The sequence below is a fragment of the Enterococcus sp. C46 genome (genome assembly GCF_040887565.1).
Lineage (GTDB): Bacteria > Bacillota > Bacilli > Lactobacillales > Enterococcaceae > Enterococcus_B > Enterococcus_B lactis.
In genome coordinates, this window is the sequence record NZ_JBFOGA010000012.1 from 1 (window position 1) to 47696 (window position 47696).

51 protein-coding genes and 6 pseudogenes are annotated in these 47696 nt (G+C 35.8%); 51 read left to right on the plus strand and 6 right to left on the minus strand.

Annotated features, from left to right (window positions below):
• Positions 1–166: 166 nt before the first annotated feature.
• The 4 genes and pseudogenes from AB3I27_RS12835 to AB3I27_RS12850 all read right to left on the minus strand — a co-directional run.
• Positions 167–484, minus strand: a complete 318-nt coding sequence (locus AB3I27_RS12835) for a type II toxin-antitoxin system RelE/ParE family toxin (protein ID WP_002290394.1) — start codon at positions 482–484, stop codon at positions 167–169.
• Entirely contained in the window at positions 485–739 is a 255-nt protein-coding gene (locus tag AB3I27_RS12840; protein WP_002290397.1) for an AbrB family transcriptional regulator, read from the minus strand.
• Between the two features lie 267 nt (positions 740–1006).
• Positions 1007–1231, minus strand: a pseudogene (locus tag AB3I27_RS12845) (type II toxin-antitoxin system RelE/ParE family toxin).
• A gap of 553 nt (positions 1232–1784) precedes the next feature.
• Positions 1785–1871: pseudogene (locus tag AB3I27_RS12850) on the minus strand (single-stranded DNA-binding protein); the annotation flags it as partial.
• A gap of 1165 nt (positions 1872–3036) precedes the next feature.
• Between AB3I27_RS12850 and AB3I27_RS12855 the strand changes: the two are divergent.
• The 41 genes and pseudogenes from AB3I27_RS12855 (at position 3037) to AB3I27_RS13055 (ending at position 43203) form a co-directional block, all read left to right on the plus strand.
• A complete protein-coding gene (locus AB3I27_RS12855) occupies positions 3037–4077 on the plus strand; it encodes a replication initiator protein A (protein ID WP_002295675.1) in 1041 nt (346 codons plus the stop codon).
• An 824-nt stretch (positions 4078–4901) separates the two neighbouring features.
• Complete coding sequence (gene traE, locus AB3I27_RS12860; RefSeq protein ID WP_002323647.1) at positions 4902–5234, plus strand: type IV conjugative transfer system protein TraE; 333 nt, start codon at positions 4902–4904, stop codon at positions 5232–5234.
• 618 nt (positions 5235–5852) lie between these two features.
• The gene (locus tag AB3I27_RS12865) at positions 5853–6194 is read left to right on the plus strand and encodes a DUF5406 family protein (RefSeq protein ID WP_002295674.1); all 342 of its coding nucleotides are present in this window, start codon (positions 5853–5855) and stop codon (positions 6192–6194) included.
• A 113-nt stretch (positions 6195–6307) separates the two neighbouring features.
• On the plus strand, positions 6308–6547 hold the full coding sequence (locus AB3I27_RS12870) for a hypothetical protein (RefSeq protein ID WP_002295673.1): 240 nt from the start codon (positions 6308–6310) through the stop codon (positions 6545–6547).
• A gap of 66 nt (positions 6548–6613) precedes the next feature.
• Positions 6614–6841: a hypothetical protein gene (locus tag AB3I27_RS12875; protein ID WP_002299891.1), complete on the plus strand. Its 228-nt coding sequence runs from the start codon at positions 6614–6616 to the stop codon at positions 6839–6841.
• Positions 6842–7334: 493 nt separating this feature from the next.
• Complete coding sequence (gene tnpA / locus AB3I27_RS12880; RefSeq protein ID WP_002320594.1) at positions 7335–7736, plus strand: IS200/IS605 family transposase; 402 nt, start codon at positions 7335–7337, stop codon at positions 7734–7736.
• A 23-nt stretch (positions 7737–7759) separates the two neighbouring features.
• Positions 7760–8878: pseudogene (locus AB3I27_RS12885) on the plus strand (RNA-guided endonuclease TnpB family protein).
• 195 nt (positions 8879–9073) lie between these two features.
• Positions 9074–9745 (plus strand): class A sortase, encoded by a 672-nt coding sequence (locus tag AB3I27_RS12890; RefSeq protein ID WP_002336710.1) that lies wholly within the window; start codon positions 9074–9076, stop codon positions 9743–9745.
• 52 nt (positions 9746–9797) lie between these two features.
• Entirely contained in the window at positions 9798–11774 is a 1977-nt protein-coding gene (locus tag AB3I27_RS12895) for a SpaA isopeptide-forming pilin-related protein (protein ID WP_279285173.1), read from the plus strand.
• A gap of 14 nt (positions 11775–11788) precedes the next feature.
• Positions 11789–12541: a class C sortase gene (locus AB3I27_RS12900; protein ID WP_002293487.1), complete on the plus strand. Its 753-nt coding sequence runs from the start codon at positions 11789–11791 to the stop codon at positions 12539–12541.
• Positions 12542–12556: 15 nt separating this feature from the next.
• The gene (locus AB3I27_RS12905; protein WP_002320589.1) at positions 12557–13312 is read left to right on the plus strand and encodes a pilin N-terminal domain-containing protein; all 756 of its coding nucleotides are present in this window, start codon (positions 12557–12559) and stop codon (positions 13310–13312) included.
• Between the two features lie 12 nt (positions 13313–13324).
• Positions 13325–13585 carry a hypothetical protein gene (locus tag AB3I27_RS12910; protein ID WP_002314405.1) on the plus strand — a complete coding sequence of 87 codons (261 nt, stop codon included), beginning with the start codon at positions 13325–13327 and terminating at the stop codon, positions 13583–13585.
• Positions 13582–15672 carry an isopeptide-forming domain-containing fimbrial protein gene (locus tag AB3I27_RS12915; protein WP_202781121.1) on the plus strand — a complete coding sequence of 697 codons (2091 nt, stop codon included), beginning with the start codon at positions 13582–13584 and terminating at the stop codon, positions 15670–15672. The genes AB3I27_RS12910 and AB3I27_RS12915 overlap by 4 nt, the downstream gene beginning before the upstream one ends.
• A 26-nt stretch (positions 15673–15698) precedes the next feature.
• On the plus strand, positions 15699–16163 hold the full coding sequence (locus tag AB3I27_RS12920) for a hypothetical protein (protein ID WP_202781120.1): 465 nt from the start codon (positions 15699–15701) through the stop codon (positions 16161–16163).
• Complete coding sequence (locus tag AB3I27_RS12925) at positions 16160–16402, plus strand: DUF5415 family protein (RefSeq protein ID WP_002305229.1); 243 nt, start codon at positions 16160–16162, stop codon at positions 16400–16402. The genes AB3I27_RS12920 and AB3I27_RS12925 overlap by 4 nt, the downstream gene beginning before the upstream one ends.
• A 17-nt stretch (positions 16403–16419) precedes the next feature.
• The gene (locus AB3I27_RS12930; protein WP_002295662.1) at positions 16420–16722 is read left to right on the plus strand and encodes a hypothetical protein; all 303 of its coding nucleotides are present in this window, start codon (positions 16420–16422) and stop codon (positions 16720–16722) included.
• A 69-nt stretch (positions 16723–16791) separates the two neighbouring features.
• Positions 16792–18846, plus strand: coding sequence for a hypothetical protein (locus AB3I27_RS12935; protein ID WP_202781119.1), 2055 nt, complete (start codon positions 16792–16794; stop codon positions 18844–18846).
• On the plus strand, positions 18846–21455 hold the full coding sequence (locus AB3I27_RS12940; protein ID WP_202781118.1) for a VirD4-like conjugal transfer protein, CD1115 family: 2610 nt from the start codon (positions 18846–18848) through the stop codon (positions 21453–21455). The genes AB3I27_RS12935 and AB3I27_RS12940 overlap by 1 nt, the downstream gene beginning before the upstream one ends.
• Positions 21452–23812 (plus strand): annotated as a pseudogene (locus AB3I27_RS12945) (pLS20_p028 family conjugation system transmembrane protein). Before AB3I27_RS12940 ends, AB3I27_RS12945 begins: the two are co-directional and overlap by 4 nt.
• A 51-nt stretch (positions 23813–23863) precedes the next feature.
• Positions 23864–24196 carry a hypothetical protein gene (locus AB3I27_RS12950; protein WP_002340493.1) on the plus strand — a complete coding sequence of 111 codons (333 nt, stop codon included), beginning with the start codon at positions 23864–23866 and terminating at the stop codon, positions 24194–24196.
• Positions 24197–24790 (plus strand): hypothetical protein, encoded by a 594-nt coding sequence (locus AB3I27_RS12955; RefSeq protein WP_002340492.1) that lies wholly within the window; start codon positions 24197–24199, stop codon positions 24788–24790. It begins immediately after the preceding gene.
• Positions 24791–24952: 162 nt separating this feature from the next.
• Positions 24953–26977: a VirB4 family type IV secretion system protein gene (locus AB3I27_RS12960; RefSeq protein WP_002307536.1), complete on the plus strand. Its 2025-nt coding sequence runs from the start codon at positions 24953–24955 to the stop codon at positions 26975–26977.
• Positions 26977–28182: a glucosaminidase domain-containing protein gene (locus AB3I27_RS12965; RefSeq protein WP_005877003.1), complete on the plus strand. Its 1206-nt coding sequence runs from the start codon at positions 26977–26979 to the stop codon at positions 28180–28182. The genes AB3I27_RS12960 and AB3I27_RS12965 overlap by 1 nt, the downstream gene beginning before the upstream one ends.
• A 15-nt stretch (positions 28183–28197) precedes the next feature.
• Complete coding sequence (locus tag AB3I27_RS12970; RefSeq protein WP_002321287.1) at positions 28198–28842, plus strand: hypothetical protein; 645 nt, start codon at positions 28198–28200, stop codon at positions 28840–28842.
• 10 nt (positions 28843–28852) lie between these two features.
• Positions 28853–29659 carry a hypothetical protein gene (locus AB3I27_RS12975; protein ID WP_002335356.1) on the plus strand — a complete coding sequence of 269 codons (807 nt, stop codon included), beginning with the start codon at positions 28853–28855 and terminating at the stop codon, positions 29657–29659.
• A gap of 22 nt (positions 29660–29681) precedes the next feature.
• A complete protein-coding gene (locus tag AB3I27_RS12980; protein ID WP_002316063.1) occupies positions 29682–29912 on the plus strand; it encodes a hypothetical protein in 231 nt (76 codons plus the stop codon).
• Between the two features lie 19 nt (positions 29913–29931).
• The gene (locus AB3I27_RS12985; RefSeq protein ID WP_002335355.1) at positions 29932–30993 is read left to right on the plus strand and encodes a hypothetical protein; all 1062 of its coding nucleotides are present in this window, start codon (positions 29932–29934) and stop codon (positions 30991–30993) included.
• Positions 30994–31036: 43 nt separating this feature from the next.
• Positions 31037–31306, plus strand: a complete 270-nt coding sequence (locus tag AB3I27_RS12990; protein ID WP_002335354.1) for a hypothetical protein — start codon at positions 31037–31039, stop codon at positions 31304–31306.
• Between the two features lie 232 nt (positions 31307–31538).
• A complete protein-coding gene (locus AB3I27_RS12995; protein ID WP_002299246.1) occupies positions 31539–31835 on the plus strand; it encodes a hypothetical protein in 297 nt (98 codons plus the stop codon).
• A gap of 1 nt (position 31836) precedes the next feature.
• A complete protein-coding gene (locus AB3I27_RS13000; protein WP_002310988.1) occupies positions 31837–32259 on the plus strand; it encodes a hypothetical protein in 423 nt (140 codons plus the stop codon).
• Between the two features lie 19 nt (positions 32260–32278).
• Entirely contained in the window at positions 32279–33871 is a 1593-nt protein-coding gene (gene mobP2 / locus AB3I27_RS13005) for a MobP2 family relaxase (protein WP_002335353.1), read from the plus strand.
• Positions 33872–33882: 11 nt separating this feature from the next.
• Positions 33883–34218, plus strand: coding sequence for a hypothetical protein (locus tag AB3I27_RS13010; protein ID WP_002295640.1), 336 nt, complete (start codon positions 33883–33885; stop codon positions 34216–34218).
• A 139-nt stretch (positions 34219–34357) separates the two neighbouring features.
• Positions 34358–34552 (plus strand): hypothetical protein, encoded by a 195-nt coding sequence (locus AB3I27_RS13015; RefSeq protein WP_002295639.1) that lies wholly within the window; start codon positions 34358–34360, stop codon positions 34550–34552.
• A gap of 12 nt (positions 34553–34564) precedes the next feature.
• Complete coding sequence (locus AB3I27_RS13020) at positions 34565–36937, plus strand: ArdC-like ssDNA-binding domain-containing protein (protein ID WP_002335352.1); 2373 nt, start codon at positions 34565–34567, stop codon at positions 36935–36937.
• 60 nt (positions 36938–36997) lie between these two features.
• Positions 36998–38467 carry a toprim domain-containing protein gene (locus AB3I27_RS13025; RefSeq protein WP_002335351.1) on the plus strand — a complete coding sequence of 490 codons (1470 nt, stop codon included), beginning with the start codon at positions 36998–37000 and terminating at the stop codon, positions 38465–38467.
• Positions 38468–38477: 10 nt separating this feature from the next.
• Positions 38478–40682: a type IA DNA topoisomerase gene (locus AB3I27_RS13030; RefSeq protein ID WP_002295634.1), complete on the plus strand. Its 2205-nt coding sequence runs from the start codon at positions 38478–38480 to the stop codon at positions 40680–40682.
• A 15-nt stretch (positions 40683–40697) separates the two neighbouring features.
• On the plus strand, positions 40698–40847 hold the full coding sequence (locus AB3I27_RS13035; protein ID WP_002295632.1) for a hypothetical protein: 150 nt from the start codon (positions 40698–40700) through the stop codon (positions 40845–40847).
• Between the two features lie 80 nt (positions 40848–40927).
• The gene (locus AB3I27_RS13040; protein ID WP_002295629.1) at positions 40928–41524 is read left to right on the plus strand and encodes a type IV toxin-antitoxin system AbiEi family antitoxin domain-containing protein; all 597 of its coding nucleotides are present in this window, start codon (positions 40928–40930) and stop codon (positions 41522–41524) included.
• Positions 41525–41536: 12 nt separating this feature from the next.
• Positions 41537–42436 (plus strand): nucleotidyl transferase AbiEii/AbiGii toxin family protein, encoded by a 900-nt coding sequence (locus AB3I27_RS13045; RefSeq protein ID WP_002328352.1) that lies wholly within the window; start codon positions 41537–41539, stop codon positions 42434–42436.
• A gap of 2 nt (positions 42437–42438) precedes the next feature.
• Positions 42439–42924, plus strand: coding sequence for a single-stranded DNA-binding protein (gene ssb / locus AB3I27_RS13050; RefSeq protein ID WP_002295626.1), 486 nt, complete (start codon positions 42439–42441; stop codon positions 42922–42924).
• 21 nt (positions 42925–42945) lie between these two features.
• On the plus strand, positions 42946–43203 hold the full coding sequence (locus tag AB3I27_RS13055) for a hypothetical protein (RefSeq protein ID WP_002295625.1): 258 nt from the start codon (positions 42946–42948) through the stop codon (positions 43201–43203).
• A gap of 145 nt (positions 43204–43348) precedes the next feature.
• Here AB3I27_RS13055 and AB3I27_RS13060 read toward each other — a convergent pair whose 3' ends face one another.
• Positions 43349–43483, minus strand: a complete 135-nt coding sequence (locus AB3I27_RS13060; RefSeq protein ID WP_341353883.1) for a putative holin-like toxin — start codon at positions 43481–43483, stop codon at positions 43349–43351.
• Positions 43484–43637: 154 nt separating this feature from the next.
• On the opposite strand from AB3I27_RS13060, the gene AB3I27_RS13065 reads away from it, so the two are divergent.
• The 4 genes and pseudogenes from AB3I27_RS13065 to AB3I27_RS13080 all read left to right on the plus strand — a co-directional run bounded on the left by AB3I27_RS13065 (position 43638) and on the right by AB3I27_RS13080 (position 45257).
• Positions 43638–43898, plus strand: coding sequence for a hypothetical protein (locus AB3I27_RS13065; protein WP_002295623.1), 261 nt, complete (start codon positions 43638–43640; stop codon positions 43896–43898).
• Positions 43899–44346: 448 nt separating this feature from the next.
• Complete coding sequence (locus AB3I27_RS13070; protein ID WP_002295619.1) at positions 44347–44553, plus strand: hypothetical protein; 207 nt, start codon at positions 44347–44349, stop codon at positions 44551–44553.
• Positions 44553–44805, plus strand: a pseudogene (locus tag AB3I27_RS13075) (hypothetical protein). The gene AB3I27_RS13070 and the pseudogene AB3I27_RS13075 overlap by 1 nt, the downstream one beginning before the upstream one ends.
• 15 nt (positions 44806–44820) lie before the next feature.
• Positions 44821–45257: pseudogene (locus tag AB3I27_RS13080) on the plus strand (hypothetical protein).
• A gap of 110 nt (positions 45258–45367) precedes the next feature.
• On the opposite strand, the gene AB3I27_RS13085 reads toward AB3I27_RS13080, so the two are convergent.
• On the minus strand, positions 45368–45595 hold the full coding sequence (locus tag AB3I27_RS13085) for a hypothetical protein (RefSeq protein ID WP_306173746.1): 228 nt from the start codon (positions 45593–45595) through the stop codon (positions 45368–45370).
• 97 nt (positions 45596–45692) lie between these two features.
• Here AB3I27_RS13085 and AB3I27_RS13090 point away from each other — a divergent pair, with 97 nt between their 5' ends.
• The 6 genes from AB3I27_RS13090 to AB3I27_RS13115 all read left to right on the plus strand — a co-directional run bounded on the left by AB3I27_RS13090 (position 45693) and on the right by AB3I27_RS13115 (position 47649).
• The gene (locus tag AB3I27_RS13090; RefSeq protein WP_002293544.1) at positions 45693–45863 is read left to right on the plus strand and encodes a hypothetical protein; all 171 of its coding nucleotides are present in this window, start codon (positions 45693–45695) and stop codon (positions 45861–45863) included.
• Positions 45864–45937: 74 nt separating this feature from the next.
• Positions 45938–46333 (plus strand): hypothetical protein, encoded by a 396-nt coding sequence (locus tag AB3I27_RS13095; RefSeq protein WP_002335347.1) that lies wholly within the window; start codon positions 45938–45940, stop codon positions 46331–46333.
• Between the two features lie 41 nt (positions 46334–46374).
• Entirely contained in the window at positions 46375–46581 is a 207-nt protein-coding gene (locus AB3I27_RS13100) for a hypothetical protein (protein WP_002293548.1), read from the plus strand.
• A gap of 9 nt (positions 46582–46590) precedes the next feature.
• Positions 46591–46824 (plus strand): DUF2786 domain-containing protein, encoded by a 234-nt coding sequence (locus tag AB3I27_RS13105; RefSeq protein WP_002307516.1) that lies wholly within the window; start codon positions 46591–46593, stop codon positions 46822–46824.
• A 320-nt stretch (positions 46825–47144) separates the two neighbouring features.
• The gene (locus AB3I27_RS13110) at positions 47145–47348 is read left to right on the plus strand and encodes a leucocin A/sakacin P family class II bacteriocin (RefSeq protein ID WP_002307514.1); all 204 of its coding nucleotides are present in this window, start codon (positions 47145–47147) and stop codon (positions 47346–47348) included.
• Positions 47338–47649 (plus strand): hypothetical protein, encoded by a 312-nt coding sequence (locus tag AB3I27_RS13115; RefSeq protein ID WP_002293551.1) that lies wholly within the window; start codon positions 47338–47340, stop codon positions 47647–47649. The genes AB3I27_RS13110 and AB3I27_RS13115 overlap by 11 nt, the downstream gene beginning before the upstream one ends.
• The last annotated feature ends 47 nt before the right edge of the window (positions 47650–47696 follow it).

Consider the following 47696-nt stretch of genomic DNA (forward strand, 5'->3'; position numbering starts at 1 on the left):
CTCTAGACTAATGATTGTATCTTTAGACCTTCGGCCATAACATGGAGCAAAATAAAAAGGTACTAAGTCTTATATATCAATCTTCGAGTAACCGACGGTTAACAACCATATCGAGCGGCATTAATCACCCACCTGTAGAGGATGAGCGACTTTTGCCTAATTATTGTTAAAAGCCTAGTTTCATTTGTTTAGATTGGAAAATACGTCCTACAAGTATCTCTTTTTTTTCATGGTCGATCCGATAAAATAAGGCATAGCTTTTGCCGATCACGATCCGATATGTTGGGATATCCATTCCATAGATTTCGGAAACTTCCTCATGCATAGTTGGAAAATTTTTGGTTAGTTCTAAAGCCTTCTGGATCGCACCTACAAATCTTTTTATGCTGGCTGGAGAAAGAGCAAGCTCATTTTCCCATTCTTCTATTATCGTTTCAAGGCTGGTCTGGAAACTTTTAGAATAAACTAGCGTGTACTCTTTCATCTATTCACTCCAGCCGTATTTTCCGAAAGCTTTTACCATTTCAATTTCTGAAACTGTTAAACCTTTCTCAAAGTCTTGGAAACTTTCTTCAATCAATTTGCGATCGTGTTCTTTTGCTATTTGAGTAGTATCTAATATGAATAAGTTGCCTTCTTGTTTGGCTTGGATAGTGTCTCCGCTTTTTAATCCAAGAGAGCTTGGAAGGATCACTCCCACGCTATTGCCGATCTTTCTAACCTTTAGTTCTTTTCCCATGTTATCACACTCCTTTTAGTTTTTGATAAATAAATTATAACATGTTATAACAACAATTGCCAACGGTGTTTCTTAAGGGATTCCACTCCATATTATTATTGGACAAAATAAGCCACTTAGAACGCTGAAAACATGTACAAACGATGTCAAAATACGAGTGAACTACTCAGCATACACTTCCGTTAACATCCATTTAAGTAGGTATTTTTATTATATATAGATTTAACATATGTCGGTCGGTCGGTCGGTTGATTGATATAGCTAAAGTTATAACTCAACCGAAGCCGATTCATCCACACGAATAAAGTTGCGAGTGTTCTCGGCTAATTCATAAAAATTGTTATGTGTTCCATATAGCAATACTGGAATAACTTTATTTTCTTGAATCTCATAAGCAACTCTATACACGGTGACCGCATACTTAAATCCATTAGACCAATTACCTGATAAACCTCCAGTTTTTTGCTCTTACTTAAATGGATCAATAGCAATTTCATCACAAACCTATAGAGGATGAGTGACTTCTGCCTAATTACGTTAAAAAATATTGAAAGTAACTCTATGTAGCAAAAAATATCTAGAATTTCATTTCCTCAAAACTGATCGATATTGTATCTAAAAATATATACTACCTAAAATAGGTAGTATATATTAAAATATGTGCTTTTGTTAGAAAAATCAATACATCAATTATCATATCTGTATATGTCATTTAGGTATTTCAGTTATGTTATAATAGTTTTGCTGTCTGCTAACCCGACCTAATCTGGCAAGGGGAGGAGGAGATATAATGAAATACCTTTTTGATTTTGTTTTTGCAATCAAGCCATTTGCAGAGGTAACTGCACACTACATCTGCAAGTGGCTTGATTGCAAAATTGCCAAAAAAGACAGTAAGCCTACCCGTTAATTCTATAATATAGAAACGTAAAAAAAACCCCATCAGCCTGCACGCTGATGGGGTTTGGTGATATAATGAAATACCTCTTTGTTACTCATAATTATACCATAATTAGTCACGAATGCAACCAATAGAAAAAAATACTTAGAACGGTAGATCATCGCTAATAACAATGCATTGTCCACCAAATGGATTTTGTGAAGCATTAAATACATTGTTATTAATTGTCGCTGCTTTTAACTAGGCCTCTCCCCTTCTATTATAAAAGAAGATATATATTATTTCTTAATTACCTACTACCTTAAACCAAAATTTAAGTACTACCTAATTTAAGTAGTACTTAAATAATCTAAAAAATAGTTATCCCAATTGTTATGCTTTTATAATACGATTATTTGTAACAAAATGAATATTATATAATTAAGCACTACCATATTTAGGTAGTGTTTAATTATTAGCAAAACAAAAAATATTTATTCTATTCTCTTAACTTCAACTAAGTTATGCTGCACACCTTTATATAAATCATATGCAACTCATTAGCTAGACAAACTACAAGCATGTAGTTTTATCTGTTAATTATGTACTACCTAAATAAATTAGTTTATAATTAACAAGTATATATATTTAAAAATTTAAGATTAATTTTTTTATGACTTGTACAAATTTATCTGATATTCTCTTATTAAGAACTACCTAATTTGGGTAGTTCTTATTTTTTACATTTTAAGTAGTATTTAATTGCAATTTGGTAGTATTTTTTTATTATCTTATTCCTAGAACGGTAGTACTTAATATAAATATAGGTAGTATCTAATTTAAGTATTAATGGTAGTATCTAATTTAACAGGTAGTATGTAACTACTTTAAAGTAATTTTTTTCAGATTAACACAGTAGTATCTTATTAAATAAGTTAATTTTAATGGTAGTACATAATTATTATATATATCTGACATTGGTAGTACTTATTGTATTTTTTAGTAGTATATAATCTATTGTTTTCTAGCCTAAAGCCTTGTCTTATAAGAATAATATAATATATACTACTGAAATAAGGTAGTATATATCACTAGTAATGGTAGTATGTTTTATATGCATAAGGTAGTTCTTAATTTATTTTTTGTTTTGACACTGGTAGTACTTAATTATCTTTAATTTTAAAACTAAATTTTATTCATACGTTCTTCTGGTAGTATTTAATTATAAATAATATTTATTTAAAGTAGTTCTTAATGACTTTAAAGGTAGTACATAATTCATTTTATTTCTGATTTTAGGTAGTATTTAATTAAAAAACAGTTTTAATGCGTTTGCATTTTTTATTTATCTTTGCTATTTTCGAAAAGAGTAGGTAATTTTACATAAATAAAACAACGTGAAAGTAGAGGATCTACAATGACTGATTTTAATTTTTTTAAGGCGGATAGAGTTTACAACGAATTATTTTATCAATTTCCAAAAGTCTTTATTGTTTCTGACGAATACAAAAAAATGAAAGATTCAACTAAGATTGCCTATATGCTTTTAAAAGCAAGATTAGAGATCGCAATCAGCAAACGGCAAATCGATGAAGAAGGTAATGTTTATTTTACTTATACGACAAATGAACTATGTAGCGTATTAAACTGCCAAAAACAAAAAGCGATAGCAATCAAAAAAGAGTTGGAATCCTTTGGTTTATTATTACAAAAGCAGATGGGATTTAACAAACAGTTAGGGAAAAATAATCCTAATAGACTATATCTAGCAGAATTAAAAGTCTCAGAAAATGATATCTACTTACTCGAAAAATTTGATAGAGAGAATAGGGAAAACGTTGATAAATCAGAGGGTATGAAAATCATACCCACCCTCGACGAAAAATCAGACGCTGAATCCCTTGGGGCTCAAGAGGGTATGAAAATCATACCGTGCCAAAACGTTGATAAATCAGAGGGTATGAAAATCATACCAGAACTTAATAATAATATATTAGACACTAATAGACACAATATAGACACTGAAAAAGACCGCCTACAAGATCAATTGTTGTTAGACAATTTTGAGACAATTATGACAAACGACAGCATTGCTACGTTTGTCCCTGAACGAGTATTAAATTTGATAAAAACATTTTCTTCAAGTTACAGTGAAGCTCAAAAAACCGTCCAGACTATTCATAATGCAAAGAAAAAAGCTGAAATAGAAAGTGGTATTTCGATAGTTTTTGAAGAACTCGATAGTTATTATGTCAATGCAGAACAAGAATTATACACGACACTGTTAAAAGCCTATCAAAAATTAAAAACCGAAAAAGTCGAAAATATCCAGAACCTGATTTTTGTCTATGTAAAAAATTGGTTTATCGAAAAACCAATAGCTGCTAAAGTATCAAGTGAAAAACGTTTGAATTATGAAAGCTCCCCAAGCACTATTACGAAAGACTGGTTAGAGTGAAACTTTACTGACAAAGTGATTGTTGCTTCATGGAGTAACATTAAAATTAAAAATTTTTTATTATTCTAATTATATTACGAATATTACAAAATAATAGCTATTTTAATAGAATTTATAAGTTAAAATATTATGATAAAAATCACAAACGTAGCCTTTTACGTCATAAGTGTTAAAAGAAATAATTAATTTCAAATATAGAAAAGGGAACGTATGTTTGCATACTCCTTTTTTTTGAGTTATAATAATACGCGAAGAGAGATAATTTCATTATTTAAACAAGCTAAAAATCTTGATATTACTTCTTTTCAGGCAATACGAATATTATTCGCTTACATTTTTTTGTATAAATTTAATTGTCTGCTATGCTTGTGATGAATTGATTTTCGTTCTGCACTTTTGGATGATAAATTTGGACAATTGAAAATACAAAAAAAAGAAAGGCGGTATGAACTCGGAAGGCTGGTAACCTTCGTCAGCGTTCATACACGGCATTAAGATTTGGCCCTTAATGCGTTAACCTTTCAGTGTTACGGTATTACCCGCAATGGATTTAGTATAACAGATATTCAAAAGTGATACCACTTTTTTTGGCTGTGTTAAGGTTAAAAATACGTGATATTACGATGAATCTATGCCTAAGCATAATGTTATAAAAATGTCCGTGTGGCTCTTTGCCGTATGACGAACGCTGAAATTAGAGGGAACGCATGTTTGGATGCGTTCCCTCTTTTTTGTTTGTCATGAACGAAAATCAATTCTCTATTTTTGAAAAATAACAAGAAAAACTTGTTAAAAATATTTAAAGAAATTGGGTGGTTTATTTTATGTCATATACAGGAATTTTGAGTCTCAAAGATATTTGTCACTACGGTAAACGGTGTACCGCTACAGAGAAAATCACGAAGAAACTATCAACTGGCCAAAGTAAAACCGTTGTGCAGTGTAAGAAATATATAATCCAGAAAGACAAAGTCTCAGAGGAAATGATTTATTACATTGGGAAACAAAAGCAAATAATTTTAAAAGATCCTATCCCCTTAAAAGAGCTATATCCAACAATCAAACATGTTTATGACCAAAACGGTGTACTGATTGGTCGAAGAAAAAATGGAGTCTTGCGTTGTACCGCAAAAGGGATGGGGCGTTTGATCGGCTGAATTGATCATTCTCATAACTTGTATTTTATCGTTTTTCGCTTGCTTGAAAATATTGTCGAGACTTCTAAAGGAACTTAGAGTCACTAGAAAAATAAGGAGTAGACTTGATCTATCAACAATTCCCTTCGGGGAGTGACGGGGTAGGTTTTAACGATTGGTAACGTAAAAAATTGGTCAATCGAGTAAATGCGCTTGTTTGGATAGTGGTGAAATGAATTTGTGTAAATAATAAGCGCAGAGTAAACAAGAGGGAATTTAGAAGTTAGACAAGTTAGAATAGCGTCTAGATTAATCATGAGCAGCTACTAAGGGATCTAGACTTTGACGCAAACTCATGGAATAAGGAGTAGGTCTTCTCGTAATGGGGAGGACGCACAAGAAATTGTGTCGTGTGCTGCAGTACATGTAGATACTTGCGAGGACGTTGATTATTGGATCAATCGAGCATTTACCGCTGTCTACTAGGGTTTCTCGTTTCGGACGCCATAAACGAGTCGAAATTTTTTATGTATTTTTAAGTAAACGAAAAACGATAAAATATGAACAAGTCCTGAATAAAGTGAAAAAATTGATATAAAACATAGAGAAAATGAAATTTACGTAATGGAGGAATGACAAATGAAAAATTATGATCCGAATATACGATTGGGCACACATACTATTAAGGTTTCTTTCCAACGTTGGGATTACAAAGGATTTGTGACGTTTAGAAGGGGCGGAAATTGTAAAGGATTAGATGTTTTAGCATTAGACGAGGATGATTTATACGATCAAACATTGACTGATAATCCAATTGGATTCGGCTTGCTACCTGAAGATGATGAAGGTAATGAATGGTTTAAAATGACGCTTATGAATGATAATGGAGACGAATTATCTGTTGAAGATACTTGGTCATATTTGAGTGATTATATTGTCAGCTTTGAAATCATTGAATTTGTAGCGGATAAAGAAGAATAAAAACTGGAGGAATAAATTTTACAGATAAAGGCTTAGAAGGAGTCACGACGATTAATAAAAAGGTAGTATTACCTTAGGCATTGAGTAAGGAATTTATTTAGGAGGAATAGTAGATGGCGCGACCAGTTTTAGAGGCGATGGATATGGATACTTTGACAAAAGGAAGGTATGTACAGCTGTTAGCTCGTGGTTATTCACCTAAAGAAGTATTCAAAGCCTTATCTAAAGGAACAGATATGGAAAAAGAAAGATTGCGAAAAGAATTCGATTATTGGAGAACCCATAATGGAATCAAGGATTTGAAACCAGCACGGCCAGTAATTAAACGAAAGAAAAAGATAACCCAAGACTGAAGTGTAGAGCGTATGTGATCATAGGCTTTTTTATTTTTGCAAAAAACAAGGAAGGTAGGAAAACTCATGAATTATGAAGAAATCGAAAACAGAAAAAAAGTGTCGAAAGAAATGGAAGAAAAGTTACTAAAAACGATGAAGCAAAAACACCTTAAAAGATTATCTGTCGCGCAATATATCAATGATATGCAGTTAACAGGAAAAGAGAAAGCTTGTTTGTTAGGTTCAATGAAAAACTTTGAACAGTTGAGACGAACTTATAGCTTTTGCGGGCGAGAAAACCCACGGTTTTAACCGTGTGGATGATAGCCCGCACTGTACTGTAAGAGCATAGGGAAACTTGTGCTTAGTGGAATATATAAAATCTCGTATATCCCAACAAAGAAACTGAATTGCGGGGAACCCCTAAAGCGAGTAAAACGACAACGTAGTCTTGAAATAGGCAAACGTGACCGTGGCGAAAGCAGAAAAAATTTACTCGATAGCATATGGTTAAATCCTAAGTGTTGCGACAATGGGCAATCTGCAGCGAAGACTCGAACAGAGTAACGTTCAACGACTATTCCTCTTGAGGGAAGTACACACAAGCGTGTGGAAGTGGTTTCGCCGTACTGGGTAAAGCCAACGGATAAGATATAGTCTGTGCTGGCACGAAAGTGTCAGAAGTTCATCAGAGAACTGCATAGGAAGTAGCGAACCTATGTGAACAAACTCCACATAAAAAATTCTTCATTCTTTTGTGTATATTAACATTGATTTAGTACATGGCTTAACCTAAAATTAAGGTATGGATAACGAATACAGACACTCAAAGACAACTGTATCGTTAGTCAATTACCACTTTGTTTTTTGCCCAAGGTATCGTCGGAAAATATTCGTTAATTCTGAAGTAGATGCTAGATTTAAAGCACTCGTTCAAGAAATAGCAAAGGAAAACGAGTGGAACATCATTGCAATAGAAACAGATAAAGATCATTGTCATTTATTAATAAATGTTCAGCCTACGTATTCTCCTTCTAAAATCATGAAGATAATAAAAGGTAAGACATCTAGAATAATCCGGCAAGAGTTTGAACACTTAAGTAAAATGCCAAGTGTTTGGACACGTTCATACTTTGTTTCAACCGCAGGAAATGTATCTAGCGAAATTATCAAGCGATATGTTGAGAACCAAAGAACAAGATATTGATTGCGTTAAGGAGGTGTGCAGAAATGAAAAAGGCTCATAAAATCAGGATTTACCCCAACTGTCGGCAAGAAATTCAATTTCAAAAAACATTCGGATGAGTTCGTTTCTATTGGAACTTTCTACTAGATCAACGTATAACGAATTACAAGAAGAAAAAAGAAAATGCCGATTACAAAGAAGATAAGACAACGTATGCTTCATTGAAAAAAATGGAAGAATACGCTTGGTTAAAAGAAGTTGAAGCTCAACCACTTAGCCAAGTAGCCATGGATCTAAATAAAGCATTTAAAAATACGTTCAACTCTACTTTTGGATTTCCTAAATTCAAAAGTAAGAAGTATTCCAAAAAGTCCTATCGAACAGCTATGGGTATAAAGGTGAATAGAAACTACTTTTATGTATCCAAGGTTGGCTGGGTAAAAATGGCTGAAACGTTGCGTTTCAATGGTAAATTAATGAATGTGACAATCAGCCAGTCAAAAACAGAAAAATATTTTGCAACTTTTTTAGTCGATACTGAAAACTTCCAAAAAGATCCTGTGACGGAATCCATTGGTTTAGATTTGGGTCTTACTCATTTCTGCATAACTTCCGCAGGTGAGAAGATAGGAAACGAGAGATTCTATCGATCATTAGAAAAACGCTTAGTGGTAGAGCAACGTAAACTTTCAAGACGCTTAGAAGTAGCAAAGAAGCATAATCGTAAATTAGAAGAGTGCAAAAACTACCAAAAGCAAAGAGTGAAAGTGGCACGTATCCATGAAAAGATTTTTAACCAACGAAATGACTTTTTACACAAACTGTCTTCTCGTATAACTGATGAGAACCAAATCATTTGTATTGAGGACTTGAATGTAACAGGCATGGTTAGAAATCATAAATTAGCTAAATCAATAGCAGACGTATCTTGGAGTGAATTTGTAAGGCAATTAACATACAAGTGTGAATGGAAAGGTCGAACGTTAGTAAAAATCGACCGTTTTTACCCTAGCTCGCAAATATGTTCTTCTTGTGGTCATAATGACGGTAAGAAAGAGTTAGATATTAGAGAATGGACTTGTAGCAATTGCGGAACAAATCATGACAGAGATATCAACGCTAGTATAAACATTGGAACCGAAGGACTTTCGGGGATAGCTTAGTAAATTTGCGCCCGTTTGGGTGTATTACCTAAGAACCCCATGACTTTAGTCGTGTGGAGTGTCAGGTGAAAACAAGTTCTAATTGTCAACTATTGTTAGAAGTCTCATGACATTCATTAATAGAATTCATTTTTAAAACTTTTTCTATGGAAATGAGAAAAAGTTTTTTTGTTTTGTCTGAAAGGAGGCAGATGGATGAAAAAATGGTTATTTGGTTTTTTAGGAGTCACTTTAATCGTCTTTTGCAGTGTGTTTGGCTATGTTAGCTACCAAAAACATGAAGGAGAGGTGTTTAAGCAAAATATAGAAAAAAAGATGCCCGTAGATCAAATCAATGCACATGCAAAGAGTTATAAGGAGGATGCAACGAACGTCAATAATGATATGTCTTTGGGGCAAATGTTGTCCATACAAAAAGAAGCAATCGAAATGGGCGTCAATAAACAAGTATTTGCACAAATTCAGATTCCTGCACTTGGTTTAGCATTGCCAATTTTTAAAGGGGCAAATCAATACACTTTGAGTCTTGGAGCGGCTACTTATTTTTATGAAGATGCCGAAATGGGCAAAGGAAACTATGTCCTAGCAGGTCATAACATGGAAATGCCAGGTGTTTTATTTTCTGATATTCAGAAGTTGTCATTAGGGGAGGTGATGGACTTAGTTAGTAACGATGGCGTCTATCGTTACAAGGTAACGCGTAAATTTATCGTACCTGGGTACTTTAAATTAATCGATGGCGTTCCTGAAGAGAACTCTTTCTTGTCTTTGCCAAAGAAAGGAGAGAAACCCTTATTAACGTTGTTTACTTGTGTCTATACGTCACAAGGAAAAGAAAGATACGTGGTACAGGGAGAGCTACAATAACAAGGTTTTAATCAACGCGAGTCGTTGAAATATGAAATGAGGAGAGTAAAAAATGGCAATAAATCGGTATGTAAAAAAAGCTGGAATGCTTATTGGAATGTTAGGAATCATTGCAGGCTGCTTTCAGGGATATCGAGCATATGCAGAAGATGTCACGCAAAAAACGCCACCAGAGAAGGTCAATATCACGGTTCATAAATTAATGTACGATCAAGGAACGCAATTGAATGTTGATATTGACGGGATCAAAAACGATGGTTATACGCACGATCAATATCCTACAGGTGTAACGAAATACAACAAGGCAGATTATGGTGATGTTGAGTTTACGTTAGGAAATATTACGGATCAAGTATTACCGACTGAAGATTCTGATCTAACCAACGCGAAAGTGGACGAAATCGTTAAAGATGTAGAAGAAAAGGGATCTAACAGTGAGTACGTCAAGAATGCAACCAACAAAATTACTTCAGCTGTAGATGAAAATGGTGAGATTACTTTTGCTGATCAACCAGCCTATGTCAATTCCAAAGGGAATGTATATGTGGTTTATGAAAGTAAATCCGCTGCTGGATTAGTCACACAAAAAGCAAAACCAATGGTTGTGATTGCGCCAATGACTGATAATACAGGTTCAGGTTTTTTAAAAGACATTCACTTATATCCTAAAAATATTGTTTCTAAGTTGAGTTTTGAATTAACGAAATTTGGTGACGATGGCACAGCTCAAAGCAAACAAACACCTTTAAAAGGGGCAAAATTTGAGTTATACAAGGGCGAACCTGGAAAAGGAACAAAATTAGGAGATCTTGTATCGGATGATCAAGGAAAGCTGACTGCTACTGATTTGACGTTAGGAAAATACTATTTTGTGGAAGTTCCTTCAGAAGTTGTAGTGGGATCAGATAAAGAACCAACAGCAGATCAATATTTATTAGGCGCAGACGCTCGCAACGATGCGCACAATAAATTAACCTTTGAAATTACGAATGATGGCGTGACAAGTGACTTAAAAGCTTCATACGTAAACTATAAAGCACCAGTGATCGATAAAACAGTAACAAATGGAACAGGACAAGAACATTCTTTCCAAATTGGTGACGCAGTAAATTATCAAGGAACGATTCATATCCCAACAGACATTGCAGGCGGAGCAGACGGTATCACAGTAAACGGAGTGAAAAGCGAAACTTCTCTTTACAGTGTATTTAAATGGGGGGATACAGCAGGACAAGGACTTTCTTATGTCGCTGCTAAAGCAAATATCAAAGTAACAAATAAAGATGGATCTGTGGTATTAAAAGAAAATACAGATTATAAAATCCAAAATTCAGAAAATGGCTTTGTGATCGATTTTATCGTGAATAATGGCCAAGTAAGTGATACTGTAGCAAGTTTACACGGACAAGATCTTCAAATGACTTATAACATGTATGTAAATGACAGCGCAGCTGTTGCCAATCCATTAACAAATAGCGTGGATTTCGTTTATAACAACAATCCATTTAATCAGGAAGAACACCACGAAAAAACGAAAGCTGACGTTGTGACTTATGGTGCAAAATTCTTAAAAGTCGATAGCGGACTATTTGGAACAGGAATCAAAGCAACACCGCTTGAAGGCGCAGAATTTGCTGCTAAAAACGCAGAAGGAAAATATTATGGTGGATTAGTTGATACGGATAAAGACGGTGTCAAAGAAGCAGTATGGGTAGACGATGTAGCAAATGCAGCGATCCTAAAATCAGATAAAGAAGGTCACTTTGAAATCACTGGTTTAACTGAAGGTAAATATTCACTGGAAGAAACAAAAGCGCCTGAAAACTATCAAAAATTAACGAAAGAGATCTCTTTCAAAGTAGACAAAGATTCATACAAAGAAGAAAACCGAATCACGATCAAAAACAATCAAAAAGCTTCCGTACCAATGACCGGTAGCAACGGTTTTCAAACGTATGTATTAATCTCTTGCTTGTTGCTAGGAGCAGGGGCACTTTCTGCAGTTGTTTACTTTAAGAAGAAAGCCTAGAAGGATCAAAACCAATGATTATCAGGAAGCCTAAGAAAAAGCGAATCATGGGTAAATGGATCATTGCTTTCTGGTTACTTTCAGCTGTAGGTGTCTTACTTTTGATGCCTGCTGAAGCGAGCGTGGCGAAATACCAACAAAATCAGCAGATTGCCGCAATCGATCGAACAGGAACGGCAGCAGAAACGGATTCTTCTTTGGATGTTGCTAAGATTGAGTTAGGCGATCCTGTTGGTATTCTTACAATTCCAAGTATTTCTTTAAAACTACCAATTTATGACGGAACGTCCGACAAAATTTTAGAAAATGGTGTAGGTATTACGGAAGGAACTGGTGATATTACAGGAGGAAACGGTAAAAATCCTTTAATCGCAGGTCATAGTGGACTTTATAAAGATAATCTTTTTGATGATTTACCTTCAGTAAAAAAGGGAGAAAAGTTTTATATCAAAGTTGATGGTGAGCAGCACGCTTATCAAATCGATCGGATTGAGGAAGTGCAAAAAGACGAACTACAAAGAAACTTTGTCACTTACTTAGAACCAAATCCCAATGAAGATCGAGTAACGCTAATGACATGTACGCCTAAGGGGATCAACACACACCGTTTTCTAGTGTATGGGAAGCGAGTAACCTTTACAAAATCAGAATTAAAAGATGAAGAAAATAAGAAACAAAAATTATCTTGGAAATGGCTTTTAGGAAGTACTGTTTTTCTTTCAGTCATGATCATTGGTTCGCTATTTGTTTATAAAAAGAAAAAATAAAGGAGGGTAACCAACATGAGAAATAGAAAATGGCTATTTGTTTGTGCAGCCGCTCTTTTTTCTTTCACTGCCTACACACAGTTGACGTTTGCAGACAGACAAGAAAGCACGGATAGCACAGAACAAACAATCCAAACGTCAGATAGCAGCACGATTCAAAGCAGCGATGAAACCGTCGATTCGTCAACAGTTGATTCTTCAGAAGAACCTAAAATTGCTGAAGACGATCAAATAGTCAAACAGACCATTCACGTTCAAAAGATTATTTCTTCAGAACAATTAGACAACCAGGGGCATGAAAAACAAGAAGGAGTAAATGGCGCGAAGTTTTCTGTTTATGATGTATCGGACATTTTACAAAAGATGGATGTTAAGGATCTCACTACTGACCAAATTGAATCCCAATTAAAAGATCGAGTGAAAAAACTATCCAGTGATCAATTGAAGCTAGTTTCTAATGGAGAAACAAAGACAATTGATCAACAAACAGGTGTCTTTGAATTCTCGGTAGAAGTACAGGCAAATCAGAAACAAGCTTATTATATTGTCAATGAATCAAGTCCTGAAAACATTTCTAATAGCGAGGATATTTTGCTATTAACACCTGTTTCTGATAAAAACGGTGAATTCTTAAAGGATGTGTGGATCTATCCTAAATCAGAAGCTTCGCAACCTAAAGAAGAAGTAAAAAAAATCGTTTCTACTGGCGTAAAGAAAAACTTCTTTGAGAATTGTTGGGATTTTGTTACTCACTTGTTTTCTAGAGATTAAGGAAGAAATAAAATGAAACTGATCAAATTATTATTATTCAATCTTTCTTGTTTAACCGCAGTCTTTTTGTACTGCGGTTTATTATTTTCTAAACTATCTATTTTGCCAAGCTACCAACTATACCTAATGAGGATTTTAAACATACCAGCTGCTTCCATGCCGCTAGATATTATGGAAAAGCTCATTAGGAATCCATTATTTACTACGATCAATTTGATCGTTATTGTCGGAATTTCACTAGTCATTTATAAAAAAGAGGGGATGAAGGGATGAATTTTAAACACTCGTGGACAAGACGGTTAAAATATGTTTTTCCCATAATGATGATGTTAGGTACATTGTTTGGGTTAAAAACAGCCAATGTCTTTGCTGAAAAAGTTATTGTCGATCCGTCAAATCCAATCCAGAACGTAAAGAATAATTTTATTATTCCAAAAGATGTTCCTAATGCAAAAACAAATATTACTGTAAACGGAGCGTCAAAAGTTTACAAATATCATGTTGATGCCAACAAAGGTGGTTTTACAGACGACTACGTAGGATTAGTGGAGGGAAACAAAAATATACGCTATCCTTCTTTCCAAAAAGAATACGGTGAAACAAACCTTGTTTTAGAAGGCGTAACAACCAACACCAAAGTCAATATTGACTATGGAAAAATCGGTACGTATAACGGGAAAAAAGTCAATATCAAGCTAGTTCTATCTAATATTCACTTATACTCGGATACGTTGCCGTGGAATCTACTAGATAACAACTATACAAAAACTCATTTTCGAGACGATGGCTATAAAAATACGAATGGTGCAATGAGTAAATCTAAAAAAAGAACAGTACTTTGGATCTCAGACAATCTTTTCTCAGGAATTGTTTACCATTCAACACAAATGAATGTGCAGCTAGTAGCCACATATGAGGACGGTAGCCCCGTTCAATTTTCAGGAGATACATTTATCAGTTTTAACTCTTTGAACCCTGCAGGAGGAAAAAGCACGGATCTTAAAGGAGAATATGCCCACTATGACAAAATGAATACGACAGATTGGTATGTCAGAAAAGATACGGTTCTTTCAGAATTTAAATCTTTCTACAACAATCTGAACGTGGTAGGTGGCCACCCAGGAGGAAGCTCTAAGCTGACACAAGCGGATAATGATTTCAATAATTTGCATGATAAATTAGGAGATCCGAAGTTTGGTCAAGGTACTGTGTCCTTTAAAATATCTGAAGCAAATCCGACGTTTGTGATTGGTTCTTCTAATGTTCAAACCTGGTTTACTTTATCTTCTGCGACAATCTTTAGTGTTGTTCCTGATCAACCTGAAAAAACAGGGGTTGATAAAAATGGAAATAACGTGAACGATAAAATGTTGCAAGTAGGAGACGCGATTCAATATCGAATCAAACAGAAGGTGAATCGATTAGGAGTGGATTTACTAGCGGTTTACGATCGATTTGAGTTAATCGATAATTTACCAAAAGAAGTAAATTACGTCGATGCACACGTTGAAAGTGGTACAAATAAAAAATTCGATGTATCTGGTGAAGTGACCTATGACAAAACAAAACACCAGGTAAAATATGCAGCGAAAGCTGATACATTAAAAAATCGAATGAAGTATAACGGCGAAACTTACGAATTAGTGATCAATGTAAAAGTCAATGAATTGGCCAATCAAAATAGTGTAGCCAAAAATCAGGGAACGTCGATCATTAATAAAGTAGAAAAGGATACAAATATCATTACCGTTTATTTCCCTAAAATTCCAGTGAAAGAAGTACAACAAAATGGAAAAGATGTAAACGGACGAAATGACGGTAAGAAGGGTACGCCGACAGCTCCTTTAAACGCAGGATCTGAAGTACAATATCTAGTCACACAAAAATGGCACACAAAAGGCGTAGACGCTGCGTCAGATCACTACAAACAATTTAGTATTCAAGATCCAATTGAAGCTCGTTTGACATATAAAGAAGGTTCTGCGCAAGTAATAGATAAGAGTAAAGGAAAAGATATTACTTCTGAAGGCACACTAACCTATGATAGCAATTCAAGAACGCTGAAGTGGGAAGCTTCCGCTGACTTCTTAAGTAACAATCTTTTAGATGGACGAGAAATTCAGCTGATATTTACAGCTAAAACTCCATTACAATCAGAAAAAAATATTGATAACCAAGCCGTAGTAGCAGTAGATAATGTTTCTAATAAAACAAATGTTGTGACAATTGGGGTTGATCCTAACTTGCCACAGGTCATTGTTCCTAAAACAGGTTCTACACATTTAGTAACGATTTCAGCGGTCAGCTTACTATTACTTGTGTTAGCAACTTTTAGTTATGCGGTTCTGAGATACATTTAAAATAAAAAAACGAAAGAATGAATAAAATGAAAAAGTTAATAATAGTAGTTACTTCCTTGATTGCCATGATTGTTATTTTAGTCGGATGTAGTAATGAAAAAAATAAACAAACTAATCAAGATAATGGCGTATTGAAATCAGGAACTATGTGGAAAGAAGAAGTAGGTGGTCTTGTTTATAATTTGAAAATTATAGACGAGACTACCTGGGAATACTCTGAGAGTGTATGGCATCCAGATCCTGTACAAATAACAGTCAAGAGGCAAAAAGACTATAAAGGTTTAGAAAGATACAAAATAGTAGATTCAGCTGGTGTTAGGGAATTTATAAACAAATTTGATTCTTTATTTATTGTTGTTCCCTATGAGAAGAATGGCGTAAAAAAAATAATTTTTCTTGGATCTAGCAAGGATGAAAAGCGAACGAAAGAGAAATTGATTCACGATGGATCACAATCCAATAAATATAAGTTACAAAAGACTAGCGAGTGATTGCTAGTCTTTTTATTTGTCCTGAAGGAGGAATCACAGTGGCAAAAGCTAAAACGCCATTTGAAAAAGCCGCGTCTAAAATCTTAGAACGCCGCGGTGTATCTGAAACACAGTGGAAACAAGAAGTCCTTGAAAAAGCACAATTTGACCTATTACGGGGAAAAGACAAGGACTTAGAAGGATATATCTATCAACGTGAACGTGAAAAGCTTGTTTTCGATGAAATTATTAAACACTAAAAGGAGCGAACAATTTTATGTTTGAATCAATTACAATGAATTTTTTAACACAACCGAAAGTAGTAGCTGCGGTTGATATTTTTAGAGCATTACAAACTGCCGCAACTAGTTTAAAAAACAATCTGATGATTTTTGCTGCTGCTGCGGCCGTTGCTTCCATTGTTATTGGGGGTCTTTTCTTCCTATTTGGACGAAGAGGAGCTGAAAATGGGAAGATGCACGTAGGCTATGTATTGATGGGGGTAGGAGTTATTTTAGCAGCAGCTTCTATTGTGGTTTCGTTATTTGGATTGTTTGGACAAACACCTCAAGGATTATAAGAAAGTAAAAAAGTAGGAGTAAGAAGTAGTCGATACTTTTTACTCCTTTTTTATGAAAGGAGAATACTCATGTACTTTACGATTGCAGGCAATACCAAAACAGATAAAGAGTTAATAAAAAAAGCAACGAAGGAAGTAGGAAAGCGTACTTCTTTTTTACCGAAAACAATTAAATATTCTGTCATTGAAACGGAAGAACAGCTACATGTGTTAGGGAAAGTACTGGAACACGAAAGTCGATCTTCTGTTAAGTTGACTCTCACGTTACATGACACAGAAGGAAAAATAGAGAAAGCTGGTACAGAATACGTTTTTGGCCCACTGGATTATCAAATTTCAGAAGGTTTCTATCCTACATTGATGGATTTAATCCGCCTTGATGTGTTTAAAGAAACGGATGAAACTATGAGTGTGGAAGAGTCTTATCGAAACGAAAAACTTTTACAAGTTTTAGAAGAAGAGTTAGAGAGCGACCAAAGAAAAGTGAATCAAGGGAGTGAAGTCGAAGTAAATGAAGAAGTACCATGGGAACGACCAATATTTCCAAAGAAGGAGTCAAAAGAAAAAGAGACAGTCTATGTTGACGAACAAGCTGATATTCCGACTCAGAAATCGATATTTGAGGAAGAGAACGATGTGATGGGTCAATTGGAGGTAGATCCCTTTGAAGAAACAATGGAGGATGAAGAGACGGCCGAAGTAGAAGTTGATCCAGTTGAAGCTAATGAAGAGTCAACATGGACTGAAGGGGATTCTCAGGAATATATTGAACCACTTATCAGTGAAGAAGTAGAAAAAAACGAAATAGAGATACAAAAGGCAACTATATTTGATTATATTTTGGATCAATATCCGCCAGAGCATGAATGGATGAAAGAAAAAAACAAATTACTTTTAAATGAGCTTTATTCGAAATATCAATTACCCCAAACCTATCAAGCATTTTTAGAGAGTAAAGAAGAATTAATCTCACAGGGTAAAGGCACACTTTTAGAACAGTTAGAGTCTGTCCAATCAACAAATTGGCATGAGCTTGCACAAGAAGATTTATTAGCCACCTTTGAAGAACGTCAACAAGAAACAGATCAAGAAATTAATGAGTATGCGACGGAACAGTCGTCTAATTGGGAGAAAGCAAAAGAGGAACTAAATAAAGAAGAACAGCGAGTGATTGAAGAAGAAGTACAAAAAATTAAAAAGCGATACGAAAAGAAACGCGACAATGCGTATTCCTTGTGTGTAGCAAAGATCAATAATTTTACTCAGACGAATCAAGAAGCGTTATCGAAAGCAAAAGAAAACTTGTTAAAAGAACGTATTAAAGAACGAAAAGAAGAATTTTACCGAGGTTTGCGTACAGATAAGCTAAAGATTAGCAAAGAATTAAATGAACAACTGAATAAGCTATATCAAACAACGACTGAAGTTCTTATGGAAAAACACGAACAGATCCAGCAAGAATTACAAGTACAAATTCCAAAATGGAAAAAAGAGTATGAAATTCAACAACAAGAATTGAAAGAACAAGAAGAAAAACAACGGCAAAAAGAAAAAGAGCGCGAACAATTAGAACTAAAAAAACGTGAACAGGATCTTGCGGAACAACAAATGGCGATAGAAAAACAACGGTTAGAGCAAGAAAAGGAAAAAGAAGCAGCTGCTCGTAAGGAACGTCAAGAACAAATGGATACATTGCGACAAGCACAGTTAAATTATCTAGCACAACCTCAACCAGTAGCTGCTGTTCAAACGCCAGTGAACAACCAAGAAAATTTAACTCCTTCACCACAGCGTTCCTTTAACGGATGGATGGTGGGATGTATTGCAAGTTTAAGCTTGCTTCTAGGTGGAGGAACAGTATTTGCTTTTAATCATATCAATCAATCTTCACAGGCTGATTCTGTGGCCACAACGACGTCAATCAAGGAAGAAGCCCAAGAACAAGTAAGAAAAGAGTATGAACAACAATTAGAAGAATTATTGAATCGTACCAATCAGTCAACAACAGAGTCAAGTATGGAAAATAGCAAAGAGAGTGATCCTAGTAAGGCTAAAGAAGGATCAAGCGATTCAACTGTACAATCAAACACTTCCGAAAGTTCAGAATCAAATGAGGTGAAATAATGCGTGTTAGAGAAACAACGAGACGAAAAGACAAACGATTCAATTTAGAAAAGAATAGGTATCTTTCTCATTTCTATCGCTATACTCCTTCAGGAGAAGAGCTACCAGAAAAACATGACAAACGTATTTCTCAAAAGATTTTTTATAGTGGATTAGCTTATCTTCCTTTAAACTATGTTGTTACAAGAATACCAGAAGCATTTCATCGATTTGAGATTATTCCAGGAAGTTTACAAGGAGTGAATATTTTTCAGTTACAAGAAATGCCGCAGTTATTCCATTTTGATTCAACTGGTTTTTGGAATCCTTTGACCCCAACAACAAGTTTAGGCACACGTTTAGTTGTTTCTACGATTTGTGTTGTTCCAGCTATACTTATGGGATTGAAAATGGACATGTGGTTTCGTCCTCTAGCAGATGGGCAAAAAGGAGATAACCGATTAAAAACGTTAAAGGAAATCCAACAAATCTATCCGCAAATACCAGAATCAAAGGGAGGTTTTCCTGGTTATGGCGGAATACCAATTACTCATTATAAAAAGTACTGGTATATTCAGACGGATACAGTAAATACTTGTATTGTTGGTACTTCCCGTTCAGGGAAAGGACAGATAGAAGTTTTAGCAACCATTGACAATTTGTCTCGTGCAGAAAGACAAAGTTCAATGGTTGTTAATGATCCAAAAACAGAATTATATGTTGCTAGTAAAGATGAACTAGAAGCTAGAGGGTATGATGTGTATGCATTTAATATCACCGATCCACTGCAATCAATGAGTGATAATCCATTGGCACTCATCGTGAAATACTGGAAGCGAGGAGACATAGATACTGCAACGCAGTTAACCAATACTTTTACGAATACGATTTATTATGATGCCAATGCTTCAGACAACAAATACTTTAACGAAAATGCGCAGAAAGCTGTAAATGCGCTTATTTTTGCGTTGTTAGAACAAGCCGATCAAACAGGGGATTACTCCAAATTAACACCCAATAATCTTGTTGAGCTTCTTTCTGAAATTGGCGGTTTTAATTATCAAGATCCTGAGAATGATTACAAACAACTTAATGCCTTAGATGAATTCATGAATCAGTTACCACCTGGAAACATAGCAAAAAAACAATATGGGGCAACAAAAATTGGTTCTGATAAAGCAAAAGGGAATATTTTATCGACGGCAATCACAGGATTGAATCCATTTACCCTAACGAAAATTGCGAAAATGACTTCTCAATCAACCATTGATTATAAGTCCATTGGTTTTCCGAAGTATTTGGATCTCAAACTACACGAGAGTCTGTTAAATCAGCGAATTGTTGTAGAGTTTTATCATCAAGGGAAAAATTTTCATGAGGAACGTGTCAAAGTAGGTTATAGAGGTTTTTGTGAAATCAACTTTGATTGTCATTTAGAGCAGGGAGATCATGTTTGCTTAAAATACGATCATCAAGGAAAAGAATATGTTGCTTGGTATGAGTTTTCTCAAAGAGTATTGAAAGACGAAGAGGGAAATATCGTTTATCGAAAAAAACGAGGAGAAACCCATTTACCAGAATTAGAAAAAGAAGCTGTTCTAACATTAGATGAGGATAAAAGTAACTTATTAGTAGAGTCTATTCGGATGCACTATACCGATAAACCAATGGCTATTTTTATGCTCACACCTGATTATGATCCATCTAACCATATCATTGTTAGTATTTTTCTTAGTCAGTTGTATAAAGAATTATCTACGCAATGTGTTAAGACTAAAGGAGATAAATGTCACCGTAGGATTCATTTTATTTTAGATGAATTTGGGAATATGCCACCAATGGATAATATGGAAGGAATCATGACAGTCACAGCTGGTAGAAACATGTTGTGGGATCTGTTTATTCAATCCTATCAGCAACTTTATGCGAAGTATGGGGAACAAAACGCAGCGATTATCAAAGAAAATTGTCAGACACATATTTATATTATGTCGACAGACGATAATACCATCGAAGAGTTTTCCAAAAAAGTGGGGAATAAGACGGTTGAACAAGAGAACAGTACCATCAATTCATTAGGTATGAATACTCATATCAATCGCAATGTTGATTCAGATCGTATCTTAACTCCTGAAAGAATTTCTACTTTTTTAGAAGGTGAAACGATTGTACTCGCTCCTTTAAAACGACAAGATTTGAAAGGTCATAAAATACGGCCGTATCCTATTTTTAATCATGGGGAAACGAATCTTCCTTATGCTTATCAATATATTGAAGATTTCAATCCATCGTGGGATATCAATGATATAGACATACATTGTACACATGCGGACTTGGATCTTAAGGCTTTACAAATTGATTACGATTATTTTCTACCTGATATCTATGCACGTCGACTTTATCACAATATGCACGATCAAATAGAAGAGGAAGCTAAAGAAAACATTTTTATTAAAATCGTTCAATCTTTAGACAACTCAACGGCACAAAAGTTACTTATTCAATTTTATGAAGAGAAGCAAATAGATCGTTTGCAAGAATACCTTGAAAAATTGCATCAAAATGAAGAAATTACAGAGGTTATAAGGAAACGACTTTTGCTAGAAGCTGAAAAGGCGGTGAAAGAATGATCATTGGAGGAATATTTTCCGGCATTGCCGACTGGTGGTCAGGCTTATTTGGGGATGGGGATGCAGATCCCAAAACCGTAACGAAAGTCTTACAAGATTATGGTAATTATCTGCAGTATCAAGATGTATTCAGTTGGATTTGTAATACTTTTTTATGGGGTTTGATTAAAGGGTTATATAATCTCAATACTTTACTAGAAAAAACAATTTATCAAAGCTTTGATTTAAAAGACTTATTGAACGCCGCTGGTGTTAATGAACTGTTTCAAAGTTTGATTAGTAAGGTATTGGCTCTTTTTTGTGTCGTCACATTAATTTATTTAGGCTTAAAATTTTTTATGAGTAAACATCCACCAAAAATCAAAAATATCTTGGTTAATCTATTTATGGCCATGATTTTGATTTTTGGTGGTAGTTCTTTAATCGATGAAGGGCTAAATATTAGTAAAAACTTTTACGGAGACGTGACTGCAGCAAATAAAGCAGATAAAACTGGTTCACCTGCTTTTCAAATTATTCAAAATAATGTGATTGATGTGAGTACGTTACTAGAAAATGATCCGAACAAAGTAGAACACATACCAACAGACAAAAGAAATGCTCTCACGGCGAAAAATTTTAAAACAGCGAATATCAATGGGATTATTACACCTGATCAAGCTAAGAAAATGTCTGAATCAAGTGATATTAGTACAGTACAAAAAGATCGGTTAAAGGCATTACAGTATCGACTAGAGTTAGACGATAATGGGAAAGAAATCCCTGTTCAAATTAGTGATGAAGGTTTAGCAAAATATGTGTATACTTCAGGCTATCGCCGATACATTAGTAGTCCAGGTATTACTTTAGCTGGTGAATCTTCTTTGTCGGTAGCCTATTTATTTATCTTGTTTACGATTGTTACTTGCATTATTGAGCTGGTATTTAAAAAATTCTATTTAGTGATTGCCGCGTCAACGGACTTTGAGACAGGACAACGGATGAAAAGTGCTATAGAAGATATTTCTCAATCCTTCTTGTTATTGGCATTTACGATTTTAGAATTACGAATCTATACATTAATGCTTTCAGGTATCGGTGATTTGCATGCGGCAGGAAAGATCAATGGATTCTTGTATGTTGTCGCTTTAATTGTACTAACCATTGCGCTATTCAAAGGCTCTCAATCAGTTACGAAAATTTTCGGCGTTGATACGAGTCTGAAAAACGGCAGCAATTCTCTTCTTAGCATGTTTGCCTTAGGAAATATTGCGAAAAATGTGGGTAGCGGAGCTAAAAACCTTGCAAGTGCTGGTAAGAGTGGTTTAAGCAATTTAAATGATATTCGTAAAAATGGATTTGGCAATCGAAAAGATGTTACCCCTGATAACGGGGAAGAACAATCAGACGATAAAGCTACAACTGTACCTAATAGTAAGAAAACAGTTTCCGAAATGTTCGGGAAAGCGAAAAATGGTGTTTCTAAAGCCGCAGAAGGTCTTGGTTACGTCAATGAACGTGGGTTAAAAGGAACAGCTGAAGATCTTACAGAAAAAGCCAAAGACACCTTAGAAGAGAAATTAGACGGCACGAGAGCTAAAGAACTGGCTGAAGCTGTGAAGAATCCATCCGAAACACTAGAAAAACAAAAAGAAAAAGCTTCAGAAGTCAAAGAAGGACTAAAAGATGCGTATGGTGAAGGAGAAGTCAATGCAGCAGTAAAAGCTAATACAACAACCGAAAAAGAAAATCAAGAAGGTGCAGCGATTCCTTCAGCCAAAGATCACCAAGATGAGTTGCATTCTAACGAAAATTCAGAAGAAGGACAAAATGGTCAATTACCAAAAACAGATCCAGAACAATATCGTTATAAATCTAACATTAATTCTGAAAATGAAAAGCGCATTTCAGATTTACCAAAACGAAATCAAGAAGTACAAACGGATGATGATTCCATCGATCTGCCAAATGATAATGGAGTCGAAGTTGGAACTGAAAAATCAACGAAAATTGGTTTACCTAAGGCACAAAATTTACCAATGAAAGATAGTCGTTTGAATCAATTCAAGGAGAATGATCAAAGTTTTGTTCATCAATCAACTGCAGGTAATGTTCAAATGAAACCAAGTCGTTTGCCTGAAAATGGAAATCTGACAACTGTTTCTTACAATTTATCTGAAAGTGGGGAGACAGGGAATGCGTCCGTTTAAAATGTTGTGACAAGAGAAGCTGCACCAGAACCTATTCAAAAAGTTCACACAGGTTACAAACCAGCAAATGTGGCATTTACTGCACCAACAAAAATAAATGTAACAAGAGAAACTAAAAACAGGAACAATGAATTGAAAGAACAATTATTGAAGGATATCAAATCATAAAAGGCCTACGAGTTAGGCCTTTTTTCTATGTATGAAAAGGAGAAATCATTTATGGATAAATATATTAACATGAAAAATCCTCCAAGATTTAGTGGGGAATGGAAGTTTTTCGCCTTTTTCTTTTTAGATCTATTAACGCTTGGTGGTTGCTTTTTTTGGGCGAAAATAGTCAATAATCTTGTCCACTTACCACTCTTTTTTGCACTCTTGAATTATGGCTTATGGATTGCGATAGCTCTAGTGATTGTTTGGCGACCTTATAATAACCCAGGTCAACGACAAATTTTTGCGATTATCGAATCTATTTTCTTTGCGGATAAGAACCACTATCATGCGTTAGATCCTAACCGAAATTATCATGGTACGTATAAGGAGGATGAATAAATGCGAGTCAAAGGACAAAATTCAGTTGATAAGAAATCCATTTTGCAGTTTGGAAAACCAGAAGAACGATCTATCTTGGATTTATTTCCTTATAAATCCTGTACAGAAGAGGGAGTCTTAGTTACTAAAGAAGATCATTTTCAACGTTATTATCGTGTAGTTTCTACAGACGTGGAAGGATTAAACGAACAAGAGAAACTAGAACGAATGAATCAGTTGACCACCGTCATGCGTACGTATGTGCAAACAATTAAGTTAGTTAGTTTGACCACAGAGACGGATCTAACGGAACAAATCGTACAAAAGCGGCAATTATTAGATAAGAATCGTATGGAACAATCCTTAGGAAGAAATCTACAGCGATTAAGAAAATATGAAAAGAAATTAGTAGAGGAAATCCAGGAATTGAAACGAGCAGAACAAGAACGTCCTGACTTAAGCTTCTTTTTCGTCATTGAAGGAAAGACAATCAAGGATTTACAAACCAGAAATCGTCAGTTAATGCGATCTAGTGGCATTTTAGGGTTAAAACCACTCTACAAAAAAGAATTGATCAAGATTCTTTATCGAATGAACAATATGAATGATGAGTAGGAATGGAGAAGAGAGAATGAAATATCCGTTGATATGGTTAGAAAATGATGTTCCGAAGGAAGAGATCACTAGAAAATTTTCTCACACTTTAAGCCTGAGTAAGTTGGGAAAAGGGCAATCTTTTAACCAAGTAAAGAATCAAACAAGAAGAGGTGACTGTACATGTTAGAAGCGATTAAAACAGCTTTTTCACCACAAAATGATCAAAAAGTACTTGATCCATTAAAGCAACTAGGAAATCGGGAAATCGAAATTTTAAAATCCAAAGGGTATGATTTAGATTTTTTAAAACAAGTGATGCCACAAGGTGGATTAAATTTCGATGAAGAGTATGTGACCTATGGAAATGGTTATTCACGGTGTGTGACAGTTTATCACTACACAAAAAATCCAACGCTTTTTTGGTTGGCCAATCTCATGAACAATCCTCATACAGTGGCCACACTCGATGTTAGCACAGATGAAAAGCAAAAAGTGATTGATCAAATCAATCGTGCCTTAGATGAATTAAATGATCGATCAGATAACGAACGAAAAGCGACTGACCGAAATAAAAGCGCAGAAGAATACCTGGAACTAGCGGAATATGCCCGAAAATTGACTTCTAATGGTGAAATTTCTAAACAAGTCAAAGTGAGAGTACATGTTTACGGAAACACGATTCAAGAAGTAGATGAACGGGCGCAGGAACTGATCGAAAATCTAAAAGGGATGGATTATCGTGCGGTGACTTATCTGCATAAAACCAAACGAGATTGGCAATCGATGTTTACCATGTTCGATGAACAAGCTGAATGGTTCGGAAATATCAAAGGGCAATCACTACCATCGTTAAACATTGGCGGAGGTTTCCCGTTCCACCACCAAACGCTAAAAGATCCAGGAGGTACACAATATGGGGAAACCATGACAGGCGGCCCATTTGTCTGGAATGCAACGTATAAAAATAGTGTACGGTTGTCTACTAATACCTTGCTTCTAGGAATGATGGGAGCTGGTAAATCGACCGTTCTTAAAATGATCGCGGAAGCCCATTTAGCTGCAGGAGACTTTATTTGGGGCTTTGAAAAGGGAAAAGACTTTATTCCTTTCTTAAAGGAATATAACGGTATTATGGTGCGCTTAGACGGATCTGACGGGATGATCAATCCTTTAGAAATATTTGCCACACGGACGTATGATGAAGCATCCAGTTTATATGACGATGGATCAGTCAAAGATTTGAAGATCAATGAAGCAGCGTCCTATCAAACACACTTAGACAAAGTGGTCTATCAGGTACAGTTAGTGAGTCCTCAGCTAAAAGGAACGATGAAAGCAGAATTTAAGACCTATTTAAATCGTTTTTATGAAGAGTATGGAACAGTACCACGCGGCTTTACTTCCTCAAACTCGCGTTCAAATACTGATACGCAAGTCACAGGGAAAGATCCAGAAGCTTATCCGACATTCAAAGAATTTTTAGACTTCTTAGGACAACTGGAATTACCAGGTGCTTCCCAAGAGAAAAAGAATCGAAAAGAAGAAATGGAATCCATCGTAGAATCCTTATGTGAGACGTATGGCATGATTTTTGATGGTCATAGTACGATTCGACACCTTGACCAACAACAGTTGGTCTTTTTTGACATTGACTCTATTACTGGATTGGATCGTGGGGTGCAACAATGTCAAATGTACATGGCTATGACGTTGATTTGGAATCAGGCATTGATTCAAGGAAGAAGACAACGACGTTTAATTAAAGAAAAACAAATGGAAGAACAAGATTTCAAACGCTTCTTGGCGATGATTGATGAGTGCCATAATGCGATTAATCCAGATTTCATTGAAACGGTAAATTATGTCACAAACTTCCAACGAGAAATGCGTAAAGTAGAAGCAATGACTGTTTTAGCGACACAATCCCCACAAGAAATGGTGCCAGAAAATATGTCTTCTGATAACTTCTCGAAACTGAAGAAAGTTTTTGAATTTTCTTCTACGAAGATCTTTATGCGTATGGATGAATCTATTTTACGTCATATAGAAGGATTAGTTGGTAAATCAATGACGAACTCAGAATTAGAATCCATTCCTCAACAAAATCAAGGAGACGCTGTGATCAATTTTGGCTCAAAAGAAACCATTCGTGTTCATTTTAGTCCGAACAAACGTCAATTAAAATTGTTTGATGGAGGAAAATAATGGAAAACCAAAATGAAAGTTTAATCAAGCAGTATGTTAAGCGTCGTGCAAAGCGACGCTTATTTTTGTGGTTGTTTGGTACTTCTGCAGGTTTGATGACTATTTTGATCACTGTGTTCGTGACCCTTTTTCTAATACTTGCGGCGGGTTCGATTGATAATTCGGATTCAGATTCAAGCAGTGGTGGCGAAGCTTTTACAGGAGAATATTCGGAAGGATTACCGATTTATAAAGAAATCAAAGGGAGAGGCCCATTTTCAGATGAAATTGCGCAATATGCGGTAGGAGCAGCCGTAAAATACAAATTATTGCCAAGTGTGATCCTATCGCAATACGGGTATGAATCGGCATTTGGAACGTCTCTATCTGCTAAAAACGACTTGAATTTTTTCGGAATTACCTGGTTTGATGGTTGCTTGTTTCCAAAGGGTACTGCACGAGGAATTGGTGGTATTGAAGGTGGCTGGTACATGAAGTTTCCCAACTCAAAAGCCGCATTCTCTTATTACGGATTTATGGTAGCTACGCAGTCAAACTTTAATGCAAGCGTAGGAAATAAAAGCCCTGGCGCAAGCTTATTGATTTTAGGACGAGGTGGTTATGCAGCTGCAGGAATCACTGAAGATAGTCCTTATTATACAGGTTGTATGTCGATTATTACCTCAAATAAATTAACAGAATATGATGAATTTGCGATCAAACATTGGGGAGAAGGCGGAAATGACAACGGTACGATTACTGGTGAATGGACGAATCCTTTCCCTGGCAGCAGTTTAGATAAAAGTTCCTTCAGCGGTGGTCAATTATTTGGAACGAATCCAGGCGGTGAATTCCGTCCGAATGGTTTCCATGATGGATTAGACTTTGGTTCAGTTGATCATCCAGGAAGTGAGATTCATGCGGTTCATGGAGGAAAAGTCGTGTACGTTGGAAATCCTGGTATTTCAGGTTTGGGCGCGTGTGTGATCGTGATTAATTACGACGGCTTGAATATGGTATATCAAGAATTTGCAAATAGTACAGGAAATTCCCGTGTGAAAGTGGGAGATCAAGTGAAAGTTGGTCAAGTAATCGGGATACGAGATACAGCACACTTGCATTTAGGCTTCACTCGAATGGATTGGCGTCAAGCACAAGGACACGCATTCACAGATGATGGTACATGGATCGATCCATTACCATTTTTGAATAGCAGCAAAAAATAGATCAGGAGAAAAAATATGGAAAATAAAACGTTAAAAATCGTCTTAACAGCTGCACTCAGCATTAGCTTAATTGGCAATATCGCGCTCTTTTGGCAGCTGAAAGAGGAACAAGCGACAAATACCTATAAAATTGAAGAAGTGGCTAAAAACGCGTCTGAGAAGCTCAAAAAAAATTCCTCTGAGGCACAGGCGAAGATCGACAAGTTAAATCAAACCATCAATGAGAAAAACCAAGAAATCGATCAGCTGAAGCAACAAGACGGTACAAAAGCAAAAGAAGAAGTCACAGATGCCCAAAGAAAGACGGCAGAAGAGTTCGGTCAATTGGCCATTGATAAATCACTAAGCAGAAATGAATTAACGGAAAAACTAAAAGATGTCGCAACCCAAGAAGTGATCGACAAATTAAGTCCTGCAGATGATGATCACCAACATGATGATTATGGAAGTTACTCCTTTACATTAGGTGACGTGCAAACTTACGCTGAAACAAGCAGTGTAAAAGAGGAACAAAATTTTGTCGTATTTGTTGATTATACAATCGGCAATCCTCAATTCAAAGATGTCAAACCGCAAAAAATAAAAGGTGGATTAACTGTCACTGAAAAACAAGTAGATGGTCAATGGAAAGTCACAGACTTTAGTTATTTCACTCGTTAGGAGGAAGAAAATGAGTAAGAAAAAAGGAGCAAGACAACGTTTTAAAAAACGGAAAAGTTATCTTAGATGGCTGGGAATCTTTACGATTCTCGGCTTTTTGATTCTTGCTAGTCCGATTTATACGCATAAGAAGGTAAACATACCAGATGAGGTAAGCACGAACGCTTTTTTAAACACGAAAGAACTGACAATGGTATCAAAAGAAAAAGGAGCGAATCAGCAATTAGTTTTTGAATTTGCGATTGACGATGAGGATCAAGGCTTATTAAAAGAACTGGCTAATCTTGATTATCGCGTAGAAGTAAAGACAGCTAAAGGTGATTATCAAGCAATAAAAGCCAAATTGATCAAGGTGTCTGATGATTATTTTGTAGTGAAATTAGCACATGTACCAGAAGAATATATCGCCATGCGTTTAACCATTGTTCCTGAAAAAATTGATCCAAAAGTGGATATGCAAGAACCACAAGATCTGATTTATTACGTTCACGAAGATAAGGTTAAGGATCAAGTGAAAGATGATAATTATGAACAACATGCGATCAATTACAAAGTGAAAGGATACAAGAAAGAACAAAAAGCAGCACAAAAACAGATTGAATCCTTGCAAGCAACCATTGATTTGAATGAAGAATTAGTGAATAAACTAAAAGACCAATTGCCTTATCAAGTCGCAGATGATCAGGAAAATACTGAAAATAAGATTAATGGTTACCAGCAAGAAATTGAAACATCAAAAGCGCAAATGAAAGATCAAGAAGAGATCATTCAAAAACTTCAAGAAAAAATTGATCGTATTAGACAAGAAAATATTTAGAAGAACAGGTGGAGTGTAAGAAATGAAGCGAGCGAATTTGGTCGGCAAAGATACTTTCGCTGAGCAGAAAGTATTGATTAAAGCCTATCTTAAAGTTGTAAAAGCCAAAGAAATAAGTCAAGAAGTGAAGCTATCTAACACGACAATATCTGAGTTGAAGAATGGTAGAAAGAATTTAGATACCTTAAAATTCAGATCATTTGAAGCTTTGTATTTAGCTGCTAAAAAATACTTTACAGCTGATAGCAAATAAAAACACAGGAGGATTTTATGTGAAAAAAGTATATCAAAAATGTTTATGGATCAGCTATATCACCTTAGGTATAGCTGCTTTTTTATTTAGTTTAGCTGTTATCGTCGGTACAATTTTTCTTTGGTTTACCAATGAAGATTTATCATTTAATTGGTTCATGAGTCTACTATCGTTTATTATGTTGATCTTTTTATGTTTAGAAATACGCGAATTCATGCCTTCTCATTGGCAAGATAAGAGGAAAGAGTTTAGGGAAGAAATCGAAATGAAATCGGACGACTGGATTGAACACACCTGGTTTCCTCTGAAAAGAAACAGCAAACGAAAGGAATTTTGGGTGCTGCAATTATGGCCAATAGGAAAACTTTTTAGTTACATGGCTTCACTTATGGTTACTTTAATCGGTTATTTGGTGGTGGCCTATTACTTGTTAAGTGAGCCAAAACAGATTGCGGCGTCAATTATATTCACGGTAGTAATAACATTAATGTGTGTCATGTGCTTTTCTATTTTTAGTTACTTACTCGTTCAATTTGTCAGGAAAAATTTAACAATGAGTAATCTTTTCAAAAGTTTATTGGACTTACTTATCTTAGGCAGTATGTTAACGACTCTAGCAGATTGGTCCGAGCAATCTGGAAGAACGGTAGAGGGGATAAAGAACTTCTTAACGACGATCGATCAATTTATAAATCGATATATGTATTTGTTTGAAGTAGGATTTATTCTCGCTTTGTTTGGTTATGTATTCATGAAACTTATTAAAAGATCAATCGAAAAAGAAATGGTTATTGATCTAATTCCGAAGCTGAGTGGCTATGAGTATTACGTTGATTTTGGAAAGTATGAGGAGCTGATCCATACGGATGTTGTTCATACGAGTATTCAAGAAGCGACCGTTAAGGGCATCAGATCTATTTTAAAAGATGGACAGGAGACGAAAACAATCGACCGAAGAAAAGAGGTCTACAATTTTTATAAAGTTGAAGCAAGTCTACGATATGGCATTGGGAAATTGTGGTTAGATGGGAGTAATATTCAACAAAACCAACCATATGTTTTAGGAAAAGTGGTGATTTAGAACTTCCTATGAAAGATGAATAAATAAGGAGAATCCTTTGAAAATGATTCTTCTTTACAGAATTGTGCTTATAGTTGGCACGGAATTAAAAATCTTAAAGAAGGAGCAGTTATTCAAAGTGAAAGAAAATCAGGATCAATTACTATGTAGTAAAGCGGGTATGGTGAACATTGAATACCGAACAGAATATTTAGAATTAATGGATCAAACTGATTTTTTGTCGATTCGAGAGCAACAAGAGCAAGAAAAATTAATGGCTACTTATAGCCAATTGATTGATGAGTGGGAACAGTTCAAGGAATCTAAAATATAAAATTCCATTTAAACACCTTATTTTTTAAAGAGCATAAGGAAACGTGGGAACACTTTTTAAAAAAAGCGTTCCAATAGGCTGTGCCTATTACGTTTCTCAAAAATAAATGTGGGAACAAAATATTTAAAAATAGGATAGTGAAAGGATAGTGAAGGATAGTAAAAGGAGGGTAGTAGGATAGCAAAAAGGGTAGGCTCCTTTTCGCTATCCTTTTTAAATTGGAGGAATTAATATGGAAGTAAGAATAAGAAATGTGGATGAGAAAATCGTAAGAGAAATTGATCGAAGATGTGACGAACTAAGTAACCGTACGGGTCATAAATGGAGTCGTAACGATTATTTAAAATTACTAATAGAAAATGATTTTGATCGTCCTTTGATGGAATATAAAAAAGAAAAGTTTGATCAGTTATTAGAAAAGTTTTCAGAAATTCAAAGCTATAACACAAAGATATTAGAAGAATATGTTAGCCAAAACAATCGTATTTTAGAAATCTTGATCGAGCAAAATAGAGGAAGTGAACTTTGATATGGCAAAGGTTATAGACAAACACATTTACTTTCACCAAACACATATCGATGTGTTGGATGAGATTATTTCTACTCATGCAGAAGTTAAAAACTATAGTGAAGCCGTTCGGTTTCTATGTATGAATTATGATCCAGAAATGGAGAAAAAAGTAAATTCCAATCAAGCAAAGTTGAATGGAATGAGTAAAGAAATTTCTATTTTAACCGAAATGGTTTCAGAGTTTGCAGATCTTCATTTGAAAGATACAGGAATACTAATTGGTACAAATTCAACGGTTTACCAAGAAGCAAAAGAACGTGTGGAAGGAAAAATTAAATCTAATCAAACCAAAAAATATTCCCCTCAGTTGAAGAAACCTGTGAATGAATCTGTTCATGCCAGAGTAGATCCATTTGATCCAACGAAGATTCTAAAAAGATAAAAAGTAGAAGGGGAACGTGATGAATAAATCGCCTGCAGTCATTCTTACTTGTCAATTTACCTTGCCCAATAAAAAATCTTTTTCAACATACATTGATTATATGACAAGAGAAAAAGCGCTGGAAGAAATGGAACGACGTACGCCTGAAGAAGAACAGGAACTGCAACGAATCAAGAATGCTTTAGAGGATTTTTATATTCCTGAAGGAGAAACTTTTTCGGAGAGTAAGACGGATAAAGAATTCAGTGAAACGTCGAATGAAGCTCAATCTTTGATGGGAAATGGGATCAATTTTGACAAGTTAGAGGAACAAGATTTTACCAAATATCTTTCTTATATGACCCGTCACTATGCGTTAGAACAAAAGAAAGAACTTACGCAAAGTGAACAAAAAGAATACCAACGCTTGAACCAAGCAATAAAAAAATATCAAACAGAGCCACACAAAAAAGCTTTAGGAAATCTTCCTGGAGTTTTTTCTATGGCTTCAGACGAAGTGAAAGGAAGTGATCTGAAGGAGATTAAGCAAATCTTCCAAAGAGGACAACAAAAAGGCTCAATCATTTATCAAGATGTTGTCTCTCATGATAATTCTTATCTTGAAAAAATAGGATTGTACGATACCAAAACAGATACTTTAGATGAAGAAGGGTTAAAAGCAGCTGGAAGAAAAATGATGGAGACATTATTCGAGAAAGAGCAACTGAATGAAACAGGCTACTGGATGGCAACGATTCACCGCAATACTAAACATATCCATATTCATTTTGCAGTTGTTGAAAAAGAAAATACGCGTAAACCTTACACTGAGGTTGAAAATGGTGTGAGTTATATCGTACCGAAAGGTAAGAGAAGACAAGCAACATTAGACGCAATGAAGACCAATTATGTACATGAGTTAGAACGTTTTTCTTATGAAAAGGATCGAATGATTGGTATGGAGAAACGAAATTTATTGACACGAAAAAGTGATTTGCGTAACAGCTTAACAAAAGTGGTAAAAGAGCCAGTACGTTATGATCGACACGCAATGAACTTATTAAATGAAGTATATAGAACCTTACCTGAAAAACGTTCGGAATGGAATTATGGGGATGAAAATCGAACTAAACTTTCACCATACACAAGAGAGAAACTCGACGAGTTAACCCAATATGTGTTAACAAAAGAACCTGAATATCAAGAATATATACAGATTTCAAAAGCATTGAAAGAAGAAGCAGAAAGTCTTTATGGGGAAAGCAAGAGAGAATCAAAGGATACAGAGAAAAACGCTCTCTTTGATTTAAAAAAGCGCACAGGAAATGCCATCCTAACAGAGCTGAAGAAACAGGATAGTCAAATAAAACCATTAATAGAAAGTGTTGATCAGATGCAATCTATTTACAATGAACGATCCTTTCGAACGCTTAAACAATTGCCAACGAATGAATACAAATATAGTTACGAAGAATTCATGAAGCGCAGGAAACAATTCCAACAAAGAGTTGTCACGCAGCGGAGTTTACGTCAATTAAATCGAACGATTAATGCCCATGAAGAAAAATACCACGCAAGTAAAGCATACGAAGAGCAACAACGAAGAATTCAAATGGAACAAGAAAGACAGTAGGAGGAAGAGAAATGAAACGATATTTGAATCAATGGAAAGTCATAGAAGGATCACTAAAAAAAGAACGAATCGAACAACTTCCCGATTGTTTGGAAAAAGAGCATTTGTTCCAGATAAGAGAAATGTTGAGAAACGAACAGTTTGATCCAAATCAATTTTTAGTCGTTGAGTACCCAGCTACTGGTGTGTATTGTTGTAATCATGTGAATGGTGAAAAATATTTTATCATTCAAGAATATGAGGGCAAGTTAGCACCTTATTATACTACTTGGGAAATGAATGAAGAGGGAATCAATAACTTTCCATGTAAAAGCATTGAAGAGTCCATTTCACTCACAGAGTGTTAGTTGTTAAGTGAATAAAAGAAGTAAAAGAGTCCTGAACGTGATTGTCCAGGACTCTTTTTTTCAATGAATTGTTTTCCGCCAATTTATTGAGTGGTGCGATTTCCGACTACATTATATCAAAAGAAAGGAGGAAGAAGAAATGGCTTATTCAACTATTGGAGTTGTTGTTGAAAAAAGCAGAGACAATCTCGTTTTTGTGACAGAAATTCAAACAGGCAGATCTTTTGTCGTCACAGACAAAGCGGCAAAAGCTTATCAAAGTGGCGATATTTTAACGTTAAATCTGACTACGAAGACGTTCGTCGATGCGACAGAAGATTATCCATTTGTTTAGGAGGAAACGGACATGGCAGAAGAAAAAGAACCACTAGACAATAGTCGTTTGGGAAAATCCAAAAGAAAATTAGTACGATTGCAAAATGAATTAAACGAACAAATTGAAAAGATGTTTGAACACCAGAGAAAGACCAACGGTCAACCAATGAACGATAAGAGAAATGGGCATTCTTGGTTTAGGCAACAAGAGCGAATCGAAAATAAAGTGCATAGTCTGAGAGAAGAGATCAAGCAACAAGAAAAACAAGTAGAAAAACTTGAAAGACAAGAAGAGATAAAGGAAATGGGCTATAACAAGTACGGCGGACTGGATATGACGATCGAGAATATTCCAAGAATCAAAGAAGAAATCGAACGCTTTGAAAAAGGTGAATCGACTTTTTCAGCCGCTACGATCCGAAAATACCAACGGAAATTGGAAACATTAGAACAGCTGAAAGAAAGATCGGAAAAAGGAAAAGAAAACCTTCTTCCTGAAGTACAAGCAATCATTGACAGCGGACGAGTGACGCAATGGAAAAAAAATCCGACCATTTATTTTCTGAAAGGCTATCGAAAAGTCACTTTAGAACTGAATGAAAACGGGGAATTTGAGGAATCTAAAAAATACCAAGCCACGTCGGAAGAGGAAAAAGCAGCTGTTCGTGAATTACTTGAAGAGGCTGTACCAACTGATTCTTTGAAGGAGAAAGAAAACGATCATTTTTATCGAGTAGAATTCAACGAAAATGATCCAGAAAAAGGATTGAAAAGTTATGGTGGGGAGATCGTAACATTCGAATTGATCGATCAACTCAAAACGTTGGATAACCAATACGCCGCAGAAGCAGGTTATTATAAATTCTATTTTGAAGAAGTGAAGAACGGAGAAGTAGTCGATCAGATCCGAATGGATCTAGGGGATGGCGTCAACAGTAATCAACCCATCTATTTAGAGTTAGCAAAATTGTGCGAACAAGTACCTGAGAAGGAACAAAAACAATCGGTCAAAAATGAACCTGTTTCGAAAGAACAAATGCAGTCGAAAGAAACAAAAACAAAACAAAAGGGCTATCAAAAACGAACGGCAGAAGAGATTAAACAAGAAGTTAAATCCCTTTCGCAACAGGCACTGGATGCGGTGAAAAAGCATACTCATTCTCCTGAAGACGTCAAAGAACTTTTGAACTTTATGTCTCGTTTTCCAGAACGATCCTTTAGAAATCAATTATTGATTGAGGAACAATTTCCAGGTGCAACGGCTTGTTTAGGTCGTGCCGCGTTGAAAAAAGAAGGAATCTATATCAAAAAAGGGGAACAAGGGAACAAGATCTTTGTCAGAAAAACGGTCAAAGGATTTTATGAGAAAGGACGTGGCTTTGTTCGAGAAATAGAAGCTACACCAGAAGATAAAAAACGAATCGAAAGTGGTCAAATCGAAGTGATCAAAAAAACTTACTACACGATTGAAAAAGTGTTTGATATCACACAAACACAGTTAAAACCTGAAGACTATCCGAAAATCTTTCCGAACCGTGTCTTTGATTTTCAATTGGATAAAAAAGGACAGTCAGAACTTCAAGCTGGGATTCAAGCGGTAGCCAACAATATTGGAATACAAATTCGAGATATGACAGAAAGTGAAGTCTATCAAAGAGAATTAGGACAAGCACGTGGGGCGTATGTTCGTAACGAATTTACTGGCGAAGAAGAAATCGTCATGAATACTCGAAATACTCCTACGCAGCATTTAGCTACAAGTATTCATGAATTAGCCCATGCAAGAATGCACAAATTTTCAGAATTAGATACCGCAACTAAAGAATTGCAGGCAGAAATGACTTCTTATATTGTGTGCAAACATTTTGGAATGGACACGTCGGAGAAAGCTATTCCTTATATTGCAGCATGGACGAAGAATGGTCAGACGTTGGATGATAAGGAAGCTGCGGAACGTGGGAAAATCATGAATGATGTCAGCCGTGTCGCAAATGAATTCATTCAAACCATTTCTAATGAAATCAATCAATACAGAGAAAGAGAACCAGAGATCCAACCAGCAGAAGTGAAGCAGGAGCATAAAAATACTGTAGAAACGGCAGAACAAAAGAATATTGTTCCTGTTGGTTCACTTTGGATCGACAAGAAAGACGGGAAAGTAATGGAAGAAGATACGGGTCGAACGTTACATTTGAAGGATGCGGCGTTTATTGAAGATCCGCAGCATAATCAAGTAATTTTAAAAGGAAAAAGTTATGGAAAAGAGATCCAAACGGCGTTACCTTCAGAAGAATTTGCGCTAGGAAATCCATTCCGATTTTCACTTGAGACAGTGTCAGAAGTGGCAAAACGAAAAAATGAAATCTATTATGAACAACAATTGTCACAAAAAGAACGTGTATAAAACAAGTAAAAAAGACTATCTGAAAAACGGATAGTCTTTTTTCTTTTGGGAGGTTTTAAAATGACCGAGAAAAAAATGAGTCTTATTGATCGATGTAAACAGATCGATATAGTGGATTTTGCTCGAAACAATGGAATGGCTGTAGTCAATAAAGGACGAGACTATCGCTTAGAAGACCATGATTCATTTGTTTTTGATCGAAGAAAACAACGTTTTTATTGGAACAGTCAAAATATTAGTGGCGACATTATTGAATTAGCTAAACTTTTTTTCATAGACAAAGAGATCCAAGACCCTAAGCAACAATTTAAAGCAGCCACTGATTTTATTCTAAAGAATGAAGACAAAACAGAACGAGTGGAAAATCTTCATTTTGAGACAGAAAAGTACAAAGATCACCCCGTTGATTATCAACCACTCACAGAAAAAGGAAGGAATTATCTGAAGGAAGAACGAAAACTACCAGAGTGGCTGATTGATTATGCAGAAAAAGAAGGGTTGATTGCTGAACTAAAGCCGAAACATGAACGGCAAAATTTTTTAGTTGGAGACGACCGTTTAGATCATGCGGTTGCTTTTTTATGGAAAGATCCACAGACAGGAGAGACAGTAGGGGCAAGTTATCAAGGAACGATCGTCGATTTTAATCGTTTCGGTAAACGGGGAACGTATAAACACATTGACAAGAATCCTACGCCAAATCACGGATTTAATTTAAAAATAGGCGATCCGAAGCATTTAAAATTCTTTGAAAGTAGTATTGATCTGTTAAGTTACGCTGCATTGAATCGGGAGAAACTACAAGATGCCTGGTTAGTTTCGATGGACGGGTTAAAACATCATGTAATCAGTCATTACGTTGAAGAGTCGATTTCTGAATTAAGTCGAAAACAAACATTTCCTCAATCGATTGAAGTATGTGTGGACAATGATCGTGCAGGACATATTTTTTATGAAAAAGAACAGATGAAGGGAATCGTTGATCCTTTTACCAATAAGAAAATCCGTTGTGAGCGAGGAATTCCAAATGATTGGCAAGTACCTAAAGAATACAAAGCTACTTATGAAGCAGTCGCAAAAGAAATGAGTGTTGAACCTGAAGCAATTATGGCCATACACAAAACTGAAACTAATTTACAGCTGACAAATCAATTGGTGTCTGCTCATGATGTTCAATCTACGTTTGGAAAGATGTTGGCGAAGGGCGAACCAGTAGAAACAATTGATTTGAAAGAAGCATGTACCACGGTCGCGAAGGAACTGAAAGTATGTGAACGCGCAGATGGAACATACAACTTTGATCGTTTTTATAGTAGAAAAGCCAACATAAAAGACGTTAATGCAGGAATCCTTCTTTCCTATAAAGCAGAACAATACTACAAAGGCTATAAAAAGCATGAACATGAATTTGTACCTGAAGTGAAAAAGGATTGGAATGATCAATTGAAGCATGAGATCCAGCAACAAGAAATCAGAAAGCAAAAACGTGCGATGTTGTTTCAACAAGGCAGACAACAAGAAAGGGAGTGAAGTCGTCACTATGAAAACCGTCATTTTAGCAGAAAAACCGTCACAAGCGAAGGCTTATGCCGATAGCTTTTCTAAAGCTACCCGAAAAGATGGGTATTTTGAGATCCAAGATCGATTGTTTACAGGAGAAACTGTGATCACGTATGGTTTTGGTCATTTAGTCGAGTTAGATTCGCCCGATATGTACGATGAAAAATGGAAACAATGGGCATTAGAACATTTGCCTATTTTCCCCAATCAATACCACTATCATGTTCCTAAAGATAAGAAAAAGCAGTTTAGTGTCGTCAAACGACAGCTGCAGTCAGCTGATACGATTGTGATCGCGACTGATAGCGATCGTGAAGGGGAGCTGATTGCCTGGTCAATCATTCAACAAGCAGGCGCCAATCAAGGAAAAACCTTTAAAAGACTTTGGATCAACTCCTTAGAAAAAGAAGCCATTTATCAGGGATTCCAACAGTTACGAGACGCAGAAGAGACCTATCCAAAATTTGAAGAAGCACAAGCACGTCAGATCGCCGATTGGTTAATTGGGATGAACGGTAGCCCACTGTATAGTTTACTCTTGCAGCAAAAAGGCATACCAGGAAGTTTTTCTTTAGGTAGAGTCCAAACCCCAACACTCTATATGATTTATCAATTGCAGGAAAAGATTAGAAACTTCCAAAAAGAACCATATTTTGAAGGAAAAGCCCAAGTAATCGCTCAAAATGGCGCATTTGATGCGAAGCTTGATCCAAATGAAACCCAAGCGACACAAGAAGCATTTGAAGCCTATTTAAAAGAAAAAGGTGTTCAATTAGGAAAACAGCCAGGTACGATCCTTCAAGTCGAAACAGAGAAAAAAAGTGCGGCTAGCCCACGTCTTTTTTCTTTATCGAGCCTTCAGTCTAAAATGAATCAACTCATGAAAGCTAGTGCCAAAGATACTTTGGAAGCCATGCAAGGGTTGTATGAAGGAAAATATCTAAGCTATCCGCGAACGGATACCCCTTATATTACGGAAGGGGAATATGCGTATCTGTTGGATCACTTAGACGAATACAAGCATTTTTTAAAAGCCGAAGCGATTCCGACTCCTATTCATACACCGAATAGTCGGTATGTGAATAATAAGAAAGTCCAGGAACATTACGCGATCATTCCTACAAAAACGGTTATGACAGCAGCGGCTTTTGAACAACTAAGTCCACTGCAGCAGGCTATTTATGAACAAGTGTTAAAAACAACGGTGGCCATGTTTGCGGAAAAGTATACCTATGAAGAAACAACGATCTTGACGCAAGTTCAGCAGCTTCAGTTAAAGGCAATCGGAAAGGTGCCGCTAGATCTAGGTTGGAAGAAGTTATTTGGAAAAGAGAGCGACGGAAAAGAGAAGGAAGAAGAGCCGCTACTTCCTAAAGTGACAAAAGGAGAAATGGTGACGGTGGATCTACAAGTTCTTGAAAAAGAAACCAAGCCACCACAACCTTATACCGAAGGTACGTTGATCACTGCAATGAAAACAGCTGGGAAAACCGTGGATAGTGAAGAAGCGCAATCCATATTGAAAGAAGTGGAAGGAATCGGTACAGAAGCGACACGGGCGAATATTATTGAAACCTTGAAACAAAAGGAATATATCAAGGTAGAGAAAAATAAGCTCGTGGTGACGAATAAAGGGATTTTGCTTTGCCAAGCCGTGGAAAAAGAGCCGCTGCTTACGAGCGCCGAAATGACCGCCAAATGGGAAAGCTACTTGTTAAAGATCGGTGAACGAAAAGGAACACAAACCACTTTTCTAGCCAATATCCAAAAATTTGTCTCTCACTTATTGGAAGTCGTACCAGGGCAAATCCAATCCACTGATTTTGGATCGACGTTACAAGAAGTGAAAGCAGCCAGTGAAAAGCAAGAAGCCGCGCGTCATTTAGGAATTTGTCCAAAATGCCAGGAACAAGAAGTCTTGCTCTATCAAAAGGTGGCAGCTTGTACGTCTGAAGCCTGTGATTTTAAATTATGGACAACGATTGCCAAAAAGAAACTCACAGCGACACAGCTGAAGGAGATCATTCAAAATAGCCGAACAAGCCAACCAGTGAAAGGGTTAAAAGGTCAGAAGGGTTCATTTGAAGCAACGATTGTTTTAAAAGAAGACTTCACTACAGGCTTTGAATTTTCTGAAAAGAAAAAAACGAACTTCAAGAAAAGAACACGCCGCACTGCAAAATAATGGAGGGTTAATCTTATGCGTAATACCACACACAAACAACAAGAAATCGAAAATCAAAAAGCCAAAATTCGTTCAGAACAGGAAAAAATGCGTGCCAGCAAACGAAGACTGCAGCAATTGAAGAACCAGCAGAGGATTCAAAAAGAAATCGAATTAGATCGATAAAATCTTCCTAACTATTGTATACGTATAAACTTATGTTATACTGTTTTTATAAGTTTATACGTATACAAAGGAGGGAGAAAATGACAAAAGCAATGGTATACAAGCTGCTAGAAGAATTTAATGGAACTTTGGCTTTGAAGGATGCCAAAAAAGCGGGCATTTCTCCTGTAACGATCAAACGTATGGTAGATCGAGGGGAGCTGGATCGAGAGTATCCAGGTTTTTTCACCTTACCTGGTCAATTTCCTGATGAATTGTTTATGGCGCAAAAAAAATATGAACGCGGCATTATTTCACATATTACCGCGTTAGATTTGTATGATTTAACAGATATGATCCCTAGACAGATCGATCTGACTGTACCTTACGGTTATCACGTTTCTGAAAAAGGATTGAAGGAATTCGCAGTTGAGCTACACTATACAAAAGCGGAATGGTATGAATTAGGTAAGATTGAAATAAAAAGTCGCTATGGGAATCCTATTATAGCTTATGATACAGAAAGAACTTTATGTGACATTTGGAATCCCTGGTATACCGTTGAGGATGAAATCAAAGTAAAAGCAATCAAAAACTATATGGAGTCGGACAGAAAAAATCTTAGAAAATTGAATGAGTATCGACGAATTTTACCAACAGACAAAACGATGCGTTCTTATATTATGGCTTTAAATTAAAGGAGAAGATACATGACACCTACGCAGTTAAAAGCAAAAGTGAAGAATATTTCTAGAGAAAAAGAAGTTGATCCGCAGCTTGTTTTAAGACATTTTATGATGGAAAAATTCTTGGAAAAAATCTCAGAGTCTCCTTATCGTGAAAATTTTGTGTTAAAAGGCGGCTTCTTGATTGGCTCAAAGTATGGCATTGAAAATCGCACAACCAAAGATATTGATACGACTTTACGGGAAATGAAAGTAACCAAAGAAACATTAACAACGGTTCTAAACGAAATTTTTTCAACGCCGACGAAAGAAGGCATTCAATTTGAGATTCAAGGAATGAAAGAAACGAGAGAAACCGATTACTATCCAGGATTTAGCTTACGTGTGCTGGCACATTTGGAAAACATGCGGCCAGATTTTAAGGTAGATGTGACTACAGGTGACTCGATCTATCCTGCAACGATCACTCACAGTCATAAATTGATGTTTGAGGATCGAACGATTCCTTTGGAATCCTATCCTACAGAACAAATTATTGCTGAAAAATTAAGTGCAACCTTTGATTTTTTAACAGATAATTCGAGAGGAAAAGATTTTTATGATCTCTATACTATTCCTAAAATGGAGAAGATCGATGAGAAGACCTTGAAAGATAGTGTGAGAAATACATTTACACGTCGAGGAAAAACTGATCCGTTAAAGATATACTATGAAAAGGATATGGATGTACTGAAAAATAGTCACGAGCTAAAAGATACCTGGAAGAAATATCAAAAAAGCAATCCTTATGCTGCATCGATCACGTACGATGAGACAATGGATTCGATTAGTAATTTGATGGAAAAAGTGATTCACGTCGAAGAAAAAGAGCAAAAACTAGCTTATCAAAGACACCAACAGATGAATAGAGAAATGGAGAGATAAAGATGATTAATAATGTGACATTAGTAGGACGCTTAACCAAAGATCCTGATTTACGTTATACCGCAAGTGGTACTGCAGTAGCGACTTTTACCCTAGCCGTCAACCGAAATTTCACGAATCAAAACGGCAATCGAGAAGCCGATTTTATTAACTGCGTGATTTGGCGCAAACCAGCAGAAACAATGGCGACATTAGCTAAAAAAGGTAGCTTGATTGGTGTAGTTGGGCGGATTCAAACGCGGACTTACGACAACCAGCAAGGACAACGTGTATATGTGACTGAAGTTGTAGCAGATAACTTTCAACTATTAGAAAGTAAAGCAGCGACAGAGAGCCGTGCGCACGCTGATCAATCGTCCACCAGTCCAAGCACCGCCACCTTCGAACAACGGGATACAGCGACGCCTAACAACAATGGATTGAACGCTTCACAGAATCCATTTGGTGGACAATCAATCGATATTAGCGATGATGATCTACCGTTTTAGTTTGAGAAAGAAGGAGTAAGCATGGCAAAAAAAATTAGTCTGACGATGGATCTATTGATACCCGTAATTGCATTTATAGACGGGATTTCTTTGGGCGTCACTGAAAATCCTTTGGTAAATAGAATTGCGAAAGGATCACTATTTCTTGTATTCGTGTATCTTGTCTGTTCTTATCTTTTAAAAAGAGCAGGAAAGGATAATTCCTTTTGGCGATTGACTAAAGTCACAGTAGCAGCGACAGCTGTTATACTTACGGCTATTCTACCGCTTTATATGTAGAGTTAACGGGAAATCGTTGAACTTCTTGCGAAATATTGCTATAATGAACATGAAAAAGAGGAGTTGCGCTAACAACCCCTCATTAACAGCACCGATTAAAGAACGGTGGCAGAATATTAGTTATTTGGAAATAACCGCTGACCTGCTAAAGTAGACGGTTATTTCTTTTTGTCATTTTAAGCATATTTACAATCAAACTAATCAAAGCAATGGTAAACATACCAAAACCAAGAATGGTTTGAATTGTCTCATATGCGGACAAAAGGCTTACTCCTTTCATAGATTTTAGCACTTACATTCATAAGCACCACCACCTTTCCAGAAGTCGCCACCGTCTTCAAACTTTACTGTCTTGACTATTATAGCATATCTAAAATCGAATAAAAATTCTCAATTTTAACTGTTTTTGCTATAATTTTAGCGAGGTGATCGTGATGAACAAATATGTTGGTTTGCTTGATAAAATCCGAGTAATAAAAACACAACCATTATTGGTTCGCTTTACTTTACAAACAATTCATGAATCGATTAATTGTGTAGTTGCAGATATTGAAATTATCGATAAATTGTTAATTATGGATGATGGAAAATACAATATTGCCGTCACAGGTCATTTCAATAAACGGAATCAATTAGTCATTGAATCGATGCAAATTAGAAACCCTGATCATTTTACGCGATCAATGGGCATATAAATAAAAGAAGAGCTGCAATCCTAATGTAGGACTGCAGCTCTTTTTGTTTTACATAGAAACAGGAAGAAAGGGAAAGGCCTGTTTAGGAAGGCACAAGTGCCTTCTCAATTGAAAAACCTTTCTCTCACTCCAACCGCCACCGCCGTTCGAGAAGAAAGGAAGTGAACGTTGCACGTTCACTAAGATAAGGGGTCTTGCTTTGTAAGACAAAATAGGAAAAGCTTCCTCTCACCAAAAGGTTCGTTCCTGTTCGCTATCTCTTTATTGATTTGCCAGACCGGCAACAAGTTGCCTTTTATCACCAAAAAGCGACAAGGACAAGGGTAAATGGCACGCTGCGCGCCCTTGTCCTTGTCGCTTTTCGTTGATTCATTCTGGCCAACAAATCAATAAAGAAAGAACTAACGAAAGGAAGTAAAACCTTTCCTAAGAGGAGGCAGAATCAATCATGCGAAAGAAATTTGATTATTTGGGTGTTCCCTTCAGCGAATTATTCCCAAACTATCATGCACCACATACTGTCGAATGCGATTGCGGAGAAAGAGCGAAATGTATCAAAAGCTATTGTTTGTATCAATGTCCAACATGCGGGAAAAAATATACCTTGTCTTATGGCGATTATATTTTGATTGAGGAGAAAGGAAAGAAACGCTGATGAAAACACAACACAAATTATTGACTGTAGAAAGAAGTCGTTCAAATTTTGGTGGACAAAGAAGTCATTTCTGAAAAAGTAGCAGAAGCTTTACTTATTCCGCGGTACTGGACGATAGAAACCCCTTTAGTAGAGGATGCACCGACTATGCTATTTGAAGACCTAGTGAAGATTGCAGGATGTGAACTGCATTATCAAGAAAACTTGGAAACTTATGAAAACGAATATTGGTTAACCAAATTAGAGAACTAAAAAGGAGAAAAAAATATGGCTCAAAATTACTATGACGAATTTGTCAAATTACCTTTGGATAAAATGGCACAAAAAATGGAGGATATGACGTTCCTATACAACGAAACACGTGTTCCAAAAAAACATTATAAAGAAAAATTGTCGGTAGCTGTGGAAGAAATGATTGAATCAGGTGTCGAAATGAATCTTATTGCGACGTACTATCGAACACTGGAAGAACTGAAAAAGCAAAATGCAAAATGGTTTTTCCAAGCCTTACTATGCTTGGAAGTAGGTGTCAAACCAAGCACTATTAAACCTTCTGAATACCAAGCTTTAGAACTAACGTATGGAAATTTATCGAAACGAAAAAAGCCAAGACTGTTTCAAGTGAATGGTTAGATTATTTTGAAAATATCAATAAGTATGGCGCATATTACACCATGAAAAAGGAAGACAACGAAAATGAATAAGGTGATTTATCAACTAACAACGGATTCCATATCAACGATTTGAAAGAAAAAAAGGTCAATAATCATTTATACCGAAAAGTGAGAATGTGTGAAATAAGGACAAAAAAAGCCTAGTAACTAAGGGAATGGTTCTTATTTCGCACCAACCGCCCCCGCCGCTTAGGTGGTGCGAAATAAACGGGCAAAGCCCGATAACTTAAGAGAAAGAAGGTGATCCATTTGAACAAGATTATTCCCTTATTGTTAGTACTGTTTGTTGGCGAAATACTTATGCGAGATAGTGCAGCTGTACAGTTAAACCTCGCTGTATTTTTGGTAATACTGGTGTTTTGTTTGATCTTTTGGCGGTTTGTATTAGTCCTCGTGAGTCTACTATTCAAGATGATTGCAGCCATATTTTTCATGGGGTTATTTCGATGAAAGGAGAGAGTACCAATGCCAATTGCAATAGGAAATAAACGGTTACCCGTGACATTAGATGAAAAGAGACAAAAAGAATTGCAGCAACTAAAGCAGAAGTACGGCAAAAGTGAATCCAGGATTATGTGTATTGCGTTAGATTTATTGATTGCCAAGAAAAAGCAGGATTTGAGGTACCAGCACTAAGAAAGTGACGTCACTTTTTATACTAAAACCTAAAAGTGATATCACTTTTAGACAATGGAAAAGGTGGAAATAAGATGAAGAAAAAACAAACTAAACTATCGTTAGCAGATATTTTAACACAGTTAACCGCAACTGAAGATGGTGTTGTAGAATTTGAACGATCTGAAATTTCGGTAGTAGATGATCGTTACTTTAAAATGCCTTACTTTTTTGACCAAGCAAAGGTCATTTGCCTTTGTGGCTACGATGGGGTACGTGATTACTTTGGAATTAGAATTACTGAAGAAAAAGTCGTTTGGGTAAACAATCATACAGAATTAGGTGCGCTAGCCTTTGAAGGAACTGTATTGGACAATATCTCTATTGTATTCGAGAAAGAAAGCTTTACGCTTGAATGCGATAAGTTAACCCGATATATCGATCCAAAATTCTATGAGGATAAAAACCTGGCATGGGAACTGGCTTTATAGACAGAGTGCTAGTGCAAGTAAAGGAAGAAAGGAAGATCACCATGAAATACAATTTATTAGACCATAAGCGAATGTGGGTAGAGAAATTAGAGGAAGACTTAGAACAGTTGGAATTGTTAGGTCATAATAAGACTTCAACGGTGTATAAAGAAGGACTAAAACGAACGAAAAAAGCACAAAAAGAACTAGCAACACTGGAAAGTAGCGTTCAGAAAAAAGAAGTAGACTTAACACACACTTACCTTTAGGAGTAGAAAATGGCAGACAAGAGAAAAGAAAAGATTCAAAAATTACTGGCGCTTGCGGCGGATGTAAATGATGAGGAATCAATGAGCGCATTAGCCAAAGCCCAGCAATTGATGATGGACTATGATCTTACTGAAGATGAGATTTTCAATTATCATGAGCAGCAACGGATAGAAGCAGTAGAAACGCACGTGATCTATCGTGGACGTCCGCAAAAATGGCTGTATCGTTTATTTAGAAATTAAGATAAAAAAGGCTAGTTAACAGGTTTGTTGACTGGCCTTTTTTGATATGTTTGTACATGTTTTATTGTGTTTTAATTTTTCTCTTTTTTATAGCAAGCTCCTTTTATAATAAATATTCCGAAAAGTGAAGACCATTTTTTATTTATTAAGACTATTATTATTAGTGAGATAAAATTTGATTGATCTTACAGAATATTGGTGACGATTATGACACTAAAGATACTATTTATGAAAATTTTGCAAAAATGTTCTGAAAATTACATATAATTGTTTTATAAAAAAGAGAGGCAATTATATGAAGAAAAATTTGTTAGTATTTTTTGATTTTAGGAATTGTTTTATTGAGTGTATCTACTTTAGGAATTACAGTAGATGCTGCAACTTATTATGGAAATGGTGTTTATTGTAATACTCAAAAATGTTGGGTAGATTGGAGTAGAGCTCGCTCTGAGATTGTTGATAGAGGAGTAAAAGCTTACGTTAATGGTTTTACGAAAGTGCTAGGTGGAGTCGGTGGAAGATAAAAAAGAAAAACTTTTTGACTTAATTGCGAATGCATATAATTCAAAGTCATATAATAATGTAGAAGTAAAAGAAGGATTTCTTCAAGATGCTAAGAAAATACGAGAGGATAAACCATATCCTGAAATTATTATATCAGTGTACAAACATTTATCTAAATTAAAAGCTGAGGAACGCATAAATATCAATGAAATTAAGTGCTTAATGGAATTTATCAAAGAAGATTACACAAAATTGAGTGCTAAAGAGTTGAGAAAATATGATATTGGTTATGGTGCCATGTCTATGCCTTATATTTTTTAATTAAAAATGAATAGTATTATCTGAGTTAACGCAAAAGAAGCTAATTT

What these genes read in the sequence shown, in the direction of transcription:
- AB3I27_RS12835 (WP_002290394.1), bottom strand. Translation starts at nt 484, where the DNA reads ATGAAAGAGTACACGCTAGTTTATTCTAAAAGTTTCCAGACCAGCCTT.
- AB3I27_RS12840 (WP_002290397.1), bottom strand. Translation starts at nt 739, where the DNA reads ATGGGAAAAGAACTAAAGGTTAGAAAGATCGGCAATAGCGTGGGAGTG.
- AB3I27_RS12855 (WP_002295675.1), top strand. Translation starts at nt 3,037, where the DNA reads ATGACTGATTTTAATTTTTTTAAGGCGGATAGAGTTTACAACGAATTA.
- traE (WP_002323647.1), top strand. Translation starts at nt 4,902, where the DNA reads ATGTCATATACAGGAATTTTGAGTCTCAAAGATATTTGTCACTACGGT.
- AB3I27_RS12865 (WP_002295674.1), top strand. Translation starts at nt 5,853, where the DNA reads ATGAAAAATTATGATCCGAATATACGATTGGGCACACATACTATTAAG.
- AB3I27_RS12870 (WP_002295673.1), top strand. Translation starts at nt 6,308, where the DNA reads ATGGCGCGACCAGTTTTAGAGGCGATGGATATGGATACTTTGACAAAA.
- AB3I27_RS12875 (WP_002299891.1), top strand. Translation starts at nt 6,614, where the DNA reads ATGAATTATGAAGAAATCGAAAACAGAAAAAAAGTGTCGAAAGAAATG.
- tnpA (WP_002320594.1), top strand. Translation starts at nt 7,335, where the DNA reads ATGGATAACGAATACAGACACTCAAAGACAACTGTATCGTTAGTCAAT.
- AB3I27_RS12890 (WP_002336710.1), top strand. Translation starts at nt 9,074, where the DNA reads ATGAAAAAATGGTTATTTGGTTTTTTAGGAGTCACTTTAATCGTCTTT.
- AB3I27_RS12895 (WP_279285173.1), top strand. Translation starts at nt 9,798, where the DNA reads ATGGCAATAAATCGGTATGTAAAAAAAGCTGGAATGCTTATTGGAATG.
- AB3I27_RS12900 (WP_002293487.1), top strand. Translation starts at nt 11,789, where the DNA reads ATGATTATCAGGAAGCCTAAGAAAAAGCGAATCATGGGTAAATGGATC.
- AB3I27_RS12905 (WP_002320589.1), top strand. Translation starts at nt 12,557, where the DNA reads ATGAGAAATAGAAAATGGCTATTTGTTTGTGCAGCCGCTCTTTTTTCT.
- AB3I27_RS12910 (WP_002314405.1), top strand. Translation starts at nt 13,325, where the DNA reads ATGAAACTGATCAAATTATTATTATTCAATCTTTCTTGTTTAACCGCA.
- AB3I27_RS12915 (WP_202781121.1), top strand. Translation starts at nt 13,582, where the DNA reads ATGAATTTTAAACACTCGTGGACAAGACGGTTAAAATATGTTTTTCCC.
- AB3I27_RS12920 (WP_202781120.1), top strand. Translation starts at nt 15,699, where the DNA reads ATGAAAAAGTTAATAATAGTAGTTACTTCCTTGATTGCCATGATTGTT.
- AB3I27_RS12930 (WP_002295662.1), top strand. Translation starts at nt 16,420, where the DNA reads ATGTTTGAATCAATTACAATGAATTTTTTAACACAACCGAAAGTAGTA.
- AB3I27_RS12935 (WP_202781119.1), top strand. Translation starts at nt 16,792, where the DNA reads ATGTACTTTACGATTGCAGGCAATACCAAAACAGATAAAGAGTTAATA.
- AB3I27_RS12940 (WP_202781118.1), top strand. Translation starts at nt 18,846, where the DNA reads ATGCGTGTTAGAGAAACAACGAGACGAAAAGACAAACGATTCAATTTA.
- AB3I27_RS12950 (WP_002340493.1), top strand. Translation starts at nt 23,864, where the DNA reads ATGGATAAATATATTAACATGAAAAATCCTCCAAGATTTAGTGGGGAA.
- AB3I27_RS12955 (WP_002340492.1), top strand. Translation starts at nt 24,197, where the DNA reads ATGCGAGTCAAAGGACAAAATTCAGTTGATAAGAAATCCATTTTGCAG.
- AB3I27_RS12960 (WP_002307536.1), top strand. Translation starts at nt 24,953, where the DNA reads ATGTTAGAAGCGATTAAAACAGCTTTTTCACCACAAAATGATCAAAAA.
- AB3I27_RS12965 (WP_005877003.1), top strand. Translation starts at nt 26,977, where the DNA reads ATGGAAAACCAAAATGAAAGTTTAATCAAGCAGTATGTTAAGCGTCGT.
- AB3I27_RS12970 (WP_002321287.1), top strand. Translation starts at nt 28,198, where the DNA reads ATGGAAAATAAAACGTTAAAAATCGTCTTAACAGCTGCACTCAGCATT.
- AB3I27_RS12975 (WP_002335356.1), top strand. Translation starts at nt 28,853, where the DNA reads ATGAGTAAGAAAAAAGGAGCAAGACAACGTTTTAAAAAACGGAAAAGT.
- AB3I27_RS12980 (WP_002316063.1), top strand. Translation starts at nt 29,682, where the DNA reads ATGAAGCGAGCGAATTTGGTCGGCAAAGATACTTTCGCTGAGCAGAAA.
- AB3I27_RS12990 (WP_002335354.1), top strand. Translation starts at nt 31,037, where the DNA reads ATGATTCTTCTTTACAGAATTGTGCTTATAGTTGGCACGGAATTAAAA.
- AB3I27_RS12995 (WP_002299246.1), top strand. Translation starts at nt 31,539, where the DNA reads ATGGAAGTAAGAATAAGAAATGTGGATGAGAAAATCGTAAGAGAAATT.
- AB3I27_RS13000 (WP_002310988.1), top strand. Translation starts at nt 31,837, where the DNA reads ATGGCAAAGGTTATAGACAAACACATTTACTTTCACCAAACACATATC.
- mobP2 (WP_002335353.1), top strand. Translation starts at nt 32,279, where the DNA reads ATGAATAAATCGCCTGCAGTCATTCTTACTTGTCAATTTACCTTGCCC.
- AB3I27_RS13010 (WP_002295640.1), top strand. Translation starts at nt 33,883, where the DNA reads ATGAAACGATATTTGAATCAATGGAAAGTCATAGAAGGATCACTAAAA.
- AB3I27_RS13015 (WP_002295639.1), top strand. Translation starts at nt 34,358, where the DNA reads ATGGCTTATTCAACTATTGGAGTTGTTGTTGAAAAAAGCAGAGACAAT.
- AB3I27_RS13020 (WP_002335352.1), top strand. Translation starts at nt 34,565, where the DNA reads ATGGCAGAAGAAAAAGAACCACTAGACAATAGTCGTTTGGGAAAATCC.
- AB3I27_RS13025 (WP_002335351.1), top strand. Translation starts at nt 36,998, where the DNA reads ATGACCGAGAAAAAAATGAGTCTTATTGATCGATGTAAACAGATCGAT.
- AB3I27_RS13030 (WP_002295634.1), top strand. Translation starts at nt 38,478, where the DNA reads ATGAAAACCGTCATTTTAGCAGAAAAACCGTCACAAGCGAAGGCTTAT.
- AB3I27_RS13035 (WP_002295632.1), top strand. Translation starts at nt 40,698, where the DNA reads ATGCGTAATACCACACACAAACAACAAGAAATCGAAAATCAAAAAGCC.
- AB3I27_RS13040 (WP_002295629.1), top strand. Translation starts at nt 40,928, where the DNA reads ATGACAAAAGCAATGGTATACAAGCTGCTAGAAGAATTTAATGGAACT.
- AB3I27_RS13045 (WP_002328352.1), top strand. Translation starts at nt 41,537, where the DNA reads ATGACACCTACGCAGTTAAAAGCAAAAGTGAAGAATATTTCTAGAGAA.
- ssb (WP_002295626.1), top strand. Translation starts at nt 42,439, where the DNA reads ATGATTAATAATGTGACATTAGTAGGACGCTTAACCAAAGATCCTGAT.
- AB3I27_RS13055 (WP_002295625.1), top strand. Translation starts at nt 42,946, where the DNA reads ATGGCAAAAAAAATTAGTCTGACGATGGATCTATTGATACCCGTAATT.
- AB3I27_RS13060 (WP_341353883.1), bottom strand. Translation starts at nt 43,483, where the DNA reads ATGAAAGGAGTAAGCCTTTTGTCCGCATATGAGACAATTCAAACCATT.
- AB3I27_RS13065 (WP_002295623.1), top strand. Translation starts at nt 43,638, where the DNA reads ATGAACAAATATGTTGGTTTGCTTGATAAAATCCGAGTAATAAAAACA.
- AB3I27_RS13070 (WP_002295619.1), top strand. Translation starts at nt 44,347, where the DNA reads ATGCGAAAGAAATTTGATTATTTGGGTGTTCCCTTCAGCGAATTATTC.
- AB3I27_RS13090 (WP_002293544.1), top strand. Translation starts at nt 45,693, where the DNA reads ATGCCAATTGCAATAGGAAATAAACGGTTACCCGTGACATTAGATGAA.
- AB3I27_RS13095 (WP_002335347.1), top strand. Translation starts at nt 45,938, where the DNA reads ATGAAGAAAAAACAAACTAAACTATCGTTAGCAGATATTTTAACACAG.
- AB3I27_RS13100 (WP_002293548.1), top strand. Translation starts at nt 46,375, where the DNA reads ATGAAATACAATTTATTAGACCATAAGCGAATGTGGGTAGAGAAATTA.
- AB3I27_RS13105 (WP_002307516.1), top strand. Translation starts at nt 46,591, where the DNA reads ATGGCAGACAAGAGAAAAGAAAAGATTCAAAAATTACTGGCGCTTGCG.